Below are 57,671 nucleotides of genomic sequence, written 5' to 3' on the forward strand. Positions count from 1 at the left end.
AGAAAGAAACATCGATTTCCAAAGTAGCGGCGAGCGAAATGGAAGGAGCCCAAACCGCCATGCGAGCATGACGGGGTACGGACTGCAGAAAAGACTGATGCGTATAGCGGAACAGTTTTGGGAAAGCTGGCCAGAGAGGGTGAGAGCCCCGTAGGCGAAATACAAGTCAGGAAAGCAGGATCCAGAGTACTGCGAGACACGAGAAACCTTGCAGGAAGAAGCGGGGACCACCCCGTAAGGCTAAATACTCCTTAGTGACCGATAGAGGATAGTACTGTGAAGGAAAGGTGAAAAGGACCCCGGGAGGGGAGTGAAAGAGAACCTGAAAGCCTGTGTTTACAAGCTGTGGAACTACTATGAGAGAAGTAGGACCGCGTACTTTTTGTAGAACGGTCCGGCGAGTTGCGGCATCTGGCAAGGTTAAGCGCGAAAAGCGCGGAGCCGAAGGGAAACCAAGTCTTAAAAGGGCGGTAAAGTCAGATGATGCAGACCCGAAACCGGGTGATCTATCCATGTCCAGGCTGAAGGTGCCGTAAGAGGTAGTGGAGGGCCGAACCCACATCCGTTGAAAAGGGTGGGGATGAGGTGTGGATAGGGGAGAAATTCCAATCGAACCCGGAGATAGCTGGTTCTCCTCGAAATAGCTTTAGGGCTAGCCTCGTCTTAGTCTGCCGGAGGTAGAGCACTGAATTTCCTAGGGGGCGTCAAAGCTTACCGAAGAATATCAAACTGCGAATGCCGGAGAGATGATGGACGGGAGTCAGACTGCACGAGATAAGTTGGGTAGTCAAAAGGGAAAGAGCCCAGACCACCGGCTAAGGTCCCAAAGTGCGTGTTAAGTGGAAAAGGATGTGGGATTTCAAAGACAGCTAGGATGTTGGCTCAGAAGCAGCCATACATTGAAAGAGTGCGTAATAGCTCACTAGCCGAGAGGTCCTGCGCCGAAAATGTCCGGGGCTGAAACACGCCACCGAAGCTGTGGAACCGCAAGGTTGGTAGAGGAGCATTCCTGAAGGCGGCGAAGCTGTACCGAAAGGAGCAGTGGAGTGACAGGAAGAGAGAATGCCGGAATGAGTAGCGAGATGGAGGTGGGAATCCTCCAGGCCGAATATCTAAGGTTTCCAGGGTAAAGCTGATCTGCCCTGGGTAAGTCGGGACCTAAGGAGAGGTCGAGAGACGTATCCGATGGACAACAGGTAGAGATTCCTGTACTGCTGTGAGACAGAACATGTGGGGACGCATGTGGAAAGTAGAAGCCGGGAATGGGAAGCCCGGTGCAAGCGCAGGAGGCGCATGGGAGGCAAAACCCCCATGCAAGCTAGAGGCGTTAAGCGGAGCGAAAGAAAGTAGCGAAGGATATGAGCCATGTGCCAAGAAAAGCTGCTATGGCTCTCACAGTACCCGTACCGTAAACCGACACAGGTGGATGAGGAGAGAATCCTAAGGCCGGCGGGAGAAGCATTGTTAAGGAACTCGGCAAAATGACCCCGTAACTTCGGGAGAAGGGGTGCCACAGTGATGTGGCCGCAGAGAATAGGCTCAAGCAACTGTTTAGCAAAAACACAGGTCTATGCGAAACCGAAAGGTGAGGTATATGGGCTGACGCCTGCCCGGTGCTGGAAGGTTAAGAGGAGAAGTCAGGCAACGAAGCTTTGAATTTAAGCCCCAGTAAACGGCGGCCGTAACTATAACGGTCCTAAGGTAGCGAAATTCCTTGTCGGGTAAGTTCCGACCCGCACGAAAGGCGTAATGATTTGAGCGCTGTCTCAACAATGCACCCGGTGAAATTGAAGTGCCAGTGAAGATGCTGGCTACCTGCGCCAGGACGGAAAGACCCCATGGAGCTTTACTCCAGCTTGATACTGGGATTCGATGCTGTATGTACAGGATAGGTGGGAGGCTAAGAAGTGATGACGCCAGTTGTCACGGAGCCGATGTTGGGATACCACCCTTGCAGCATTGGGTTTCTAACCTGCGCCAGTGAGCCTGGCGGGGGACAATGTCTGGCGGGGAGTTTGACTGGGGCGGTCGCCTCCGAAAGGGTATCGGAGGCGCTCAAAGGTTCCCTCAGAATGGTCGGAAACCATTCGCAGAGTGCAAAGGCAGAAGGGAGCTTGACTGTGACACCGACGGGTGGAGCAGGTACGAAAGTAGGACTTAGTGATCCGGTGGTATAAAGTGGGATTGCCATCGCTCAACGGATAAAAGCTACCCTGGGGATAACAGGCTTATCACTCCCAAGAGTTCACATCGACGGAGTGGTTTGGCACCTCGATGTCGGCTCATCGCATCCTGGGGCTGTAGCAGGTCCCAAGGGTTGGGCTGTTCGCCCATTAAAGCGGTACGCGAGCTGGGTTCAGAACGTCGTGAGACAGTTCGGTCCCTATCCGGCGCAGGCGTAGGATATTTGAGAGGAGCTGTCCTTAGTACGAGAGGACCGGGATGGACGGACCGCTGGTGTACCTGTTGGGGACCAACCCCATGGCAGGGTAGCCAAGTCCGGCAGGGATAAACGCTGAAGGCATCTAAGCGTGAAGCCCCCCTCAAGATGAGATATCCCACGAAAGGTAAGACCCCTTAGAGAGAATGAGGTAGATAGGACGCAGGTGGGAGTGCAGCAATGCATGAAGCAGAGCGTTACTAATCGGTCGAGGGCTTAACCAAGGGAAGAAAGAAAAGGGATAGGAAGATGTTGTAAGTGATGATTTCAATGTTCGGTTTTCAGGGCATGGTCCTTGAATAGCAGGAGTTATAATTTTGTATTGTATGCTCTTTTTAAAGAAAGCGGGTAACGATAGTTGTTTTCTTTAAGAGGAGCATTATTATATTCCCATAAGCATTTTGGGTGGAATATTTTGACGAGATAAAATAAGACATGGATAAGGAAAATAAAAAATAGATATGGAAATAATTTTTGCATACGATCATCCGCATGAAACGGGGATATTGTTTTCTGAATATACGGACCTTCTGCTTGCCGGAGAACCTTCCTTTCAGAAATACCTTGACCTTCAACATTATGATGAAGAGATCAGGAATCTGGAGGCGAAATATGGGTTGCCTGACGGCAGATTATATCTTGCATATTATGAGGAAGAACTGGCCGGCTGCATTGGTCTGAGAAAAGTTGACGGTCAGAACTGTGAGATGAAACGTCTTTACGTGAGACCACAGTTTCGTGGAAAACATATCGGAGAATATCTGGTGCAAAAGATCATAGAGGATGCGAAAGAGATCGGATATTCTCATATGCTGTTGGATACGCTTCCCTTTTTGGATACTGCGGTTTACATGTACAGGAAATATGGTTTTTATGAAATAGAACGCTATAACGACAGTCCGGTCAGGAATTCTATCTATATGAGGCTGGATCTTTAAGAAAATATCGGAATATGACTGAATGTTGGTTTTCCGCTGTCGCGCAAAATAAATATTTGCATAACTTAGAAAAAGAAGATATAATGAAATAAAAGATAAAAATATTATTTGTTTGCTATAGGTTTTTTGAAAAAAATATGATATAATGAGCGTCAGAGAAGAGAGCGTGCTTTTCAGACGTATACATGAGAGGTGAAGGGGTATGGATACAAAAATCTTATTGGAAAATGGAACCAATGAATTAGAGGTATTGGAGTTTACTCTGGATGGTAATTTGTATGGAATTAATGTTGCAAAAATACGTGAGATTATCAATTATCAGGAAGTGACGCCTGTACCAAATGCACATCCCAGTATTGAAGGGATCTTTATGCCGCGTGATAAGATGATTACGGCAATAGATTTAAAGAATTGCCTTCAGAGAGGAGAATCCAAACCCGGAGGATTGTTTATCGTAACGAATTTCAATAAACTGGACATTGCATTTCATGTTGATTCTGTTATTGGTATACATAGAGTATCCTGGAAGGATATTATTAAGCCGGGCGCAACCGTATCCACACCCGAAGATGGAGTCTCTACCGGAATTATCAAGTTTAACGATAAGTTGATCATTATTCTTGATTTTGAGAAGATTGTAACTGACATTAATCCTGAGACAGGACTTAAGGTGACGGAGATTGATGCACTGGAAGACAGACAGAAAAGTGATGTACCTATCCTGATTGCAGAAGATTCCGCACTTTTGAATAAACTGATTGTTGATTCTTTGAAAAAGGCTGGTTATCACAACTTAATTCGTACGGAAAACGGACAGCAGGCATGGGACATCATTAAAGAGTGTTCGGATGAGGGAACATTGGATCAACATGTGAAGTGTGTGATCACTGATATTGAGATGCCGTTGATGGACGGACATCGTCTGACGAAACTGATCAAGAGTCATGATGAGACAAAACACATTCCGGTTGTTATCTTTTCTTCCCTGGTAAATGAGGAGATGAGAAAAAAGGGCGAGGCGTTAGGTGCAAATGCGCAGCTTTCCAAACCAGAGATCGGTAATCTTGTCAAGGTAATTGATGGTTTGGTATAAACAAATATAAGCCGGGAAATTTCCCGGCTTTCTTTTTGTTATGGGGGAAATGTGCTTTTCGGTTTATATTATGTTAAGGAATCTGTCAGAAAAGGAAATGAGAGATAAATGCAGGAAAATATCGAACTTATATCAGGAAAAATAGCTGAAGCTGAAATGGTTTTGGTGGGAATCGGAGAGAAATTTGATTCGCAAAAGGGTACGTCAGATGTCCGTGAGGCGTACGAAAAACTGTTGAAGTGTTTAACTGGGAAGAATTATTTTATGATAACTGTGTGCGACGATGAACTGCTCTATGAGACGGGCTTTCGGGAGGACCGCATCGTACGGCCGCTGGCGGAAGAAGAGAGTGGTGCACAGGGAGAGAAAGAAGGATGTGTACAATGTGCCCATCTGCCGAGATGGGAGACTTATATGAAGTGGCTTCAGGGGACACTGCATAGAAGGCTGCTTGTGCTGGAACTGGGAGTTGGCTTGCGGTATCCGCAGGTAATACGGTTTCCTTTCGAAAAAATAGTCTATTTAAACCAGCAGGCAGAGTTTATCCGTGTCCATGATAAATTGTTTCAACTTCCGGAACAGATAAGTGGAAAAGCCATTTCCATATCGTCAGACGTGGTAAGGCTGTTTGCGGACGCGGAAATTTGAGAAAGATGTTTGATTGAAAGTGAGAATATGATATAATACCGACAGGTGTGATATTGCCAGATGCATCGATCAGAGAATGATATGGATGAATATATACACAGGTATCAGGATAGAAAGCAGAACAGGGTGAGTGGAGGAAGTTATGGGTTCGAATGAAGAATATCTGGACAGACTGCTTCGTCAGGTGAATGGTGAAGTGATTGAAGAGGAGAATGATGGTGAGGCATCAGAGAAACTGGCGGATATGCTGGATGCGTTGCCGGACGATACGGATTTCAGTCAGTTGTATCCTGATGAGGGAGAGTCGGAAGAGCAGGAGTTTCCGGAGTTGGCCAAACTGTTTGAGGACGAAGCGTCCGATGTGGAGGAACCTGTTGCAGAGCCTGAACTGATGACAATGGAAAACATGTCAGTGACAGAGGAGTCACAGCCGATAGAAGAGCTGCCAATAGATGAGGTGCCGATAAAAGAGCCGCCAGTGGAAGAGATGGCAGACCTGCAGGCGGCCGGAACAGAAGTGCCTGAGCCGTCATTGAACCTGGAAGAAGCCGACAGTATGGATATTGCCGACTTGGATGCTTTAATGTCGGTAGATTCGTCAGGAGGAGAGCCGGACGGACTTACGCAGGATTTGGATTTGTTGAAGGACACGGATGTCAGTGATCTGATCGAAGCTCTGGACGGAGATGACGATGATCTTGCTGAAATCAGTGAATTGTTAAAAAAACCGGAAAGCGAAGGAAAAGCCGAAGACAGTGACAGTTCATCTTTGGAGGAAAAGAGTATGGCGGTTGCCGCAAAGGAGGAGCAGGCAGTCTCCGGGGACAGCGAAGAAAGTTCTGAGGTTGGAGAAGAGGTAAGTACAAAAAAGAAAAAGGAACGGAAAAAAAGAGAAAAAAAGGACGCCTCCGAAAAGGGAAAGGGGTTGTTCCAGCGGATTATTGCTTTTTTTACGGACGAAGAAGAAGAGGAGACAGAAGTTCAGGAGAAAGGGCAGCTTGATCTTTCTCAGGAAAATATGGCTATCTTAGAAGAACTTGATCAGGGAAGGGTAGCTCCTCCTGCGAACGATAAGAAGTCAAAGAAAGAGAAAAAACCGAAACAGAAAAAAGAGAAGAAACCGAAGAAGGAGAAAAAACAAAAGCCTAAAAAGGAAAAGAAGCCAAAAGTAAAAAAAGAAAAGAAACCGAAGGAACCCAAAGAGCCGCAAAAACCGTTAAAGCCGATTGGTATGAAGAAAATAGTACTTGCCTTTTTCTTTGCGCTTACTGTGTTTGGTATGATCATGCTCTTTACTTCTTATATTCCCGATTATCTGGAAAGGCAGGAGAGCCGCAAGGCCTTTGAGAAAGGAGATTATCAGAAAGTCTACGATCTGCTTATTACAAAAGAGGTGAGCGAGCAGGAGGAAGCGAGCTTGGAAGGCGCCACACTGTGCCTCGAGATGGACCGCAAACTGCAATCTTACGACAATTATAAAAAGCTCACAGGCAGAGAAGTAGAGCAGCTCCATGCACTGATCAGCGGTGTTGACAAGTATTTTAAAATTCAGGCAAAATCTGAGCAGTATGGAGTATCCACTTATGTAACGAGCCGCTATCTGGATATTTTGACGATTTTACAGGATGTATATGGAATTTCCGAAGAAGAGGCAAAAAATATAGCGGCGATTACCGACAGTGTCACATATACGAAAGAACTGAAACGGATACTGGGCATAGAAGGTGAGAGTGAGGAAGATCCGCTGGATACGGATGTTCCGGAATCCGCAGACGATGTCGAAGATATGGAAGAATTGGAAACTGAGGATATGGAAGATTCTGAAAATATGGATGGGATCGGGAATGCGGATGATATTACAGATACTGAGGATATGGAGGGTGACGGGAATACCGATGAGAATGTAGACGATACGGTCAATGCAGATAATGTTGAGGAGGACGACCAGGTGGAGGATGCGGATCATTCTGTTAATGTGGGAGACACGCAGGATAGCGGGGATACGGAAAACACTGAGGAATAGAACATGATAGCGATTATTGATTATGACGCAGGAAATATCAGAAGTGTGGAGAAAGCGATTCAACTGCTTGGGGCAGAGACGAGTGTTACAAGAGACCGGGATACGATATTGCGTGCGGACAGAGTGATTTTGCCCGGTGTAGGCGCATTTGGGGATGCCATGGGGAAGATCCGCAGTTATGGTCTGGAGGAGGTCATACATCAGGTCGTGGAGGAGAGGATTCCTTTTCTTGGTATTTGTCTGGGACTTCAGCTTTTATTTGAATCGAGCGAGGAGAGCGAAGGTGTCCGGGGACTGGGAATCCTGCCGGGGAAAATCGTGAGAATTCCGGAAAAGCAGGGACTTAAAATTCCGCATATAGGCTGGAACTCTCTGCAGTTTCCGTCATCGGGGACGCTGTTTCAGGGAATTGAGGAAGGGGCGTACGTCTATTTCGTTCATTCATACTATCTGCAGGCGCAGGAGGAGACGATTGTAAAGGCGACGACTCAGTATGGTGTGAACATTCATGCTTCGGTAGAAAAAGACAATGTTTTTGCCTGCCAGTTCCATCCGGAAAAAAGTTCCGACACCGGGATGCAGATATTAAAAAACTTTATTTCCATACCGGGCAGGAGGGAGGACTAGATGTATACAAAGAGGATTATTCCCTGTCTGGATGTAAATAACGGAAGAGTTGTAAAAGGGGTCAATTTTGTCAATCTCCAGGATGCCGGGGACCCGGTGGAGATTGGTGCGGCCTACGACAGAGCAGGGGCCGACGAACTTGTGTTTCTGGATATTACAGCTTCCTGTGATGCGAGAAATACCGTGGTGGATATGGTGCGCAAGGTAGCGGAGAAGGTGTTCATTCCATTTACGGTAGGCGGAGGTATTCGCACGGTGGAGGATTTCCGGGCAATTCTGCGGGAAGGGGCGGATAAAATATCGGTCAATTCGGCGGCGATTGCCAGACCGGAGCTGATCAGTGAGGCGGCGGATAAATTTGGGAGTCAGTGTGTGGTTGTAGCTATCGATGCCAAGAAAAGGGCGGATGGCAGTGGCTGGAATATCTATAAAAACGGCGGCCGCATTGATATGGGGATTGATGCGGTGGAATGGGCGATGAGGGCCGACCGGCTTGGTGCGGGAGAAATTCTGCTCACAAGTATGGATTGTGACGGCACAAAGGCGGGCTATGATCTGGAATTGACGAAGGCTGTATCCGGGAATGTGTCCATCCCTGTGATTGCGTCAGGAGGTGCGGGAAGGCCGGAACATTTTTATGATGCTTTGACGGAGGGCGGTGCGGAAGCTGCGCTGGCAGCCTCCCTGTTTCATTTTAAAGAACTGGAGATCAGGGAAGTGAAACAATATCTGCGCCAGAGACAAGTAGCCGTGAGACTGTAAGCGAGAGAAAGAGCGAGGACAAAAGAGATGCCACCAATTTCAAATGACTGGTTGGAACCGTTAAAAAATGAATTTTCCAAACCGTATTACAAGAAACTTCATGAGAAGGTTGTGGAGGAGTACAACAGCAGGAAAATTTTTCCGGCGGCAGACGATATTTTCAATGCATTTCATCTGACACCGCTGCATGAAGTGAAGGTCGTCATACTGGGACAGGATCCTTATCATAATGACGGACAGGCACATGGGCTGTGTTTTTCAGTCAAGCCCGAGATGGAGATTCCGCCGTCGCTTGTAAATATATATCAGGAATTACACGATGATCTGGGGTGTAAGATCCCCAATAACGGTTACCTTGTGAAATGGGCAAAGCAGGGTGTACTGATGCTGAATACGGTACTGACAGTCCGTGCGCATATGGCGAATTCACACAGAGGGATCGGCTGGGAAGAATTCACGGATGCAGCCATCCGCATTTTGAATGAGCAGAACAGGCCGATCGTGTTTATCCTGTGGGGACGACCGGCTCAGATGAAGAAGAGCATGCTGCACAATTCCGGGCATCTGATTCTGGAGGCGCCGCATCCGAGTCCGCTTTCTGCATACAGAGGGTTTTTTGGCAGCAAACCGTTTAGCAAAACCAATGCTTTCTTGCGGGAAAACGGTTTGTCTGAGATTGACTGGCAGATTGAAGATGTATAAAGTCAACAGGCATTCCAGTCGGTACAGGAATTTTATGACAATCTGATGAGAATATGGTAATTTTGACTTGCAAACAATGACCGGATATGATATTATAATATCCGGTCATTGAAGTCAGGAAACTGAAATGTGGCCAGTAAAATGGAAAGATGCAGGAGTGGCGGAATGGCAGACGCATCAGACTCAAAATCTGACGTAGGTGACTATGTGTGGGTTCAAGTCCCATCTCCTGCATTTGTTAAGTAATTCAAATTAAGAGGGAATAGTGCGAATGCACTATTCTTTTTTTGATGGTCTCAGGAATTGTAATTATAATGCGAATATATTATGATATTTGCATCAGGCGTATCGGATAATTATGGAAGTGAAACAAAAGATCGAAGGATCGATCGCAGGAAGAAGGGGAGGAATATGTATGAAACGAACTGCGGGAATCTTATTGCCTGTTTCCAGCCTGCCGTCAAACTATGGCATCGGCTGCTTTTCAAAGAGCGCTTATCAATTTGCAGACTGGCTTCGGGATGCCGGACAGAGCTATTGGCAGATTTTGCCGCTGTGTCCGACCAGTTTTGGGGATTCCCCGTATCAGTCTTTTTCCACGTTCGCAGGCAATCCCTATTTTATCAGCCTTGAGGCGCTCATTGAGGAGGGCGTCCTCACAAAACAGGAATGCGATGCTACAGATTTTGGTGCGGATGCAGGGAGCGTTGATTATGAAAAATTATATATACAGCGGTATCCTCTTCTGCGCAGGGCGTATGAACGCAGCGATGTGCTCAGAAGAGATGATTACCGGGCCTTTGTGGAGGAAAACGGGTGGTGGCTGTCAGACTATGCGTTGTTTATGGCCATAAAGGATCATTTCGGAGGAAAGATGTGGACACAGTGGCCGGAAGACATCAGTCTCCGGCGAGATGAGGCTGTGGAGAGATACCGCGGCGAACTGGAGGAGGATATTGGGTTTCATCAGTATCTGCAGTTTCAGTTTTTCCGGCAGTGGAAGAAACTGAAACGCTATGCCAATGCACAGGGGATTCGTCTGATCGGTGATATTCCGATCTATGTGGCGATGGACAGTGCGGATACGTGGGCAAGCCCGGAGCTGTTTCAGTTAAATGAATACAATCGGCCTGTGGCCGTGGCAGGCTGTCCGCCGGATGGATTTTCTGCGGATGGTCAGCTCTGGGGAAATCCGCTGTACCGATGGGAATATCATCGTCAGACGGGGTATGCCTGGTGGCTGACGAGGCTTCGCTACTGTTTTGAAATGTATGATGTGACACGCATTGACCATTTCCGGGGGTTTGACGAATACTTTTCGATTCCTTATGGTGAGGAAACTGCGGTGAATGGTCACTGGGAGAAAGGTGTGGGCATCGAACTGTTCCGTGAGGCAGAGCGGCGGCTGGGCCGGCACGAAGTGATTGCTGAGGATCTCGGTTATGTGACAGACTCCGTGCGCAGACTTGTGCGGGACAGCGGATTTCCGGGCATGAAGGTATTGGAGTTTGCTTTTGATTCCAGAGATACGGGTTCTGCCAGCGATTATCTGCCGCACAATTATACGGAAAACTGTATTGCCTACACAGGGACCCATGATAATGAAACGCTGACAGGATGGTTCGAGAGCATTGCGCCCGGTGAGCGACAGGCGGCGAGAGATTATCTGTGCGATCAGCACACCCCCGGAGAAGAACTCTACCGGTCCTTTATCTCTCTGATCATGCGCAGCAATGCCAGGATTTGCATCGTCCCCATGCAGGACTATATGGGGCTTGACAACCGCTGCCGGATGAATACTCCTTCCACGGTAGGTACGAACTGGAAATGGCGTCTGAAAAAATCGGATCTGACGGAGGAACTGCAGCAGTGGATTCGGCAGTTCACGGCGCGCTACGACCGGATCTGATGAAAGGTTTTATTCCCGCGGGTAATAAGCCAGACGAATGTGTCAGCATCCATTTGGTGAATGCCTCGAGGATCGAAGCCCCGTCAGCTTGCTGCAGGGGCTTTGATTCTAAGTCATGCCGCCTCCTGCATATATATTTGCAAAAGGAGACGGAAGCGGGATAGCAAAACGCATGGTAAACGAATATAAAGTACTGGCGAGGATTGGATTTTTGTTTGTCATGATGTATATGATAGGCGCCGGGCTTGCCGGAGGCGTAAACGTGTGGAAGGAGACCTCCGCAATCGCCCATGAGACGAAGGACTGGGGACTTGGCTTTGGGGAGGCGGGACAAAAGCCAACAGGCAACACAAGTGCGGAGGAGCTTTGCAAACAGGACGCCTGGTATGTGGGAAATACACAGGAAAAGGTGCTCTATCTGACGTTTGATGCGGGCTTTGAAAATGGCAATACACCGGCGATTCTCGATGCACTGAAAAAGCATCAGGTGTCTGCCACTTTCTTTGTCGTCGGTAATTATCTGGAAACGAGTCCCGAGCTTGTGAAACGGATGGCACAGGAAGGACATACGGTCGGGAATCATTCCTACCATCATCCGGATATGACGGCGAAGTCAGACGAAGAGTTTGAAAAAGAGATCCGGCTGTTGGAAGAGAAATACAAGGAGATCACCGGGGAGGAACTGACGAAGTTTTATCGTCCGCCGCAGGGAAAATACAGCGATGCGACATTAAAACATGCCAAACAGATGGGGTATCAGACATTCTTCTGGAGTCTGGCCTATGTTGACTGGCTGGAGAAAGACCAGCCGACGAAGGAGGAAGCCTTCGAAAAATTGCTTGGCAGGATTCATCCGGGCGCGATCGTGCTCTTACATAGCACTTCTGCCACCAATGCGCAGATCTTAGATGAGCTGCTGACCAAATGGGAAGAGATGGGGTATGAAGTACGGTCTTTGAGCGAAATTTCATAATTTCATAAACAGAACTTTTTCGGAGAATGAACGAAGCCGGCGCGGAGTAAATGCGCCGGTTTTTTTGTTTCCGGACAGAGAGTTCCTGTTTTTGATGTTCCACCGTCTGATAAAAAGATTGTAAAATAAAAGAAATGTGATAAAATGATATGTGATTCAGTTTATCAACGGTAAGAAACGGACAAGGAGTACAGTATGAAGATCAGAAATTTGGTGGGAGACAGGTTTAAAGAGAGGCCGTCCGACTGTGTGATTGACAGCCATGCGCTGATGGTGCGGGGCGGCTATATGAAATATGTGGCCAACGGTATCTTTTCTCTGTATGCGCCGGGTAAGCGCGTGACGCAGAAGATCGAGAAGATCATACGGGAGGAGATGGACCGGATTGATGGGCAGGAAGTGATGTTCCCCGTGGTGCTTCCCGGAAGTCTCTGGGAAGAGTCGGGACGTTTTACGAGTGTTGGGGATGAGCTTATCCGTCTGAAAGACAGAAACAACAGTTCTCTCGTTCTCGGGATGACGCACGAGGAGGCGGCGGTGCATCTGGCGAGAGAATACGGCAACAGTTATTCGCGTTATCCGTTTATGATCTATCAGATTCAGACAAAGTTCAGGGATGAAGCGCGTCCGCGTGCCGGGCTGCTCCGCGTCCGCGAGTTTGTAATGAAGGATGCATATTCGTTCCATACTTCGCAGGAAGATCTGGAACGCTATTATGAGATCTGCTTTGAGGCTTATAACAGGATATTTGCCCGTGCCGGTATTCCGGAAGTTGTAGCCGTAAAATCGGATTCCGGGATGATGGGCGGCAGAGTGTCCCATGAGTTTATGTTGCTGACGCCGGTGGGGGAGGATAATATTGCCATCTGCGATGACTGTGGCTACAAGGCCAATATGGAGGCCACAGATATGATTATCGAGAATGAGGATGCTTTGGAGCCGGCGGAACTGACAAAAGTTCATACACCGGGTGTGACATCGATCGAGGATGTGATCGGAATGTTACGGCTGCCGGTTGGGAATAGCTGTAAGGCGGTCGTTTATCAGAAAAATATCGACGACAGTTATGTTGTCATCTTTATCCGGGGCGATCTGGAAGTTAATGAGACGAAGATTACCAATTATCTGGGCGAAGGCATTCATCCGGCGAAGATTACCGAAGACTGCGGCCTTCATGCAGGTTACATCGGGCCTTATGGGTTGGAAGCGCAGTGTACGGTTCTCTATGACAAATCTCTGGAAGGGATCAGGAATCTGTGCTGCGGCGCCAACTGTGAGGAATATCATTATACGGGACTTAATATCGGCCGTGACTGTGGTGAGGTGGCATATCATGATTTTGCCAAAGTATATGACGGTGCGATCTGTCCGGTCTGTGGCAAAAAAAGTATTCGCCTGTTCCGTGGGATTGAAGTCGGTAATATTTTCCAGCTGGGAACGAAATATACGGAATCAATGAATATGCAGTATGTGGACAAAGACGGCGCAGCGAATTATCCGATTATGGGCTGCTATGGAATTGGTGTCGGGCGGCTGGCGGCGTCAGTCTGCGAGGCACATCATGATGAAAACGGACCGATCTGGCCGATTTCCATCGCACCGTGGCAGGTTCATCTGTGCTGTATCAGGGTGGACGACGAAGATACGAGAAAGACGGCGGACCAGCTATATGAGCAGCTTCTGGGGCGGAACATTGAGGTGATTTACGACGACCGCGATGTGAGAGCCGGCGTAATGTTCTCCGATGCCGATCTGATCGGGGTACCGGTACGGGTCATTGTCAGTCCGAGGAATCTGAAAGAAGGGATTGTGGAGATTGTTACAAGAGATAAGGCTGTGCAGGAGAAGGTGGCGCTTGATGATGCCGTCTCCTGTGTGGAGAAGCTGATTGCCCGTCTGTATGCGGAGATAGAGGAAAAGGGACAGAATTAAGATGGAAAACAAATCGAAATCGGGCTCTGCCAATGTGGTGACGATCGCGGTGCTTGCTGCGCTTACGGCAGTGCTTGATATGTTCGGTGTTTTCGGACTGCCGGTCGGTATTTTAAGCGTCTCCAGCTTTTATTTTGCGTCTGCATTCTATCTTTTGTTTGTGGAAGTTTTCCGCTGGAGAGGTGCAATCGCCATTTATATTGGCCTGCTGCTGGCCTCTGTCTTTACAACCGGGTTTTCAGTCATGCCTTTATTGCTTGCCTGGGGAAATGTTGTCTGCAATGTTTTTGTTGTCGGATTGATGAGGCGGCTTGGCAATGATTACAAATGTGACAAAGTATGGAAAGCCGCGACGGAAGTGCTCCTGCTGCTGATCGCGCCTGCCATTTCAGGGTTGTGGATATTGGGCGGCTATGTTGTTTTCGGCATCATGCCCGTCTCTGCGCTGCCGGCAGCGTTTTTTGCCTGGTGGTTTGCCGGGTCACTTGTCTATCTGATCATTGGTATTCCGCTGATGAAATTTGTCATGCCCCTGTTCCGGCGCTTTCGCCTGTAGTTTCACAGGCAGCTGGCAGACAGAGCAAGCCAGGATCAGGATATTGGAATCGATAGGATCAGGAAGATAACGGAATGATGCAAAAATCTGTGTCAGGTTACAGAAGATACCGGATCAGGCTGCCGATTGTATTCAAGGCGGTAGTCTGGGCGCTGATCAGCGCCTATGCGCTTATGGACCTTGGTCCGGTCAGATATAAATTTTTTCTTTCTATTGTCATGATTTTGTTTTTAGAGAGCCTGCGAGTGAAGCGGTCAAAGGCTCTCTATGTTTTTCTGGCGTTGTCTACGGTGAGCATCGCCTTTTTTTGGAGCTTTTTTGAAGGTGGGTTTCTGTCCTCGGACTGTCAGATGGCGATTTTCAGAGTATGGCTGCTATTGTTGGCAGGAAATGCGTTTTTATATTCGGTATCGCTGGAAGAAGTGGTGGCTTTTTTGTTTCGTGTCAGATGTCCGGTCAGGATGATTGCCGCCACGGCGATCGTACTGAATGCTTCTGATTACTTTATGGAAGCATTTGCACAGATCCGATATGGATATGAGCTGCGGAATCTGTCGGCTAATATTTTTACGAAATACGGACGTATCTTGCAAACACAGTGTATCGATTTTTTATTCTTACTCGTGGAATGTAAAAAGATATATATGATTCACGAGAAACAGATCGAAAAGGCGCTCTGTTCCATGCGGGACGATCTGACGGAAGGCGGCTGAGCGGTCATTATGTTGGAAGTGATGATTAGAGATGTAATATACGATAGTACGGAGCGGAAGGCGTTGGAGAAGATTGAACTTACTGCTGCGGCCGGGGAGCTTGTGTGTATCTGTGGAAAGAACGGAGCAGGAAAGTCGACGCTGCTGAATTGTATCGCCAGGATCATTCCTCATGTGATCCGCGCGTCAGGGCAATGTTCGGTGACGCTTGACGGGGAGGCTGTGGAGAGCGCTGATCTGGAGTATGTCTCTGAGAGCAGTTGTAATTCTCTGTTTTATTTTGATGTGAAGGCGCAGCTGTGTCATATCAATGACAGGGAGAGAGAAAAGATACTGGACGATTTTGGACTGCTGCCCAAGCTCCGCTGCGGCATCGGGGAGCTGTCGATGGGTGAGAAGAAGATCGTCACTTTGTTGGCGGCTCTGAAGACGGAGCGCAGGCTGTGTATTCTCGATGAACCGACGGTATTTCTGGACGATGAAAAGATTGAAAAACTAATGCGGCTCATAGGCAGAGAGAAGGCGGGAAAGCATATCCTGCTCATCTCTCATGACAGGCGCTGTATGGAAGCGGCTGACAGCAATTATGAGATCCGGGATGGAAAATTATATTCCTGTCGTCTTCAGGAAGACAGTGAGAAAGACGGGGGAGAACGCAAAGAGACCAAAGCTGGAGAGTCGGCAGCGCTTCCGGTCCTGCTGCACATTCCGGCTTTGACGATCCGGCATCCGAACGGTGTCCTGTGTTTTGATGCGTATCCGCTCACGCTCTATGAGGGAGAGATTGTGGGGATCTGCGGCGGCAACGGCAGCGGAAAAACGACATTGATGAATTATCTGCTGAAAAATATCAGACTGCTATACAAGAAAGGATATTCAAAGAGAAAACTGACCGGTATGGGAATGCTTCAGGATTTTCACAAGCAGTTTTTTGCCTGTTCGGCGGCAGGAGAGCTAAGCCTTGGCAGAAGTGTGACGGGGAACGAACTCTGTGAGGAGATGTTAAAAGACATGGGCCTGTGGCAATGCCGGGAGGAAAGTCCCCATTTCCTGTCGGATGGTCAGAAGCGAATGCTTCTTCTGGGGGCTCTGATGCTTGAGGAGGCCGACCTGCTTATTCTGGACGAACCGTTTGACAATCTCGACAGTGTGCGCACAGAGCAGGCGAAAACAATGATTAGAAAGTTTCACAGCCAGAGAGAGACAATCGTGATTCTCGATCAGAACATGGAGATTTATGAAGACCTGACGGACAGGATAATCCGCTTATAGATATTTGAGAGCTGGCAGCCGATAGGAGGAATATGGAGAAGAAGGAAAAAAAACTGCGGTATGGCGGTTGGTTTGAGCATAACGGCTATACCTTCCTGGCGGAGGGGCTGATCCACCATATATATGAGAAGGACGGCTATATTTATAAGATTGTCAAAGAGGACAGACCGCTGTTTCACAGAGCGGATCATTTCGAGAAAGAACAAAAGATTCTCACTATGCTGCGCACACAGGGATTTCCTGTGGCCGCAGTAGAGCGGATCTTCCGGCCGGGAGAGCTGATCGACGGTTTTCCGGTCCTTCAGGAGAGGAAGATCACCGATACGGTCTATGATGAATATCGGATTCCCAGGGGCTGTGTCGATGAAATCGTGTGTTTTCTGGCAGAGACGGCGAAGCTGCAGGCGCCAGGATTTGGCGTCCTCTATGAGGACAGGGACCGTAATGCGAAAGAATATGAATATGATGATTGGGATGTATTCATTGCGGTACAATTAAAGCTGGCCTGTGCGCTGGAGATAGACGAAAAGCAGGAGACGCTCGCATTTCTGCAGCAGCTTGTTTTGGAAAACAGGGATCAGTTTCGATATTACGAACCTGCAAGGTTTCTCATTATGGATCCGAATCCGCAGAACTTTTTCTTTGATGGAGAAGAGCTCACGAATGCCATCGATATTGACCATCCGCTTGGCGGAGATCCGCTCTGGCAGTGGGCCTGTGTCTGCTGGTATAAGCCGGCATGGAAAGAGAATATGGCGAGACTTGGCGTTGTCTCGGACAGTGATCGGCGGCTGCTATTGTATACAGCGCTGTTTGGCATGGCAAATGCGGACTTTGAAATCAAAAATCTTGGCGCGGTGGATCACTATACGATAGAGCGGATGGATGTTCTTCGGTCGGAAATCCGGAAGGCGGAGAGGGCTGGGACCGAACAGAAATAAAAAGGGCGGAAGCCGTCAGAAGGGTCTGGGAAAGAGCGGCAGAGACGAAGGGCAGGAAGGAGTACAGGAGTGGATAACGGTTTTCACAGAGAAACGTATAATCGGTGGCAGCAGGAAAAGCACAGCGGCCAGATCGTCCTGCGCGGACGTATCCTGAAAACATTTCGTGAGAAACGCAGACTTGTACTGATCATGCAGGCCGGGGAATATGGCAGCAGATTCCGTCTGTTATTGGAAGAGGAACAGCCGTCTTATGAGGACATGAGAAAGCTGCATCTAAGCGGAGCGCTGATGGCAGTCAGAGCATCTGTGCAGGATACGGGTGCGGATATGGTCACTGCCCGCATAGAAGAATCCATGATTGTATCTCTGCCGGAGCTGCCTGCCGGACAGCGCGCCTTGTCTCTGACCGGGGGCCGGGGGACTTTTGAGAAGGCCTTTTACCATCTGAAGCTGTGTAATGACGAGCGTACAATCTTGTATCTCAGACTGCGGGACAAAGTGTTCCGTGATCTGAGAGCCTTTTTAAACGAAGGGGATTTTTGTGAGTGCGTAATTCCGGCCTTACAGAAAAACTATTATGGCGGTGACGCTAATCCTTTTACGACTCATGTCAATTTTGCGCACAGAGATTATTATCTGAAGCCGAATTCCAACGTCGCCTTTTTGCTGCATTTGGCGGGCGGTATGGAAAAAATGTACGAGATCAGCGATTATTTCAGAAACGGCGGGGTGGACAGTCGGCATTCGGTTCCTTACTGCGCCCTGGAACTGTATGCGGCTTATTTTGATTATGAGGAGATCAGAGAGCTGGCCTGGCAGATATTCCGGCGGATTGCGCGGTCTGTCAGCGAATGGCATGTCCGCCGGCGAACGGAGACCGGGGAGCAGTCCGGAGAGATTACCCAAGAGAGTCCGGCGGTGGAGACGACATTTCACCGGCTGCTTTCGGAAAAATGCGGAGAAAATGCCGATCAGGCAGGGATACGTGCGCTGCGTCTGCGGCTGACTGGAGAGTCCTCAGATTCGGCCGCAGATAATACCGGCTGGGTCTATCGGTGGATGAAGAAAGAACTGTTTCGGGGGATCGAGGGTCCCTGTGCGGTCACAGATCTGCCGGCAGGCGTCTCACCTCTGATCAGAACGCAGCCCGATCGTCCGGAATTTTTAAAGAGAGGATATATTATCTGGGGAGGCAGCAATGTGATTGAGTTTTTTGAGGGCGAAAATGATTGTGGCACAGCGCTTGGGCGGCTGCAGGAGCAGGAGAGCGGGCAGTCAGGCGCAGACGTACGCAGGGATTACCGTGCGCTCGAACACGCCTTTGCGCTGGGCATTCCGCCTTATGCCTCGCTGACGGTCAGTCTGGATCGGATGATTGCGATCGGTATGGGGAATGTACCGGTTTCCACGTATCGGATGGATTTATGACTGCCCGTCCCTGTCCTTTCTGCGTTCACGTTTCCAGACGTTGCTCGGCTGGGCCTTATAAGTAGGACGGCGAAAGAGCAGAGTGGAGAGTGCCTGCCAGTTAAAAGGCCGCAGCGGCCAGAAGAAACTTTTGCCGGCAAAGGAGGGCGTTGTCACGACGGAGAGGGTGATGAGAACACAGCCGGCCAGAAATCCCCACAGGCCGAAGCAGCCTGTCAGAAAGAGCAGCAGCAGCCGATAGCAGCGGATTCCCTCTGCGAAGGCGGTGCTGGAGAGGGCGAGAGAGGCCAGCATGGTGGCGGCTGCATAGAACATTACTTCCAGAGACACCCAGTGCAGATCAATGGCCACGTCGCTGAGGATCAGACCGCCTACGATAGAGAGAGAGCCGGAGTAGGAACTTGGACTGTGGGCGGCGGAATACTGGAACAGATTCAGCGCCAGTTCTGCAAACAACGTATAGAGAAACAGTCTGCCGCTCGTCGTCTCTTCGACCGGAAGCAGTGATAACGTATCGGCAAGGTCCGGAAAATAGGAGCTTAGCAGTAAAAAGGACGGCAGCAGAAAGAGGCTGATGAAAATACATAAAAATCGCAACAGCCGGCTGTAACTGCCGACGACCGGACTTTTATAATAATCTTCCGGGCTTTGAGTAAACTGAAAGACCGTGCTCGGAAGAATGAGGGCGGCTGGAGAATTGTCCACCAGCAGGAGAATATTGCCTTCGGTCAGATAACTGCAGGCGACGTCAGGCCGCTGTGTCTGCTGGATGCTCGGCAGCGGATGGTACCATCTCTTGCGGACGAGCAGTTCTTCTAGGCTTTTGGAGCCCATTGTCAGGGAAGTCACCCGCATGTTGTCCAGTCTGTCCAGGACCTTTTGAAGCAGATCAGGGTCCACATACCCGTCGATATAGGCGACTGCGACATCGGTGCGGCTGTCGGTGCCTACCGGCCGGATGGCAAAAGTGAGACGGGGATTGCGGATACGGCGGCGGATCAGATTGGTGTTAAAGAGCATCGTCTCCACGAAACCGTCTCTGGCTCCGAGGGTGACTCGTTCCGCATCCGGCTCCGAGATGCCTCTTGCCGGATAGGTACGGGTGTCGAGAAGAATGGCGGCGGAAAACCCGTCCACGAAGAGCACGCAGGGGCCGCTGAGAACGGCGGAGACGATCGCGTGCCAGTCTTCGGCCAGTTCTGTCTGGGCATACCCAATCTTACTCGCCATATAGCGGGAGAGGTCCTGGATTGTATCATCTCTTGTGTAGGTCGGATTTTGCAGGTCGGAAAAGATTTCCTGCAGTACTTCGGTCTTGCACATGCCGTTGACTCCGAGAAACCAGGCTTTTGTATTACCGAGATACAGGTCACGGGTGATCAGGTCAAAACTTTTTCCAACCGGAAAGATCTGACAGGCCTGCCTGATGTTTACAGCGAGAGAATCCGATAATCTGGCATTTGATAAATGAGAATCTGCTAAATTGTAATTGGCTGGGTTCATAGTCGGTGCCTTTCTGAAAATAAATGATACATATTTTTTGCAGTTCGGGTCAGATTATGCAGGGAAAGATTTGCCCGCTTTTTTTGCAGCAGCAGAATTGTACATGTTGCACAATAAAATGCTGGAAGAATACAAAATAATAAATAATTTGCAAAAAAGCATTGACAGATTATGGCAGAATTAGTATAATGGTACTAACATAAAGAAAGCGCTTAATCAGGATGAGCGGGGCAGATTTTATAAGTTGATCGGTGGTGATTAATTTATAAAATTTATTTTTTTTGCAGGCTTTTGACAGTCAAATTTTATGGAGGGAAATCGAATGGGACTTTTAGGTGGAATATTCAAGAAAAAAGAGATGGAGATCGGCTCTCCCGCGGCCGGCAGATGCGTCAGTATCAAGTCAGTGCCGGACCCTACGTTCAGTGAAGAAATACTAGGAAAAGGTGTGGCGGTGGAGCCATCGGAAGGAAAGTTTTATGCGCCGGCTGACGGGACGGTCAGTACATTGTTCCCGACATTACATGCGGTTGGCATCACAACGGGCAACGGTGCGGAGATACTGATTCATGTGGGGCTGGATACGGTGAATCTGAAAGGGGAGCATTTTACCGCTCATGTAGAGACAGGAAAGCAGGTTTCCAAAGGAGATCTGCTGCTGGAAGCCGATCTGAAGGCCATTGCCGACGCCGGCTACAGTACAGTTACGCCGGTGCTGGTCTGCAACAGCACTGATTTTAAGGAAGTGACCGCTGAGGAGGAGAAGGATGTCAAACCTGGCGATTGTATTCTGAGGATCAGTTAAGTAAGTTCAGTCAGAGTTATAAGTGTTCTGTTCCAGAACCTTTAACTGATATAGAACAACACATTCTGAGCCAGGTCAGAATGAAAGAAAGGGGTAGTTTTTATGATGAAGTATTTACAGAAATTAGGGAAATCCCTGATGCTTCCTGTAGCCTGTCTTCCGGTCTGCGGTATATTGATGGGTGTCGGTTATGCGTTATCTCCGGCAACAATGCAGGGTGGTGATATTACCGGCGCAGCTGCGATTCTTGGATTTTTCCTCATCAAAGCAGGGGGTGCTTTGATTGACAATATGTCGTGGCTGTTCGCGATCGGCGTGAGTGTTGGCATGTCCGATGATAACGACGGTACGGCAGGCCTTGCAGGTCTCGTATCCTGGCTGATGATCACCAATGCTCTGGCAACCAGTACATTGGCTGTCATCACAGGCGGAGAGCCGGATGTGGCATTTGGCAAGATCCAGAACCAGTTTATCGGTATTCTGGCAGGTATTATCGGCGCTACATGCTACAACAAGTTTAAGAATACAAAACTTCCGGATTTCCTTGCATTTTTCTCCGGCAAGAGATTTGTTGCCATCATTACGGCAGTGATCTCTATCTTAGTGGCAGGCGTTCTGTTCTTCGTATGGCCGATCATATTTGGCGGTCTTGTAGCACTTGGCGAAGGTATCAGCGGTCTCGGCGCAATCGGCTCCGGTATCTATGCGTTCCTCAATCGTCTGCTCATCCCGTTCGGTCTGCATCATGCGCTGAATTCCGTATTCTGGTTTGATGCGGTTGGTATCAACGATCTCGGAAACTTCTGGGGCAATACCGGTACACCGGGCGTAACAGGTATGTATATGGCAGGTTTCTTCCCGTCCATGATGTTTGGTCTTCCGGCAGCAGCGCTGGCGATCGTACATACATCCAAACCGGAGAGGAAAAAAGCAACGGCAAGTATTATGGGCGCAGCAGCTCTCTGCTCGTTTATCTGCGGCGTTACAGAGCCTTTTGAATTCGCGTTCATGTTCCTTGCTCCGGCACTCTATGTTGTATATGCAATCCTTTACGGTATCTTTGCAGGTGTTTCCGTAGCTCTTGGGTTCCGTGCAGGGTTCTCTTTCTCCGCCGGTCTTACCGACTTGGTATTCAGCTCACAGCTTCCGCTTGCGCAGAAGATATGGCTGATCGTGCCTCTTGGCATTGCGGCAGTCGTTGTATTCTACCTTGTATTCCGTGTCATGATCTCCAAGTTTGATCTGAAGACACCGGGACGTGAGGACGATGACATCAGCGATGATGAGAAAAACGCAGTACTTGCAAACAATGATTTTACAAAAGTTGCTGAAATCGTTCTTGCAGGTCTGGGCGGCAAAGCAAATGTAACTTCTCTTGACAACTGTGTGACGAGACTTCGTCTGGAGATCAAAGATTACACGGCAATCGATGAGAGTAAGATCAAATCCGCAGGCGTTGCAGGGGTCATCAGACCGAGCAAAAATTCCGTTCAGGTTATCGTGGGAACGAAGGTACAGTTTGTAGCGGATGAGATGAAAAAGATGTTGTAAAATTTGGACAGCAAGTTTGTTCATATGAATACCTGGCAAAAGAGAGGGGAGTTCCCCTCTCTTTTTTACCATATAGGAAAGTTCTCCGAATTTCCCATATGGTAAAAAAATGATTAACGCACTGCGGCGGAGGGGGAGTATGTCGCTGTCGCGACCCGCCGCAGGCGGAGAATCCTGCCTTGCAGGATTCTTTTTTACTTTCCAAATGCGGCATTTTAGTATATAATTTACTGGGATGTTTCGGCAGATGACTGAAAAACACGGTGTACTGGCTTTCATACGGATAGTTGTTATGGAGGATGTATGGATTGTAAAGAAACCCGCAAAAATATATATAAATTTATAGTAGATGAGTTGGAAGGGAAAGAGCTGGAAAAGTTCATGAAGCATGTGACGGAATGTGAAGAATGCAGAGAAGAGCTGTCCATTCAATATCTGGTCACGGAAGGAATGCAGCATCTGGAAAAGGAAAGCACGTTTGATTTGCAGAGTCAGCTGGAAAAAAAGATGGAAAGCGCTGCGAGAAAGATACGGTCCCGGAAGAGAGTCATATGGTTTATGTATTTTATGGAGACGCTGGCAATTCTGGCAGTTGTCTTTATGACGGTGTTGGTGATAAGTAAATGAGTGAAAAGATTGTATTGATCGATGGGCACAGCATATTGCACAGGGCCTATTACGGTGTTCCTCTGCTTAGTAATGCCAGAGGTCTGCATACCAATGCGGTATATGGATTTTTAAATATTATGTTTAAAATTCTTGAGGAAGAGAAACCGGATTATCTGACAGTGGCTTTTGACGTTCATGCTCCCACATTCCGCCATGAGATTTATCAGGAATATAAAGGGACGAGAAAGCCGATGCCGGAGGAACTGCGGGAGCAGGTGCCGGTCCTGAAGAGAACGCTTCAGGCGATGGGGATACAGATCTGCGAAAAAGCGGGACTGGAGGCGGACGACTTGCTTGGCACGCTGGCAAAGCGCAGCGAGAAGGAAGGGCTGGAAGTCTGTCTGGTATCCGGAGACAGGGATCTCTTACAGATCGCCTCTTCTCACAGTAAGATTCGTATTCCGAAGACAAAGGGTGCGAGAACGGAGATCGAGGATTATTACGAGAGTGATGTCAAAGAAAAGTATGGAGTGACACCGGAGCAATTTATAGAGCTGAAGGCGCTGATGGGTGATGCGTCGGATAATATTCCGGGTGTGCCGAAAGTGGGAGAGAAGACAGCGATCGCGCTGATGACACAGTATGGTTCCATTGAGGCGATTTACAATGATCTGGAATCCGTACCTAAGAAATCTGTGCGGGAGTCTCTGCGAGCCAACAGAGCGTTGGCTGATCTGAGTAAAACGCTGGCCACGATCAAGACAGATGCGGAATTTCCGTTTTCGTTCGAAGCAGCGCGAATGCACGACCTGTATACGGAGGAAGCCTATGCGATTTTCCGGGAGCTGGAGTTCAAACAGATGCTGGGGCGCTTTTCCCGGCAGTCTGCCGCTGATGATATAACGGCACATTTTCGCTGTGTGACGGAGCTGGCGGAAGCGGAGCGCATTTTTACGTCCTGTGTGGAGGCGGAGACCGTCGGCGTATATTTGCTTCAGGATAAGGGGGCAGGCCTTTGCGGCGTCGGCGTCTGTTATTCTAAAAATGACATATATGTCATAAAGAAACAGGGCTTTTTGACGGAAGAATATCTGACCGGGAAGCTCGGCAGTCTGCAGGGGTGCACGATGTTGTCGGGATTTTTTCTCAAAAGTGTATACCCTTATTTCCGGGATGACCGGGTGGAGCAGTGTTTTGACGTACAGCTTGCAGCCTATCTGCTCAATCCCCTCAAAAATGATTATGCCATCGAAGATGTGGCCAACGAACATCTGGCGCTGTCAATGGCAGGATATGGGGAGCGTTTCGGAAAAAAGAGCATGGAGGCCACAGCGCTGGAGGAGGAAGAGAATTTTGTCTCTTACGGGTGCTATGCTGCCTACACGGTCTGGAAGGCCAGGGGTGTGCTCTGGCGGAAGCTGGCAGAGAGCGGCATGGACCGGCTGTACCGTGACATAGAGATGCCGTTGTCTTATGTGCTCTATGACATGGAACGAGAGGGCATCCGGGCGGAGGCCGGGGAGCTGAAGCGATACGGAGAGGCGCTGGAAGGCAGGATCAGCGAACTGGAGAAATCGATCCATGAAAAGGCCGGAGAAGAGTTTAATATCAATTCCCCCAAACAGCTCGGGGAAGTCTTGTTTGATAAATTAAAACTTCCCGGTGGTAAAAAGACGAAGACCGGGTATTCCACGGCGGCGGATGTGCTGGAGAAGCTGGCGCCGGACCATAAGATTATCGGAGAGATTTTGGAATACCGGGGGCTTGCCAAGCTGAAGTCCACATATGCCGACGGATTGTCTGTCTATATCGGTGCAGATCAGAAAATCCATACGAATTTTAACCAGACGATCACGGCGACGGGGCGCATCAGTTCTACGGAGCCCAATTTGCAGAACATTCCGATGCGTATGGAGCTGGGCAGGCTGATCCGCAAAGTGTTCGTGCCGGAGGACGGGCATCTGTTTACGGATGCGGACTATTCACAGATCGAGCTGCGCATTCTGGCCCATATGTCGGGGGATGAACAGCTCATTGAGGCTTACCGGATGGATGAGGATATTCACCGGATCACGGCGTCGAAAGTATTTCATACGGAGCTGGCTCAGGTGACAGATCTGCAGAGACGCAATGCGAAAGCGGTAAATTTCGGCATTGTGTACGGGATCAGTTCCTTTGGGCTCAGTCAGGATCTGAGCATTTCCCGGAAAGAGGCGGAAAACTATATTCAGGAATATTTTGCCACATATCCGAAAGTAAAGGAATTTCTTGACAGATCGGTGGAAGAGGCAAAGAAAAACGGATATGTGACAACGATGTTCGGCCGACGCCGTCCGGTGCCGGAGCTGTCTTCCGGTAATTATATGCAGCGCTCTTTCGGGGAGCGGGTAGCTATGAATTCCCCGATTCAGGGAACGGCGGCGGATATTATTAAAATCGCGATGATCCGTGTCTGGCGGGCATTGAAAGAGGCAGGCTGTAAGTCAAAACTGATTTTACAGATCCATGACGAGCTGCTCATCGAGACATGGAACGAAGAGGCGGAGACGGTGGAGCGAATTCTCCGGGAGGAGATGAAGCGCGCGGCGTCACTTTCCGTATCTCTGGAAGTCGATCTGCACACCGGCAGGAACTGGTATGAGGCGAAGTGACGACGGTCAGATGGAGAAAATAAATGAGAGTGATCGGAATTACCGGTGGTGTGGGTGCGGGAAAGACCCGTATCCTGCATTATTTGAAAAGACGTTACCGCTGCCGGATTCTTTTGGCGGACGATGCCGCCAAGATGCTTCAGGAGCCCGGTCAGCCCTGTTATGAACAGATTGTTTCGTTGCTGGGGAAAGACATTGCGGGGAAGGATGGCCGAATCCGCAAAGAGAAAATGGCGGAGAAAATTTTTCATGACGGCGGACTGCTGGCCGCGGTCAATGCCATTGTTCACCCGGCGGTAAAGACCTACATTTTACAGGAGATCGAGAGAGAACGCCGGAAAGCAGAGACCGATTTTTTCTTTCTGGAGGCAGCGCTCCTTCTCGAGTGCGGGTATGAAGAGATCGCGGAAGAGATCTGGTATGTCTATGCCGATGAGGATGTCCGGCGCAGGAGACTGAAAGCCGGAAGAAAGTATACGGATGAAAAGATCGATAGTATTTTCCGCTCCCAGCTCCCTGACAGGACGTACAGAGAGCGCTGCGGATTTGTCATTGACAACAGCGGGGAAGCCGGATATGCTTATGAACAGATTGACAAAAAGATGGGGGAATCTCTGTGGAAGAAATAAGAAAATACCCTGGAAAACTGGTGTTCGGACTTGATATAGGCACGAGAAGCATTGTCGGGACGGTCGGCTACAGGACGGGCGAACAGTTTTTCGTAGTGGCACAGCGAGTGAAAGAACATGAGACAAGGGCGATGCTGGACGGGCAGATCCATGATATTGGCAGAGTGGGACTGACGATCAGCCAGGTAAAGGCGGAACTGGAAGAGGTGATCGGCAGCAAACTGCGGGAAGTATGTATCGCTGCCGCAGGCCGTGTGCTGAAGACGGTGACGATACACACAGAACAGGAATTTGAGGAAGAGCAGGAGATCTCCGCAGAAGATATTTTTGCGCTGGAATCCAAGGGTATTGAGAGCGCCTATGAGGAGTTTACGGTCGGGGATGTCGAGCCCGGGCTTAAATTCTACTGTGTGGGCTATTCTGTCATGCGGTATTATATGAATCATTATGTGATCGGTAATCTGGAGGATCACAAGGCAAAGTCAATCGGCGTCGATCTGATTGCCACCTTTTTGCCGGAAGATGTCGTGGACGGACTGTACAAGGCGGTCGGACAGGCCGGGCTGGAAGTCGTCAATCTGACGCTGGAGCCGATCGCCGCCATACAGGTGGCGATTCCCGAAATGTACCGGATGCTGAATATCGCGCTTGTCGATGTGGGAGCAGGTACATCCGATATTTCGATTACGCAGGGCGGCAGTGTCGTTGCGTATGGAATGATCCCCATCGCGGGGGACGCTCTGACGGAGGCGGTGGCACAGCTGTGTCTTGTCGATTTTGTGACGGCAGAGCAGGTAAAGCGTGACTGCGGCGAGATGGATATAGTGGAGTACAGAGACATTATGGGACTGACACAGACTGTCGGGCGGGATAAGCTGTTGACAGAAGTACAGCCTGTGATCGAGTCAATGACAAAACAGGTCTCGGATAAGATTCGGGAACTGAACGGGGACAAGTCTGTCAGTGCGGTCTTTGTCGTAGGCGGAGGCGGTAAGATCCCCGGATATACGGATGCACTCGCCAGACATCTGGATATTCCCGAGGAGCGTGTGGCTCTGCGCGGAGAGGAAGTGATGCAGAAAATCCGCTTCCTTGAGAAAGAAATTCACAAAGATTCTCTGCTTGTGACGCCGATCGGAATCTGTCTGTCCTTTTATGAGCAGAGTAATTCTTTTATTTTTGTCACCTTTAATAACCGCCGAATCAAATTGTATGATAATTCCAGGCTGGCAGTTGTGGATGCGGCCATGCAGGCGGATTTTCCGAATGAGAGTCTCTTTCCCAAGAGGGGACGGGCGCTTCATTTTATGGTGGACGGTAAGAGCCGTATGGTACGCGGGCAGCTCGGAGAGGCGGCAGTGATTACCGTAAACGGTACTACGGCGGATATTTATACGCCGATCCATGCCAATGACGTGGTCGCCGTGCAGGAGTCGACGGCCGGGCAGGCGGCCTCACTTGAGATCAAACAACTGCCGGAATACCATGCCGTGATCACGATGGAGATCAATGAGAAGAAGATCGTGCTTCCGAAATTCGCCAGCGTGAACGGACAGCTTCAGTCCGGATATTATGATATACAGGAAGACGACAAGATTGAGATGATCAATTTCTATACGGTGCGTCAGGTGGCTGAGTTTATGGATGTCATTATCAACGAAGAGATGAATATTTACGTCAATAATAAACTGGCCAATATGGATACCCGGGTATATGAAAACTTCTCTGTGATCTGGACGATGGATACGCTGGAGCTTTCGGATGTGGAACAGTATGAGAGCGCAGAGGAGGAAACGTGGGCGGAAGAGGCGGAATGGTCGCTGGCGGAGAGCGGGGAGCTGCTGGCGCAGGAGGCAGAAGATGAGATAAGGGAACAGACGGAGAATGGACAGGAGAGCAGGGACTCTGCGGCGGAGCAGGAAACAAGGGAGGCAGAAGCGCCCGTTTCCGCTGATTCACTCGGAGTGATCGTTAATGGCAGCCCGGTCGTTCTGAAGGGAAAAGACAATTATGTCTTTGTGGATGTGTTTGACGTTATCGACTTTGATCTGTCGAAGCCAAAGGGCAAAGGAATCGTGACAAGGCTCAATGGAAAGGACACCCAATATATGGCTCCCGTTTCCGAGGGGGACGTAATCGAGATCTACTGGAGGGAATGACCGAATGAGAATGTGCAGCATTGCCAGCGGCAGCAGCGGCAACTGTATTTATGTGGGAACAGACACGACCCATGTGCTGGTGGATACGGGGATCAGCGGCAGGCGGATCGAAAAGGGACTGAGAGAACTTGACCTGTCTTTGCAGGACATCGACGCCATACTGATCACTCATGAACATGCCGATCATATCAGCGGACTTGGCGTATTGCTCAGGAAACGGGAAATTCCGGTCTATGCCACAAAGGGCACGATCGCAAGGATGAAAGCCTCCCGCTCTCTCGGCGATGTTCCCGGAGATGTGTTTCAGGAGATCGAAGAAGACGAGAATTTCATTGTCAAAGATGTGACGGCCATGCCGATGAAAATCTCCCATGACGCGGCGCAGCCGGTTGCCTATCGCTTTCGGCATGACAGAAAAACGGCGGGGATTATTACCGATCTCGGCGTTTACAACGATTACACGGTGGAGTGTCTGAAAGGGCTGGATGTTGTTTTCCTAGAGGCCAACCATGATGTGAGAATGTTGGAGACCGGTCCCTATCCGTATTATCTCAAGCAGAGAATCCTTGGGGAACGGGGGCATCTTTCCAACGAGTCGTCAGGACGGTTTCTCAGCCGGATCATGCACGGCGGCATGAAGGGGATTGTGCTCTGTCATCTGAGTAAGGAGAATAATCTGGCGGAACTGGCTTATGAGACTGTGAGGGTAGAGCTGACGATGGCGGACAATGAATTCGGGGGCAGTGATTTTCCGATTACGGTGGCCAGACGCGATGAAATATCGGAAATCATACATATATGAAAAAGGAGCGGCAAAAAGATGAAAAAGACAATTATTACGGTGGTCGGCAAAGATACTGTGGGGATCATCGCCAGAGTTTGTACTTATCTGGCAGAAAACCGGATTAATATTCTGGATATATCGCAGACGATCGTTCAGGGGTATTTTAATATGATGATGATCGTTGATACTTCGTCGTCCGCCAGAGCACATGGAGATATGGCAGACGAACTGCAGGCGTTAGGAGAAGAAATCGGCGTCATCATCAAATGCCAGCGGGAAGACATATTTCGTAACATGCACAGAATCTAGGAGATAAAGTTATGTTAAATATATTTGAGGTGTCAGAGACGAACAAGATGATCGAGAAAGAGAATCTGGACGTGCGCACGATTACGCTCGGAATCAGCCTTCTCGACTGCATTGATTCCGACCTGGAGAGATTGAATGAAAAGATCTATCAGAAGATCACGACGGCGGCGAGAAATCTTGTGCCGACAGGGCAGGAGATAGAGAAAGAGTTCGGGATTCCCATTGTGAACAAGCGGATTTCGGTGACGCCGATTGCGCTGATCGGCGGAGCTGCCTGCAGGACGGCATCAGACTTTGTGACGCTGGCGCATACGATGGACAGAGCCGCCAATGAAGTGGGTGTCAATCTGATCGGCGGCTATTCTGCGCTTGTCTCCAAGGGGATGACAACGGCGGATGAATTGTTGATCCGCTCGATTCCCCGGGCGCTGGCGGAGACGCAGCGGGTGTGCAGTTCTGTAAATCTAGGCTCGACGAAGACCGGTATCAACATGGACGGCGTCAGACTGATGGGACAGGTCATCAAGGAGACGGCGGAAATCTCAAAGGACAGAGACAGTGCGGACTGTATGAAGCTGGTTGTGTTCTGCAATGCGCCGGATGACAACCCGTTTATGGCGGGAGCATTCCATGGGGTGACGGAGGCAGATGCAGTCATCAATGTGGGTGTCAGCGGTCCGGGCGTCGTCAAGACCGCGCTGGAAAAAGTACGGGGCGAAAATTTTGAAGTGCTCTGTGAGACGATCAAAAAGACAGCCTTTAAAGTGACGAGAGTGGGGCAGCTTGTCGCACAGGAAGCATCGCGGATGATGGGAGTGCCTTTTGGCATCGTGGACCTTTCTCTTGCGCCCACTCCGGCCGTCGGGGACAGCGTGGCGGATATTCTCTGTGAAATCGGACTGGAACATGTGGGAGCGCCGGGGACGACGGCAGCCCTTGCGCTTTTGAATGACCAGGTAAAAAAGGGCGGTGTGATGGCGTCCTCCTATGTAGGGGGTCTCAGCGGTGCGTTCATTCCGGTATCGGAGGATCAGGGCATGATCGATGCGGTCGTGGCGGGGGCGCTGACGCTGGAAAAGCTGGAGGCGATGACCTGCGTCTGCTCGGTGGGACTGGATATGATCGCGGTACCCGGGAAGACATCGGCGGCGGCTATTTCCGGTATGATCGCGGACGAGATGGCAATCGGCATGGTAAATCAGAAGACGACTGCGGTCAGAGTCATTCCGGCCATCGGCAAAGATGTGGGAGATCAGGTGGAATTTGGCGGTCTGTTTGGCTATGCGCCGGTCATGCCGGTCAATGAATTTTCCTGCGATGCCTTTATCGCAAGAGGAGGCAGGATTCCGGCGCCGATCCACAGTTTTAAAAACTAACAATCCGGATGTCAGGCGGAACGGCATTTGGACCAATAATGACCAAAATTGTACAAATATTGACAGATGTATCTGCAATATTGTACAATAGGGGCACTATACGAAAGGTGGTAACATAAATGGAAAATGACAACAAGGATTTTAAGCCATTTATTCCGGCGGACAAAGTAGTGCCCGAACTGACGGGGACGTCAATCCTGATCGGCGCTTTGTTGGCCGTTTTGTTTGGCGGAGCAAATGCTTATCTCGGACTGCGGGTCGGTATGACCGTCTCGGCGTCCATTCCGGCAGCAGTAATTTCGATGGGAATTATCCGTGTTCTGCTGCGGAGAGATTCGATTCTGGAAAACAACATGGTGCAGACGATCGGGTCGGCCGGTGAGTCGGTAGCGGCCGGTGCGATTTTTACGATGCCCGCGCTCTTTATGTGGGCGGCGGAATCGGGAAGTGCGGATCCCTCTCTGCTGGAAATTTCGCTGATTGCGCTCTGCGGTGGTATTCTGGGCGTTCTGTTCATGATCCCGCTGCGTTCCGCGCTGATTGTACAGGAGCACGGCAAGCTCCCTTATCCGGAAGGACAGGCCTGTGCGGAAGTGCTGCTGGCCGGAGAAGAGGGAGGCGCGAAGGCGGGCACGGTGTTTGCCGGGCTTGGTATTGCTGCTCTCTATAAATTTATTACGGACGGGTTGAAACTGTTTCCGAGTGAAGTTGATTTTGAGATCAAAAGTTATAAGGGGTCCGGGATCGGTATGGATGTGCTTCCCGCTCTGGCGGGCGTCGGTTATATATGCGGACCGCAGGTATCTTCCTATCTGCTGGCCGGCGGTACGGTCGGCTGGTTTGTCCTTATGCCGCTGATTAAGCTGTTTGGCGGTGATATGGTTCTTTATCCTGCGTCCGTTCCCGTGAGTGAGATGGGTACCTGGGACATCTGGGGCAGCTTTATCCGTTATATCGGTGCAGGTGCGGTAGCGGCAGGCGGTATTCTCTCTCTGATCAAATCTCTGCCGATGATCGTGCGTACATTCAAACAGGCGATGGCAGTCTACGGGAAGAAAGCCGGAGAGAGCAATCGTCTGAATAAAGATCTCTCAATGAATCTGGTGATGATTGTTGTCGGTGTGATCGCCGTTGCCATGTGGCTGATTCCGGCCATTCCGGTCAATCTGATTGGTGCGATTATCATTATTGTATTTGGCTTTTTCTTTGCCACGGTTTCTTCAAGAATGGTAGGGATCGTCGGCAGTTCCAATAATCCGGTGTCCGGTATGGCGATCGCTACACTGCTGATCGCTACGATGCTGCTCAAGGCAACCGGCAATATCGGTATGCCGGGTATGATTGCAGCGATCACGATCGGTTCGATCATCTGTATCATCGCAGCGATTGCCGGAGATACGTCTCAGGATTTGAAGACAGGCTTTCTCGTCGGTTCCACGCCTGCCAAACAGCAGACCGGTGAGCTGATCGGTGTCGTTGTCTCTGCGATCGCCATCGGCGGTGTCCTCTATCTTCTGAGCACGGCGTGGGGGTATGGTTCTCCGGAACTGCCGGCGCCTCAGGCAACTTTGATGAAGATGGTCGTAGAGGGTGTTATGGGTGGAGACCTCCCCTGGGCGTTGATCTTCTGCGGCGCGTTTATTGCAATCGTTGTGGAGATTCTGCAGATTCCGGTACTGCCTTTTGCAGTCGGCCTGTATTTGCCAATCCATTTGAGCACACCGATTATGGTCGGCGGCCTGATCCGGTTGTATTATGACAGAAAGAAAACGGAAAGCGAGACGGAGAAAAAGAATATGGTGGAGAATGGCGTTCTCTATTCTTCCGGCTTGATCGCCGGCGAAGGTCTGGTCGGTATTTTGCTGGCCGTATTTGCGATTATTCCGCATAAGACTGCCGGAACACTGGGAGACTTCCTTGGCACCTGTCTGGGTGTGAATTTAGGAAACTGGGGGGGCTTGTTGTTCTTTGCTCTTCTTTGTGGGACAATCATTTTCTTCATTCATAAAAAACCGAAAAAAGCATAACAATATATGAGTGACAATGATGAGTAAAAAGAACAAGCAGAAAGAAAACTTTCTCGATTATATACCGAAACACAATACCTTGTTTCCTTATGAGGAAACAGAAAACGGCAATATTGAAATTATCAGAAAAAACAAAGGGCTTTTCAACCGGATCGCCCAGATCTTCTTTCGCAGACCGAAAAAGAGCCGGATCGAGCTTGACCGGTTTGGCAGTTATGTCTGGCGCCAGATCGACGGGGAAAAGAGTGTGCATGAGATCGGGAAACAGGTGAAGGAAGCATTCGGACAGGAGGCAGAGCCCGTTTACGAACGTCTGACGGAATTTCTTCATATTCTGCGCAACAATGAGTTTATACTGTATGTGAATCTGTTGAAAAAATAAGGAGAGCGGCATGGGCGTACTATCGAATCTGGAGCCAAGGGAAGTATTTGCGTATTTTGAGGAAATCTGTGGAATTCCGCATCCTTCCTATCAGGAAAAAAAGCTGAGTGATTACTGTGTGGAATTTGCGCGCAGCCGCGGCCTGGAGGTACATCAGGACAGTCTGGGCAATGTGATCATCATCAGGGAAGCGACGCCGGGATATGAGGAGGTGGCGCCTCTGATCATGCAGGGGCATCTGGATATGGTCTGCGAGAAAGAGCCGGGCTGTGACATCGATTTTGAACGGGACGGGCTGCGTCTGCAGGTAGAGGGAGACTATATCACCGCGGAGGGCACGACGCTCGGTGGAGACGACGGGATCGCCGTCGCCTATATCCTTGCTATTCTGGCTTCGGATTCTCTGGAACATCCGCGCATCGAGGCAGTCTTTACCGTATCGGAAGAAGTTGGCATGGATGGCGCCAAGGCGATTGATCTGTCTCCGTTACAGGGACATAAACTTCTGAATATTGATTCGGAAGAGGAGGGTTATCTGCTGACGAGCTGCGCCGGTGGATGCCGGGCCAATGTAACGCTGCCTGCTATGTATGAGACAAGACAGGGCTGCCTGTATGAGATCACAGTGGACGGTCTGCTCGGCGGGCATTCCGGTGTGGAAATCGACAAGGGCAGGGCCAATGCCAATCTGCTTCTCGGACGGGCAATGATGATGCTGAGAAGTAAGATGGAATTTTCGGTTGTCTCCCTGTCGGGTGGCCTCAAAGATAATGCCATACCGCGCAAGGCACAGGCGTCGATCATGATCGACAGCCGGGATGCGGTGAGGCTGGAATCGATGCTCCAGGAGATCGGGGATGCAATCGCCGGAGAATATATGGTTACAGATCCGGAGGTCAGGATTATACTGACAGCAGCCGGGGCGGGAGAGGCAAAGACTTTGACAGAAGAATGCGCCAGCAAGGTCATTACGCTGATCAATCTGCTCCCGAACGGGGTTCAGACGATGAGCGCGAATATCAAAGGCCTGGTGGAGACTTCGCTTAATCTCGGTATTTTGACGCTGGATGAAAAAGAGCTGTCGCTCCACTATGCTGTCAGGAGTTCCGTGCGCACGGCGAAAGAATATGTCGTGGATAAGCTGAGGCTTCTGGCCCGGGAGCTGGGCGGCGGCCTGGTAACGGAGGGCGATTATCCGGAATGGGCGTTTCGCAAGGATTCCCCGCTGCGGGAAGATATGGTGAGAGTCTACCGGGAGATGTATGGGAAAGACCCTGTCATTCAGGCGATTCATGCGGGGCTTGAGTGCGGGCTGCTGGCAGACAAGATCAGGGATCTCGATGCGGTGTCCTTCGGCCCGGATATGGTCAGCATTCATACGACAGAAGAAAAACTGAGCATTTCCTCTACAAAGCGGGTTTGGGATTACATTGTGGAAGTCATCAGACAGAAATAGACAGCGAATATAATAGCAGAAAATAAAAGTGTGGGTACAAAGTATCCACACTTTTTGGTGTAAAAAATTATAGTTTGATGATCTGACGCTGCATCTCATCCGGCAGCTTTGTCCCATAGTTTTGCTGGACGAGGGCATTGTACAGATGCGCGGCCTGAATGTCTTTTGACAGTTGGTGCATGGCGGCATCTTCCAGATAATCCGCAGCATCTGCCAGCTTGGAAATGAGCGGGATGGAAGAGTTGGCCTTAATGGCTGTCAGCAAAGGTGTACATGTCTTGCGGAAGCCGAGAATACGGCCATAGAAGACAAGTCCGCTCTGCACATCGTATCTCATATCGGACTTGCGGATATTTAAGAAGATATGTAGTAAGCTGCGGCTGATCCTTGTGTAAGTCAGTTCCTTTGTCTTCAACAGTTTGCAGAAAGAGGAAAAGTCCTGATAAAGTGGGAGCGCATTGCGGATTTTATCAGAGAGTTCTCTCGATACGTCCTGATAAGAGGTATAGCCTGTTTCTGCCTCCGAGAGCAGTTTGTAGTGGAGCATATCGGAGAGCATGTCCGGAAAGATGGGGAATATTTTGCCGTACTCCCGTTCCATGATTGCATAGACGCGGTCCGGTACGTGGAGACGGATATTTTCCAGTGTTTCTCTTGCCTGTAAGACAGTGCGGATGGCGAGTGCGGAGCTGCCGTCCGGGTGCAGGGAAGTGTCGGTATAACTGCTGCCTCTGCGCAGCATTGTCACAGGAAGGATTGAACTGCCTCTTGATATGAGACTTTTACAGTATTCAATACCGAGAATGTTATTGGGAGAGGACAAAAGGGCAGAGAGCTCTTTGGAATCTGCAGAGCTCAGGTTGCTGTCACTCGAAAAAGCGATATTCTGGCTGACATAGTCGATCAGCGCCTTGGCCTGTGCCGATGGATAGGAGAGACCGGAGCGTATCCCGGCCTTTAATGCCTTTGTGTAGGCGGGAGGTTCCTGTACAAGGATGGAAGAGGCTTCCTTTAACATGGAAATGTCACCGCATTCACTGCCGAAAGCAAGGTAGTCAACGACACCAAGATCATCCAGAAGTGAGACAGCGCTTTCTGCAAAAAAAGGCGCGCTGGCGCATGAGAAACAGACAGGCAGTTCCAGCACAAGGTCTGCGCCTTCCGCCAGAGCCATTTCGGCACGCATATATTTATCCATGACGGCGGGCTCGCCCCGTTGGGTAAAATTCCCGCTCATAATCACGATGCAGTAGTCGGCGCGGGTTTTCTGGCGCACCTTATCGATATGATATTTGTGGCCGTTATGAAAAGGATTGTATTCTGCAATGATGCCTGCGACTTTCATAGAGACACCTCCCCGTAAAATAATGTTGTTTTTATTATAACATGTATCATGTATCAAATTAAACACAATTTTTTTACTTTCTTGGCTTGTATACAAAAGAGGAAGTGTAATATAATTTAATGGAAAGCAATGGGCGGCGTTGCGGGGATGGGGTATCCCCTGGCGATGTGGACCATGAGATAAAATAAGAGAAGGAAAAGGAGATTGGGCGGATGAGTTATATTGATGTGATGAAAGAGAAGGCGAGGCAGGACATTAAGACAATCGTTCTTCCGGAGACGAATGACCGCAGAACTCTGATTGCGGCTTCCCATATTTTGGAGGAAAAGATTGCGCGGATCATTATGGTCGGCAATGAGGAAAAGATCATGGACGGTGCGGGATGGCTGGAAGTCGATCTGACGGGGGTGATCGTAGTCAATCCGGCAACGTGTGAAAAGCTGGACGAATATGTCGATCTCTTGTATGAGACAAGAAAAAATAAAGGAATGACACCGGAAAAGGCGAGGGAAATCCTGTTGAATGATTATCTGACATTCGGGATTATGATGGTGAAGGCCAATGATGCGGACGGTATGGTGGCGGGGGCCTGCCATGCCACAGCCGATACGCTGCGTCCCGCGCTGCAGATCCTGAAGACGGCGGAAGGAACAAAGCTCGTGTCCGGATTCTTTATTCTGGATGTGCCGGATTGTGAATACGGGTATCACGGTACTTTTCTGTTTGCGGACTGCGGACTCAATCAGGACCCGACTGCGGAAGAACTGGCGGCCATTGCTGACACGAGTGCCAAGAGCTTTCGCAATCTGGTAGGCGCAAAACCGGTGATCGCCATGCTTTCCCATTCCACAAAGGGAAGCGCGAAACATCCCCTTGTCGATAAGGTGGTGGAGGCGGTGCGCATCGCGCATGAAGAGTATCCGCATCTGACGGTGGACGGTGAGCTGCAGACAGACGCTGCTCTCGTTCCGCATATTGCCAAATCGAAAGCGCCGGGAAGTGAGGTGGCGGGAAAAGCCAATGTCCTTATTTTCCCCAATCTGGACTGTGGCAATATCGGTTATAAGCTCGTGCAGAGGCTGGGGAAGGCGGAAGCTTATGGGCCGATGCTGCAGGGAATTGCCAAGCCGGTCAACGACCTCTCCAGAGGATGTTCCTGGGAGGATATTGTGGGCGTCGTAGCGCTGACCGCCGTGCAGGCACAGCTTTGTTAGCACTGATTCTGCAGGAGACGCTGACACCATATATTCAGGATATTCTGAATGCTCCACAGGAGGAACAAATTCGCAGGATCGCCGAAACGGTCTGTGAACTGTACAGCTATCGGATCAATAATAAAGATATGGCTCAGGCTCTGCAGTTGGGAGAAGGACAATGTATGGCATATGCCCAGTTGTTTAAATATTTGATGAGTGCCTGAGGTTATGACTGCGACTATGTGATTGGATGGGCGAACATCAGTTTGGAGCTTCATTCGTGGAATCGCGTATATACAAAGGACGGGATTTTTTATGTGGATGTGACGTTCATGGATGGGGGAGATTATTATGACGATGTTTATTTTATGCAGCCGGAGTTCTTCACCCACAGGGAAGCTGATAACTATCTGGATTTGATTACGACAGTGACGTTTTAAATTTTTTGCATCATAGTCATCGCATTCCAGCCGAATCTGGGACTAAAGTCCCAGGGCAGATCCGCTGGAAAATATTGACAAAAAGAGGGATAAGTCCTAAAATTAAAGAGTAATATTATTAATATTTTAAGGAGGGGATTCAAATGAAAATGAAAACATTCGTAATCGCAGCGGCAGTTGCTACACTTGCTATGGCATCCTCTATGGTAGCCTGTGCGAAAGAGGGAGATATTTATCCTCGTTATAAGAGTAATTGTGATCTGATGAATTGCAGTGGGCAGCACGTCAGTGTCAATGATCCTTCCACAGGACTTGATCTGTACTTCTGTGTACCGCAGAACCTGACTTACTCTGTAGATGAATACCGTACAAAAGTAGCTGCTTATCTGGAAGAGCAGAAAGATGCAAAACCTGTAGTAGAAGAGGCTCCTGTCGTTGAGGAAGTGAAGAGTAATGACAGTGATTACTTTGCACCTCCGCGTCTGAAAGTGAACTGCGATCTGATGAACTGCAGCGGACAGCATATCAGTGTAAACACACCGGCTTCCGGTCTTGATCAGTATTACTGTGTACCGCAGAATCTTACCTGCTCCGTAAGCGAGTATCAGCAGCAGGTGATCGCATATCTGGCTGATCAGGCAAAATAATATACATAATCAACAGACAAAGATGCAAAGGACTGTTCCGGGGGATTAATGCTCAGGGAACAGTCCTTTTTGCAATATGGTCGTTATCGTTTTCACGTTCCTTGTTATTTATGAGATGGCTGTGTATAATAAAAATGAAATTGTTGAGGATAAGTGGAGGGGAGAAGGATGGAAAAAGATACTCGCCTGATCAATATATATCTTAAAATACATCATAAAAAGACATTGACGATGAATGACCTGGACTATCTGGCAAAGTATGACCCGGAGTGTTTTGAGAAAACATGTAAAAATGTGGTGTATAACATTCCCGAAACGAAACCGATAATGATCCCGGATATTCCGGAATCTGTGGAAGAAGAACCGGAAAATACTGAATGGCGGGGGATAGAAAAAGTTCTTGAGAATTTAAAACATCTGGAAATGTATGATCTTCCTGTTGCAAATATCGATGTCGATCAGGTAAAAAATTTGTTGGGAAATCTGTATATGGAATTGTTGTTTCCACATAATGATAACTATCCATTTATGGATATGACAGATGGTATGAATACCTCTTCGTTTGATAAAAAGGCATAGGGCGGCTGTTGCCAGACTGAATGTTTGCCGGCTGCTGTCACAGAAACTGATGAAATTATAGAGGGATAATGAGATAAAAGAGATAAAACCCCATTGACAAAATTTGACTGGTCCGGTATAATAGTACAGGTATGAGCAGGAGTCTACGATGATATTGAACATAACAGATGTATTGACAGCAGAAGGACGCAGAGAGGACAGAGAGGCAGCGTTTTCTCCATCCGTTCTGGAATATGGAGAAGGCAATTATCCGATCGTCGGCCGAACGCCGGTTTCTCTTACGATTGTGAACAGAGGAAAGGGAAGGGCCGATGTATCTGGGAAAATGGAGCTGACTGTGTTATTGCACTGTGACCGCTGTCTGAAGGATGTTATTCATCCTTTTTCGCTGGAATTTTCAGTTTCGGTCATTGCGCCGGAGCTTGGAGCGGCTGTTTCGGAGGAAGAGGCGGATACATGCCTGATCGGTTATCAGTTCGATACGGACGACCTTGTGTACAATGAAATTTCGGTCAACTGGCCAATGAAGATCTTATGCAAGCCGGATTGCAGAGGAATCTGCAGTGTGTGCGGAAAAGACCTGAATGAGGGAGCATGTGAGTGTGATACTTTTGTTCCTGACCCAAGGCTGGCAGCCATAAAAGATATTTTTGATGCGGGTAAGGAGGTGTAACGATGTCTATCTGTCCAAAAAATAAATCTTCCAAAGCGAGAAGAGACAAACGCAGAGCAAACTGGAAAATGAGTGCGCCTGCATTGGTTAAATGCAGTAAATGTGGAGCTCTCATGATGCCTCACAGAGTGTGCAAGGCTTGTGGCTCTTATAACAAAAAAGAGATTATCAGCGTTGACTGATCCGGCGGTTGCATGGATTCTGAAACGCAGAGCAAAGGCAGTCTGAGGACATTTCCATAACAGTGGTGGAGGTGTCCTTTTTGTATGCACCGGTAATTACTTGCTTTTTGCGCATGGGTTTAGTATATTTATATCAGATGTTTGAGAGTTAGGTGGAGGAAATTGGAAATGAGTGAGCAGATTCGGGTAGCGGTAGATGCCATGGGCGGTGACAATGCCCCTGCGGAAATTGTAAAAGGTGCCGTGGCGGCAGTGCAGGAGAGCAAGAAGATCAAAGTGTTTCTGCTTGGCAGAGAGGACGCAGTGAAAGCGGAACTCGCCAAATATACGGTATCGTCTGAGCAGATAGAAGTCATAAATACGACGGAAGTGATTGAGACGGCGGAACCGCCGGTGGCAGCAATCCGTTCCAAAAAGGATTCTTCGATTGTCAGAGGGATGAAGCTGGTGAAAGAGGGAGACTGTGATGCGTTTGTTTCTGCCGGCAGTACGGGAGCGGTACTTGTAGGCGGACAGGTTTTGGTAGGCCGTCTCAAAGGGGTGGAGCGGCCGCCGCTGGCACCGGTGATTCCGACTGCGAACGGGGTCGCACTTCTGATTGACTGTGGGGCCAATGTGGATGCCCGTGCCTCTCACCTTGTTCAGTTTGCAAAGATCGGTTCTGTATATATGGAACATGTTCTCGGTGTAAAGAAGCCGAGAGTCGGTATCGTTAATATTGGTGCGGAGGAAGAAAAAGGAAACGCACTTGTGAAAGAGACATTTCCGCTTTTAAAAGAATGCGATGACATCAATTTTATCGGCAGTGTGGAGGCCAGGGATATTCCGACCGGTGCGGCAGATGTGGTTGTCTGCGAGGCCTTTGTCGGCAATGTCATCCTCAAGATGTATGAGGGTGTGGGTGATACACTGATCAAAGAAGTGAAAAAGGGTATGATGTCCACTCTGCGCAGCAAGATTGGCGCGTTGCTCGTAAAACCGGCGCTGAAACAGACGTTGAAAGCCTTCGACCTGGAACAGTATGGCGGGGCGCCGCTTCTCGGTCTCAATGGTCTTGTCGTGAAGACACATGGCAGCTCTAAAGCAGTGGAGATCAAGAATTCGATTCTTCAGTGCATTGCTTTTAAAGAACAGAAGATCAACGAAAAGATAAAGGAACAGATCACACGAAAAGAGGAAGCATAGGAAGGCTGGTTTGCTATGGAGTTCGATAAGTTAAAAGAGATCATCGCGGAAGTATTGAGCGTGGACCCGAAGGAAATTACAGAGGAGACGACATTTATGGATGATCTGGGCGCGGATTCACTGGATCTGTTTCAGGTTGTTATGGGAATCGAAGACGTATTTCAGATCGAGGTGCCGCCGGAGAAAACAGAGAAAATCACAAAGGTCGGGGAAGCCTTGCTTTTGATTAAACAGGCGGTAGACGAAAAAGAGTGACGAATCAGGGGAATGGCATGGGAAATGACGGGAAGGCAATGGAGCTGTTGGAAGAGCGGATCGGATACCGGTTCCGCGAGCGAAGGCTGTTGAAGCAGGCGTTGACGCACAGTTCTTACGCAAATGAGCAGAAAATAAATAAATGGGATGACTACGAGAGACTCGAATTTTTGGGAGACGCGGTGCTGGAGCTCATTTCCAGTGATTATCTGTATCGGACGAATGCGCAGATGCCGGAAGGAGAACTGACAAAGCTGCGCTCTTCTATGGTGTGTGAACCTGCGCTGGCTTATTGTGCGAGAGATATTGAGCTTGGAACTTATATTTTTCTCGGAAAAGGTGAGGAAGCGACCGGAGGCAGGAGGAGAGAGTCTATTGTCTCCGATGTGCTGGAGGCGGTGATCGGCGCCATCTATCTCGACGGCGGGCTTGTTCCCGCTAAAAATTTTATTGACCGGTTTGTGCTCTCTGACCTGGAAGACAAGCAGTTGTTTTATGACAGCAAGACGATCTTGCAGGAACAGGTGCAGAAGCAGGGAGAGGGCAGGCTTCACTATGTTCTTGTGGAGGAGACAGGCCCGGAGCATGACAAGCTGTTTCGCGTGGAAGCGATGATCGATGAGAAAAAGATCGGAACGGGCAGCGGACGGACCAAAAAACATGCGGAACAACAGGCCGCCTATCAGGCGCTTGTTACATATTACAAATAAAGAGCAGGTAATATATGTATTTAAAAAGCATTCAAGTACAGGGATTCAAATCGTTTGCCAATAAGATCAATTTTCAATTTCACAACGGGATAACAGGGATCGTAGGTCCCAACGGCAGCGGCAAGAGCAACGTGGCCGATGCCGTCCGCTGGGTGCTCGGCGAACAGCGTATCAAACAGCTGCGCGGCGCTTCCATGCAGGATGTAATCTTTTCCGGTACAGAGGCGAGAAAACCGCTCAGTTATGCCTATGTGGCGATTACGCTTGACAACGCTGACCATCAGCTAGCCATCGACTATGATGAGGTGACGGTTGCCAGAAGGATCTATCGCTCCGGAGAAAGCGAATATTCGATCAACGGGACGCTCTGCCGGCTGAAGGATGTCAATGAACTATTCTATGATACCGGGATCGGAAAGGAAGGATATTCGATCATCGGTCAGGGCCAGATCGACAAAATATTGAGCGGAAAGCCGGAGGAACGGCGGGAGCTGTTTGATGAGGCTGCCGGTATCGTGAAGTTCAAGCGGCGAAAAAATACTGCGCAGAAACGGCTGGAGGACGAGAAACAGAATCTTGTGCGAGTCAGCGATATTCTGGCGGAGCTGGAAAAGCAGATCGCGCCTCTGGAAAAGCAGTCGGAGGCGGCCAAAGTATATTTGCGTAAAAAAGAAGAGTTGAAAGTGCTGGATGTCAACATGTTCCTTGTGGAGAACACACAGATCCGTCAACAGCTGGAATCCGTGGAAGAGAAATACCGGCTTGCGGACAGCGATCTTCAGGAGACGACGGTTCAGTATGAGAAGACGAAGGAAGAGTACGAGCAGATTCAGGGCGAGCTGGAGACGCTGGAACAGTCCATCGAAACCGCGCGTCAGACTTTGACGGACACAAGCGTGCTCAGAGGCAAACTGGAAGGGCAGATCAATGTACTGCAGGAGCAGATCCATTCCGCCCAGGGCAATGAGAATCATCTGAAAAACCGTAAGACCGCCGTGGAAAAGGAGATTGCGGAGAAAGAGAGCGACAAGCATGTCATTTCAGATGATAAGCAGCAGACCGATGAAAAGGCGCAGCAGATTGAGCAGGCGAGAGGAGAGGCAAGGGCGCTTTTAAGCGAAGTACAGGAAAAAATAGCTGAATATAACACAGAGATAGAGGCCGGTAAAAATTCAATTATCGGCGCTTTGAATGAGAGAGCGGCGATCCGTTCCCGCATGGGACGGTATGACACGATGCTCGAGCAAATCAGTCTGCGCAGGACAGAACTGCAGGCCAAATTGCTGCAGGCCAAGACCGATGAGGAAGAGCAGAAAGAGACGATCAGCCGTCTGCGGGAAGAGTTCGAGGCAATCGGAAGAGTCATTCAGGAGCTGAACGAGAGGCAGGCAGCCGAGGAAAAGCGTATCGGTCAGATCAAGCCGGAGCTGACGCAGAAGGATCAGCGGCTGCGGGAAGTGCAGGCTCTCTATCATCAGGAGCGGTCGAAACTGGACGCATTGTCCAATCTGACGGAGCGATATGAAGGCTACGGCGGCAGCGTAAAGCGGGTCATGGAACAAAAATCTGTGGAAAAGGGGATCGTAGGCGTCGTTGCGGACATCATAAAAGTAGAGAAGAAGTATGAGACTGCAATCGAGACTGCGCTTGGCGGAAGTATTCAGAATATCGTGACGGAAGAGGAAGAGACAGCGAAACGGATGATCGCATACCTGAAAAAGACAAAAGGAGGCCGTGCCACCTTTCTTCCGCTTACGAGTATTAAAAATCCACAGGAATTTAACAGAAAGGAAGCATTGTCTGAGCAGGGAGTGATCGGGCTTGCCGATTCTCTCGTACAGGTGGATGGTAAATACAGAAATGCTGCAAAATCCATGCTTGGGCGGATTCTGGTGGTCGATACGGTCGATCACGCGGTGCAGATTGCCAGAAAATATAATTACAGCATCCGTATCGTGACGATAGAAGGAGAACTGCTCGTGCCGGGAGGCGCGATCAGCGGTGGTGCCTTTAAAAACAGTTCCAATCTTCTCGGCAGGAGGAGAGAGATCGCCGAGCTGAAAGAGATGGTAAAAAAATATCAGAGTGAGATCGACGGGATTCAAAAAGAGATCGAGACAATCAAGGAGGAACGCAACAGGCTCCGTAGCAGTCTGGAGACGATGCGTCTTACTCTGCAGAATAAGTTTATCGAGCAGAATACGGCCCGGCTGAATGTGACGGCGGCCGAGGAAAAATGGAATGAGACGGAGGAGGGATTCGGTTCTCTGCAGGAAGAGCAGGAGCAGATCGAAGTGCAGATCGCACAGATCAATGCGGATAAAGAGCGGACGGTCAGAGAGCTGGAAGAGTCTCAGCAGTTGGAACAGACAGTGGAAGCACAGTTGAAAGAACTGCAGGAGCAACTGGAAGCCAAACGCAAAGAAGAGGCGGAGCAGACGGCAAAAGTGTCCGAGTGGGATGTGGAGGCGGAAAAGTTCCGTCAGCAGCAGGAGTTCGGACAGCAGAACCTCGACCGTATCGACGGAGAGATCAGCCGTCTTTGCGGAGAACTGGAAGAGATCGACGGGGAGCTGGAAAAGAACCGCATAACGATTCAAAAGAAACAAAACGACATTCAGGAGATCATGCTGACGATCGAGAACTCGCACACTGCGCAGGATGAAGCGCAGGAGAAGATGAATGCCGACGTGGTACGGAAAGAGACGCTGACCGACAGGCAGAAGAATTTCTTTGCCATACGGGAAGAACTCTCAGAGAAAAAGAGCGGTTTAGATAAAGAAGTCTACCGTCTGAATGCTCAGAAAGAAAAATTTGAGAGTTCTCTGGAAGCGCAGATCAATTATATGTGGGATGAGTACGAAATCACACTCAGCGCTGCCGCAGCGCTGCGGAACGAGGAACTCAGCGATCTGCAGGCGATGAAACGGGACAGTGCGTCGCTGAAGGAACAGATCAAAAAGCTGGGAGAAGTCAATGTCAACGCCATTGAGGATTATAAAAACCTTATGGAGCGTTACGGTTTCCTGAAAACTCAGCACGATGATCTTGTGGAGGCGGAGCAGACGCTGCTGGGCATTATCGAGGAACTGGACACTGCCATGCGCAGACAATTCCAGGAAAAATTCGGACAGATCAGCAGAGAGTTCGACAAGGTATTCAAGGAACTGTTCGGCGGAGGCAAGGGAACACTGGAGCTGCAGGAGGAAGAAGACCTGCTGGAGGCAGGAATCCGCATCATTGCCCAGCCACCGGGAAAAAAGCTGCAAAATATGATGCAGCTGTCCGGCGGGGAAAAGGCGCTGACGGCGATTGCTCTGCTGTTTGCCATTCAGAATCTGAAGCCGTCTCCGTTCTGTCTCCTGGATGAGATTGAGGCCGCTCTCGATGAGAGCAATGTAGGACGTTTTGCCAAATATTTACATAAACTGACGAAGCATACACAGTTTATTGTGATCACACACAGGCGGGGGACGATGGAGAAAGCAGACAGGCTGTACGGCATCACGATGCAGGAGAAAGGAATCTCCACCCTTGTGAGTGTGGATCTGATCGAGGGCGAGCTGGAAGACCTGCGTGAAAAAAACGGTGCATAGAGTGTCTGCCCTGCGGATCGGAGAAAGCGGGAAGGCACAGGACAGGTTAGGGAAGAAGGAAGGGAGCCGGAGAGAGAATGAGCGGAGAGAAGAAAGGATTTTTCAGCCGTCTGAAAGAGGGATTGAGTAAGACAAGGGATAATATCGTGAATGGGATCGATGATCTGTTTAACGGGTATTCAATGATCGATGAAGAGTTTTACGAAGAACTGGAAGAAATCCTGATTATGGGCGACATCGGTGTCAATGCCACCAACGCCATACTGGAGCGTCTGCGGGGACAGGTGAAAGAGAAGCATATGAGAGAGCCCGCCGCCTGCAAGCAGCTGTTGATCGACAGTATCCGGGAACAGATGCAGGTCGGAGAGACCGCCTATGATTTCGAGAAGGAGCAGTCGGTCGTGCTTGTGATCGGAGTCAATGGTGTGGGCAAGACGACATCTGTCGGCAAGCTGGCCGGAAAACTGAAAGAGCAGGGACGCAAGGTAATTCTGGCGGCTGCCGATACGTTCCGGGCTGCGGCAGGGGAACAGCTCACCGAGTGGGCAAACCGGGCCGGTGTGGAGATCATCGGCGGCAAAGAGGGATCGGACCCGGCCTCCGTTATTTTTGATGCGGTGAGCGCGGCCAAAGCGAGGGGCGCAGATGTGCTTCTGTGCGATACGGCGGGCAGACTGCACAATAAGAAAAACCTTATGGAAGAGCTGAAAAAGATCAACCGCATCATCGAAAAGGAATTTCCGCAGGCCCATCGGGAGAATCTTGTCGTACTGGACGGTACGACCGGCCAGAATGCACTGCAGCAGGCGAAAGAGTTTGGAGAAGTGACAGATCTGACAGGTATCATTCTGACAAAAATGGACGGCACGGCAAAGGGAGGAATCGCAGTCGCTATTCAGTCTGAGCTGCATGTGCCGGTCAAATATATCGGCGTGGGGGAGACGATTGACGATCTGCAGAAATTTGATCCCGATGAATTTGTCAACGCATTGTTTGAGACAGGAGAGGAACACTATGAGTAAGAATATGCTGACGCTGGAGGCATTTGAAGAGGCGGCGGAAGTCGTCAAAAAAGTGACGCTGGAGACAAAGCTCGTATACAGCGACTATCTGAGCAGCCAGACCGGCAACAAGGTGTATTTAAAGCCGGAAAATATGCAGTTTACCGGAGCTTATAAAGTGCGGGGCGCCTATTATAAGATGAGCACGTTAAGCGATGAAGAGCGTGCGAAAGGGCTGATCACCGCTTCTGCGGGCAATCATGCGCAGGGCGTGGCTTATGCGGCGAAATGTTACGGCGCCAGGGCAACGATCGTCATGCCGACGACGACACCGCTGATGAAGGTGACAAGGACGAAAAGTTACGGCGCTGATGTGGTACTGTACGGTGATGTTTATGATGAGGCGTGCGCTCATGCTCTTGAGCTGGCGGAGAAACATGGCTATACTTTCATTCATCCGTTTGATGATGAGGCGGTGGCCACCGGACAGGGAACGATCGCCATGGAGATCTTCAAGGAACTTCCGCTCGTCGATTATATCCTGGTGCCGATCGGCGGCGGCGGACTGGCCACAGGTGTGTCGACATTGGCAAAGCTGCTCAATCCCAAGATCAAGGTAATCGGTGTGGAACCCGCAGGCGCCAACTGTATGCAGGAGTCGATCAGGAACGGAAAAGTAACGACGTTGCCAAATGTGAGCACGATCGCGGACGGTACGGCAGTCAAGACGCCGGGAACGAATATTTTTCCCTATATTCAGAAAAATCTGGACGGTATACTCACTGTAGAGGACAAAGAGCTTGTCGTCTCTTTTCTCGATATGGTGGAGAATCATAAAATCGTTGTGGAAAATTCCGGCCTGCTGACGGTGGCGGCGCTCAAACAACTGAAGCCAGAGAAGAAGAAGGTCGTCTCGATTTTAAGCGGCGGCAATATGGACATTATCACGATGTCCTCTGTCGTCCAGCAGGGACTGATCTTCCGTGACCGTATCTTCTCCGTGTCTGTCCTGCTGCCGGATAAGCCGGGCGAACTTTGCAGGGTCGCCTCTGTGATCGCCAAAGAGAGCGGCAATGTAATCAAGCTGGAGCACAATCAGTTTGTATCTACGAACAGGAGCGCGGCGGTCGAACTGCGGATCACGATGGAGGCATTCGGTACTGAGCATAAGCAGCAGATTATCGGGGCGCTGGAGAAGGAGGGCTACTGTCCGAAAGTCGTAGCTACCAGTATCTGATGTGGGAGAAGGAGTTTGAACGGATATTTCAGAAAAAGCGTAGGAAAATAGCAGCGATCTATATTGGAAGCGCAGTCGGTATTGTACTGCTCACAATAGCGGTCATGATCTTTGCCGTTATGTCGGTGGACGGAACGACGGCATACCTTTGGACGGCACTGGCAAAGGATATTGAATGGCAGCACATTGGTAGTTTTTTGTTGATTTTTGCCGTTTATTTTCTCCCCTGCCTGATCTGCTGCGTCTTTGTGACGGTATCGGCCCGGCAGTGCAGGAGTGTTTTGAAGAAAGTGTCTTCCGGAGAACGGGAACAGCTCATGTGGCTCTTGCACAGCTATCAGAAGGGCATTGGTGCGGGCGATATTCTGGCGGCGGACAATTATTTTCTGTACCGGGAGAAATGGGGGTTTTTCTATCCCCGGCTGATCGCTTACCGTGATGTCGTCTGGTTGTATTTATCTCAGTCTAATTATGACGATATGGGTATGAATGCGAAGGGAACCCCTTCCGTCACGTCCGGGCCGCGCTTTTGTACGACCGTGTTTTATACGAGGGACAGGAAAAAACACCATATATTTATGGGAGATTATCATAAAATACTGGAGCGCTGTACCGAAGTGATACAGGGCTATGGCAGGGAGCAGAAGGCGCTGGCACAGGAACAGTTTATTAAATGGGAGAGTTTAGGCGGATGAACAGAAAGAGTATCAAAAAGGGGCTCAGAAACTATTTGGTCATTACATTGGCGGCGATCGTCTATGCGGCGGGGGTCAGTCTTTTTCTGGACCCTAATAATCTGGCGCCGGGCGGCGTGACAGGTATCGCGATCCTGCTGAACAGATTGATCGGGGTCAATACCGGTACGCTGATTATGATCCTCAATGTTCCGATTATCCTGCTTGGTATGTGGAAGTTTGGCTGGAAGTTTATTGTCTCTACCTTCTATGCGATTTTTGCGGTGTCTGCGGCCACGGATATTCTGGCGCCTGTAGGGGCGCTCACGAAGGAACCGATGCTGGCAGCGATCGCCGGCGGTGCGTTATCTGCGGCGGCGTTGGGCATTATATTCAGGGCGGGAGCGACGACAGGCGGTACAGACATCATTATCAAGGTACTGCGTCTGAAATATCCCCATATGCGGACCGGTTTTTTGTTTCTGCTCTCGGACGTGATGATTGCAGGCAGTTCCCTGTTTGTGTTCGGTGATGTAGACGTCGTCTTATATGCGCTGCTTGCGGTTTTTGTCATGTCGCGTGTGATGGATATTGTGCTTTATGGTACGGACGAGGCCAAACTGATTTATATCATCAGTGATAAGCCGAAGGAGATTGCAGACCGCATTCTGGAAGAAATTGAAATCGGTGTGACCTATCTGGATGGCCGGGGCGGCTACAGCAGCCAGAGCAAAGAAGTCATTATGTGCGTGACGAGAAAACAGCAGGCGCCGAAGATCGAGGAGATCGTGAAAGAGGAAGATCCGCGTGCCTTTATGATTGTGACAAGCGCTTCAGAGATATACGGAGAGGGCTATAAAAATATTTTTGCCGACAAAATATAAGGTTTGTCGGCAAAACATTGTTTTATGTGATGGGTATCTGATGGATGGCGTCAGGCCGGGAAGTAATAGACAGTGCCAAATGCACGGACATCGGTCTGCGCTGCCGTATCGCCGGAACAGCCATTTTCACTGGACAGGCCGTCCGCATATCCCTGATCTTTTAAATAAGTCTGAAAGATTTTCTCCGTCGTCGTGTCAGTGGAGATTTCCGTGCCGTCAGAGCCCAGTACTTTGACGGTCATTTTTTGATCTTCCATGATCGGTCCGATCAGAATATTTTCATAACTCTGTCCGAAATTCCGTTTTGAGATGGATTTGAACAGATCTTTTGTAAACTGGACCTGATTGCGGGAAGGATCGTAGATCAGATAATTTTTTTCCGTATGCAGTTCGAATCTATGATATTTTTTAAAGATAAGTTCCATATGCTTCACCTCTTACTATCACTACTATAGCAAGCATTTTTCTATATATAAATAATAAAAATTGCTATATATATTGCAAAAAATGCTCATTCACTCTATAATAATTCGTATGAAAAACTATGAGAAAACAGGATACCTGCAGGAGCCTTTCCGGCTTTTTCATCTGAAAGACAATGTCAGACAGGAAATCAGTCTGCATTACCACGATTTTTACAAGATTATTGTTTTTTATACGGGAACCGTCACCTATATGGTTGAGGGAAAATCGTATCTGTTAAAGCCAGGAGATATTGTGCTCGTAAACAGAAATCATATTCATAAGCCGACGATTGATGACTCTGTACCTTATGAGAGGACGATCTTTTATATTTCGGGGGAATGTCTGGAGAGCTGCCGCTCGGAAGGATACGATCCCTTTTTCTGTTTTACACAGGCGGCGGAGAAAAAAGATTATGTGCTGCGGGTGGAAGACTTTCTGAAAACGGAGGCAGGCGGCATTCTCGCTGCCATGGAATCAGGGGGAGAGCGGTATGGCTGGCAGGCAGAACGGCTGCTGCTGTTTCAGCTTTTCCTGTTGGCCGTAAATCGTATCTGCCAGGGCGGGGAACAGGAAGCGAAAATCTGTCCTCCCGCTGTGTATCACCAGAAGATTATTGATGCTATGACTTACCTGTCAGAACACATATTCGAAGAAATTTCCGTCGATGATCTGGCGGACGCCGTCTATATGAGTAAATATCATCTGATGCGGCAGTTTAAAAAAGAGACCGGATATACGATACACAAATATTTGACGGAAAAGCGGATTATGGCAGCAAAAGAGATGCTGCTGGCGGGTCAGCCGGCCACAAGTGTGAGCGAGGTGTGCGGTTTTCTTGACTATTCGACGTTCTTACGGGCATTCAGAGGGAGTGTGGGGATGACGCCTACGGATTTTGCAGCATCCCGGAAAGGCCGGAACTCGGGTGGAGGGCAAAATCTTCGGTGACAAAAACAGCTTCCACACCGGGGAGCGACTCCGCATAGGCCATACCTTTTTCCAGTCCGAGCAGGAAGCAGGCAGTGCTCAGTATGTCCGCATCGGCGGATGATTCGGTTACGATTGTGACAGAGAGCAGGCCATTGTCTTCCGGCATTCCTGTCCTGGTATTGAACAGATGATGGTAGCGGATGCCGTCCAGTGTAAAGTACCGTTCATAGACACCGGAAGAGACAAGGGAGACGTCCGCTGCGGTAAGTACGGCGATCGGGGTTCCTTCCATATCGAACGGTTTTTGGATGCCCAGTCTGAACGGTGAGCCGTCAGGCCTGTTGCCGAGGGCAAGCAGATTGCCGCCGAGATTGATGAGGGCGCTGTCGATGCCCTGACCGGACAGATAGTCTTTCAGCCTGTCGGCGATATAGCCTTTGGCGATGCAGCCAAGGTCGAGAGCGGCGCCGGGGTCTGACAAAGTGACCGTCGTTCCTTCGAGAGACACCTTCTGATAATTCACATGTGAGAGAGTGTCCGCGATCTGTGCCGGAGCAGGCAGGGCGTTTTCAGCAGTCTTTGTCCCCAGGCTCTCGGAAGAAAAGTCCCAGAGGTCTGACAGAGGCGCGACAGTGACATCGACAGCGCCGTCAGTGGCCTCGCAATAGGAGAGCGCTTTCGCCAGCAGATCTGCAGTCTCCGCTGTTACCTGGACAGGGTGTCCCTGGGCGTGGTTGATGTTCCAGATGTCGCTGCCTTCTCTTGTGCGGCTGAACATGGCTTCATATGTTTCACAGATCTGAAAGCACTCGGTAAAAATTTCTTCCGTACGGGCGGTGGAGAGACCGGCCGTGTCATAGAGGGTGAGAGTGATCACGGTATCAAAATAAAACCCGGTCCGGGAGACGGGCAGGGAATTTTTTCCGCAGCCGCACAGGGAAGCGGCGGCAAGAAAACAGCAGAAGAGAGACCATAGTTTAAAGGCTTTCCTTAAATATAATTTTTTATAAATTTTTTTCATATAAATTCCTCTGGCTTGTTTTTTTTCCTTAAATAGTATACTATAATACCGGGTTTTCGAAAAGTGTGATGAAGAGGGAAGTATAAGATGAAACTGACAGATGATTTTGATGATAAAAATTCCGGCGCAGCCCTTGTCTATATGGGGATCGCCGTATTCCTGACGGTCGTGACGATTGTGGGAGCCGTTGTGCTCCTCAATCAAAAGCCGCGCCGCAGTAAAGGCAATGAGGCAGAGACAGTGGCAGCCGAGACAGAGAGCGGGCCGGACATGCAGGAGTCGGTGAGCGACGATCCGTATATTTCCGGCAGCACATTGACGAGCGACGATCTGGACTTCTGGCATATGTATGACGAGACAGAAGATTTGCTGGAGGAAAAAGAGAAGGAAAAAGAAGAGGAAAAGGAAGAAGAGCAGGACCCTTCCACTGATGGAAGACATACAAAACTCGTGTCGGACGACGGGACGGAGGAGTGGATTGAGATCAATCCTTATCTGACGAAAAATACGTACGATCATTCCGGACTTGTCTATCAATATCCGATTATGAAATATTATGAGGACAGTGAGAAGATGTCGCGGGTCGGTATTCATGTCTCGGCGGATGACGGGGACGTGAATTTTGACAGGCTGAAAAAGGCGGGCATCGACTTTGTCATGATACAGATCGGTTCCCGGGGCTATGGCAGCGGTAATCTGATGGCGGACGATATGTTTTATGAGAATGTGAGGAAAGCGACCGAGGCGGAGATGGATTTCGGGGTGACCTTCTTTTCTCAGGCGATTACAAAGGAAGAGGCGCTGGAGGAGGCGGACAGAGTCATAGAAGGGCTGCAGGGATTTACGGTCGTATATCCGGTTGTCTTTGATATGGAATATGTGAAAAACGATACCGCCAGGGTACAGGGACTGTCCAGAGACGCCAAGACGGAGATTGCGATCGCTTTTATGGAGGCGGTCGAGGAGGTAGGTTATAAGGCGATGCTCTATGGGGACAAGGAATGGCTGATCCGGAAAGTGGACCTGACGAAGCTGATCAGCTACGACATCTGGCTGTCGCAGGAGGCGGATACGCCGGATTATCCTTATAAGTATACGATGTGGGAATATACAAAAAACGCCAAGGTAAACGGGATCAGTGAACCGGCGAAACTGAGCATCTGTTTTATCGACTATGCGTCGAAATGACGGAGCGCGGCATGGGACAGGAGATTGACAGGGAGGGATCAGAATGGAACCGAGAAAGGTTACGGTGACAAGAAATACGAAGGAGACGGAGATCACGCTGACGCTGAATCTGGATGGCAGCGGAATCTGCAAAATCGACACGGGAATCGGCTTTTTCGATCATATGTTGAGCGGCTTTGCCAGACATGGACTGTTTGACCTGGAGGTTGTATGCAGGGGTGATCTGCAGGTGGACTGCCATCACACGATAGAAGATGTGGGGATTGTGCTTGGGGAAGCCATCCGCCAGGCTGTGGGAGAGAAGAAAGCTATCAGACGCTACGGCAGTCAGATACTGCCGATGGATGAGGCGCTTGTACTCTGTGCCATCGATCTGTCAGGCCGTCCCTGCCTGCGTTTTGACGAGGAATATACCGTGGACCGGCTCGGAGAGATGGATACGGAGATGATTCATGACTTTTTCTATGCCGTTTCCTATCGGGCGGAAATGAACCTGCATATCAAAAAGCTGGACGGAACGAACAATCATCATATTGCAGAAGCCAGCTTCAAGGCCTTTGCCAAAGCGCTCGATGAGGCGACGATGGCCGAGCCGCGCATAGAAGGTGTGTGGTCGACAAAAGGGGTGCTGTAGTGTTTGCAGAGAGGCGGATGAAAAGAAAGTCTGTGTGTCCCTACGGCCGGTAGTCCATGATCCGCCGGGAGATGGGGAGCAGAGCATATAAGTCGGCGTAACGGGAAGCAGAGATGTTCTCAATGTAATTGGGGACATACTGCCTTGATACGCCGGCTTTTTTCAGGATGTCGACCGCCTTGTTGTATGCGATGGCGGCGAGTGTCTCGTTCTCATAATAGCCGATGACAAAATCACCGTTGATGTGTATTTTCGCTTTATAGCACGGTTTTCCCTGTCTTGTGGCGCGGCTGACACCATGATACCGGTTGAGGATCTCGATATTTTCATAACGGTAATCAAGAGGATCGCCGTTGACAAAACGATAGTCCCGGCCTTCAACGGCGTAGTTTTTGATGCCATAGCGGGAGGCGATACTCACCTGCATCCCGTAGTCTGACACAAAGAGGCGGCCGCCCCGCCGCATGATCTTACGGGACGAATAATAAAACAGGTCGTCCATGTCAAATTTCAGCACCAGATCAGGCGTCAGATAATAGTCAAAGTAGCGGATATGAATATAGATCGGATTGGCTATATAAATTTTATTGTCTCTGAAATTCAGCAGACTGACCCATTTTGCAAAAGGAAGTGCCTGATCTTCCGCGTATGACTCTAAAGTGACAGATGTGTCATTTAATAGGCATGAGGCCTCCTCATAAGCCTGATTGGCCGGAATTTCCCCGGGAAAACTTCCGAGGCTGATATGTTTGGTGCGGTAGGTGACGGAAGCACGGTAGTAAGTGGTGCCGTCTTTTTTTTTCGTGGCATAAACGCCGGGCAGACTCATAACAGGTTCCTTTCTCTCAGGTATCAGGCGCAGGTTACAGATTATGACTGATCACCGTATATTGTAGCAGAAACAGTCGCAGTTTGGAATCGCTTTGATTGCATTATGTATGCTTTCCCGCTATAATGAAGACAATGAGGGTAAGGAGGAAGCAGGCATGTATACGATTGTGATCGCGGACGATGAGGCGGGACTGCGACAGGCGCTGATCAGACGGATCGACTGGCAGGATGTGGGGTTTGAGGTCGTAGGTGAGGCGGAGAACGGTGCGGAAGCGCTGGAACTGGTAGAGAAGCTGGAGCCCGATCTGCTGCTGACGGATGTGAAGATGCCATTTATGTCCGGTATCGAGCTGGCGAGAGCGGTGCGGGAAATCCGGCCGACGATGCAGATCGCCTTTTTGAGCGGCTTTGACGATTTTACCTATGCCCAGCAGGCGATCCAGTATAATATTATCAGCTATATGCTGAAGCCGATCTCCTCGGAGGAGCTGACGAAAGAGTTAAAAAAAATCAAGTCAAAAATAGATGAGAGATTCGAAGAATTTACGAGAAAGACGACGCAGCAGGAGCAGTACGGTCTGACAGGGTTTGTGATGCCGCTTTTGCTGGATTCCTATCAGAGCAGTCAAAGTCAGGAGCGGGAAGCACTGCTTGAGCGGGAGGCGGTGTGCAGAGGGCTGCTGAAAGAGGCGTCTGTCTCTGTGTGCTATACGGTTCTGGTGACGAGCTTTTGGGACGACAGGGGCAACAATCTGACGGATGAATCGAGTGTCAATGCCGTGCGGCTGGTCTTTCGCAAATATGTGCATCATGTGAGCTTTTACAGTAACGGCCGCATTGTTTCTCTGCTGATAGCTGCCAGAGAGGAACTGGAGAAGCATCTTCACATTCTGGTGGAGGACATTTCCCAGAGTGTAAAGCGAATCCTTGGTCTGTCCGCATTTATCGGTGTGAGCCGTATCGTCTCTGAGCTTGGGAGTTGCCATGAGGCCTATATAGAGGCGATGGATGCCATGGGCTATTCCAGACGCGGCAATGAGGGAATCTATTTCATTTCCGACATTGAGCGGTGCCGGACTTTTGACCAGGAGAAAGTACAGAGCGCCGTCAACGAGATTGAGAATCTTCTGCGGAGCGGATCAGCGGAAGAGCTGGAATGTTATCTGAACGATTTTTTCGGGGAGATGGAAAAAGACAAAACCCAGCCGGTGACGATGCGCCTTGTGATGGCGCAGCTGATTGCCGCGGTCTTCCGGGTCGTATATGCAGTGGCGGTCAGCGAGGCTGTCCAGAGCCTGCAGCTTTCCCCACCTTTGCAGGGGTCTATCTTCTTCAGGGACATCGGGGAGATGCGAGAGCAGTATATCGCACTTTGTCTGACGGCGAGGGAACTGGTGGCGGAACATTATAAAAAGAGCGGCTGCGCGCTCTGTGACCGGGCGCTGGAGGTGATAGAAAACCGTTACATGGATTCCGAACTCTCCCTGAATTCCATCAGCAGTGAAATTGCAGTCAGCCCCAATTATCTGAGCGCACTGATCAAACGTTCCACGGGCAGTACGTTTGTGGATCTGCTCACGAAACGGAGAATGCAGGAGGCGAAACGGCTGCTTCTGGGGACGCCGATCAAGATCAGGGAGATTTCGGAGAAATGCGGCTATAATGACCAGCATTATTTCAGCTACTGTTTCAAGAAGTTTGAAGGCGTCTCCCCCAATGTGTGCAGGAGGCAGCATGAAGAGAACGAATCTGAAAAATAGGATTTCACTGGCGGCGGTAATGACAGGCACGGTCGTTGTCCTTGTACTGACTGTGCTGATGACGATCCTTTTGTTTTTTATCCGTCTATATGAAAATTCCATCGAACAAAATGCGGTTATCAGCAGTGAGCAGGCGGTCATACAGGTGATGAATACCGTGGAGACGTACACGGAAAATATGGCACAGGATATGGAGCTGCTCACTCAGAATATGCGCAAGTCTGACAGAGAGCGGGAAGAGTTCCTGCGCAGCTTTCTGGAGATCTCTCCCGATGTGGTGGCGATCATGACCTATGACGAGAGCGGAACACTGCAGGAGTGCTGGTCAGGCGGACAGAAGCGGAAGACTAAAGTGCTGAAAGACCTCTCATATATGGAAAAGCCCCCGGGAGAGGGACTGAGCATTTCCAAACCCCATGTGGAGACGCTGTTTGAGGAATATTATCCCTGGGTCGTCACCATATCCCAGAAAATGCAGGATCGTGAGGGATATGAACGACAGGTGTTCATGGATATTCGGTTTTCGAACATTGCCAGCTATATCGATGATGTGGGGATCGGCCGGCATGGGTATTGTTTTATTCAGGATACGGACGGCAACCTTGTCTATCACCCTCAGCAGCAGCTTATCTACTCCGGACTCAAGGAGGAGCTGACAGATGATCTGCGGGAACTTCCGGACGGCACGTATCCTTATGCGAATGTCATTTACACGATCCGCACACTGGAGAATTGTAACTGGCGGATCGTCGGTGTCAGTTTCGTGGACGAGCTGATCACAGATAAAATGGAACATATCGTGCGCATCTGTCTCGTGCTGCTTTTGCTCGTGCTCTCCACCGTTGTCGTTGTCGGAATGCTGTTTTCGTGGCTGTTTGCGGAGCCGGCCAACCGCCTGGCGAGAGCGATGGGAGAATTTGAAAAAGAAGCGGAGAATTTTCAGTTTGCCGCGGTGAGCGGTACCCGGGAGATTTCCGCACTTTCGGCATCGTTTGGGCATATGGTTGTACGTATCCAGAAGCTGATGGAACAGGTGC

General features: G+C 49.6%; 52 protein-coding genes, 1 tRNA gene and 1 rRNA gene (2 of these 54 running past the window's edge). 49 read left to right on the top strand and 5 right to left on the bottom strand.

Features of this window, described 5'->3' with window-relative positions:
* The 17 genes from V1224_07135 to V1224_07215 all read left to right on the top strand — a co-directional run.
* Positions 1 to 2,664, top strand: a 23S ribosomal RNA gene (locus V1224_07135); it begins 219 nt to the left of the window's first position.
* A gap of 231 nt (positions 2,665 to 2,895) precedes the next feature.
* Positions 2,896 to 3,378 (top strand): GNAT family N-acetyltransferase, encoded by a 483-nt coding sequence (locus V1224_07140; protein WWR17436.1) that lies wholly within the window; start codon positions 2,896 to 2,898, stop codon positions 3,376 to 3,378.
* Positions 3,379 to 3,580: 202 nt separating this feature from the next.
* Positions 3,581 to 4,471, top strand: a complete 891-nt coding sequence (locus V1224_07145) for a chemotaxis protein (protein ID WWR17192.1) — start codon at positions 3,581 to 3,583, stop codon at positions 4,469 to 4,471.
* Positions 4,472 to 4,735: 264 nt separating this feature from the next.
* On the top strand, positions 4,736 to 5,119 hold the full coding sequence (locus V1224_07150; protein ID WWR17193.1) for a hypothetical protein: 384 nt from the start codon (positions 4,736 to 4,738) through the stop codon (positions 5,117 to 5,119).
* Between the two features lie 142 nt (positions 5,120 to 5,261).
* Entirely contained in the window at positions 5,262 to 7,142 is a 1,881-nt protein-coding gene (locus V1224_07155; protein WWR17194.1) for a hypothetical protein, read from the top strand.
* Positions 7,143 to 7,145: 3 nt separating this feature from the next.
* The gene (hisH, locus tag V1224_07160) at positions 7,146 to 7,769 is read left to right on the top strand and encodes an imidazole glycerol phosphate synthase subunit HisH (protein ID WWR17195.1); all 624 of its coding nucleotides are present in this window, start codon (positions 7,146 to 7,148) and stop codon (positions 7,767 to 7,769) included.
* On the top strand, positions 7,770 to 8,531 hold the full coding sequence (gene hisF, locus V1224_07165; GenBank protein WWR17196.1) for an imidazole glycerol phosphate synthase subunit HisF: 762 nt from the start codon (positions 7,770 to 7,772) through the stop codon (positions 8,529 to 8,531). It begins immediately after the preceding gene.
* 27 nt (positions 8,532 to 8,558) lie between these two features.
* Positions 8,559 to 9,233 carry a uracil-DNA glycosylase gene (locus tag V1224_07170; protein ID WWR17197.1) on the top strand — a complete coding sequence of 225 codons (675 nt, stop codon included), beginning with the start codon at positions 8,559 to 8,561 and terminating at the stop codon, positions 9,231 to 9,233.
* A 151-nt stretch (positions 9,234 to 9,384) separates the two neighbouring features.
* Positions 9,385 to 9,467 (top strand) — tRNA-Leu (locus tag V1224_07175).
* Positions 9,468 to 9,648: 181 nt separating this feature from the next.
* Positions 9,649 to 11,142 (top strand): 4-alpha-glucanotransferase, encoded by a 1,494-nt coding sequence (gene malQ / locus V1224_07180; protein WWR17198.1) that lies wholly within the window; start codon positions 9,649 to 9,651, stop codon positions 11,140 to 11,142.
* Between the two features lie 172 nt (positions 11,143 to 11,314).
* The gene (locus V1224_07185; protein WWR17199.1) at positions 11,315 to 12,115 is read left to right on the top strand and encodes a polysaccharide deacetylase family protein; all 801 of its coding nucleotides are present in this window, start codon (positions 11,315 to 11,317) and stop codon (positions 12,113 to 12,115) included.
* 195 nt (positions 12,116 to 12,310) lie between these two features.
* Entirely contained in the window at positions 12,311 to 14,047 is a 1,737-nt protein-coding gene (locus V1224_07190; GenBank protein ID WWR17200.1) for a proline--tRNA ligase, read from the top strand.
* Between the two features lies 1 nt (position 14,048).
* Positions 14,049 to 14,603 (top strand): hypothetical protein, encoded by a 555-nt coding sequence (locus V1224_07195; GenBank protein ID WWR17201.1) that lies wholly within the window; start codon positions 14,049 to 14,051, stop codon positions 14,601 to 14,603.
* 74 nt (positions 14,604 to 14,677) lie between these two features.
* A complete protein-coding gene (locus V1224_07200) occupies positions 14,678 to 15,316 on the top strand; it encodes a hypothetical protein (GenBank protein WWR17202.1) in 639 nt (212 codons plus the stop codon).
* A gap of 21 nt (positions 15,317 to 15,337) precedes the next feature.
* Positions 15,338 to 16,588 (top strand): ATP-binding cassette domain-containing protein, encoded by a 1,251-nt coding sequence (locus V1224_07205; protein WWR17203.1) that lies wholly within the window; start codon positions 15,338 to 15,340, stop codon positions 16,586 to 16,588.
* A gap of 32 nt (positions 16,589 to 16,620) precedes the next feature.
* On the top strand, positions 16,621 to 17,529 hold the full coding sequence (locus V1224_07210) for a hypothetical protein (protein ID WWR17204.1): 909 nt from the start codon (positions 16,621 to 16,623) through the stop codon (positions 17,527 to 17,529).
* Between the two features lie 69 nt (positions 17,530 to 17,598).
* Positions 17,599 to 18,960: an amino acid--tRNA ligase-related protein gene (locus V1224_07215; GenBank protein ID WWR17205.1), complete on the top strand. Its 1,362-nt coding sequence runs from the start codon at positions 17,599 to 17,601 to the stop codon at positions 18,958 to 18,960.
* Here the strand turns inward: V1224_07215 and V1224_07220 are convergent.
* Positions 18,955 to 20,463 (bottom strand): spore germination protein, encoded by a 1,509-nt coding sequence (locus tag V1224_07220; GenBank protein ID WWR17206.1) that lies wholly within the window; start codon positions 20,461 to 20,463, stop codon positions 18,955 to 18,957. The two genes, V1224_07215 and V1224_07220, sit on opposite strands and share 6 nt — an antisense overlap.
* Positions 20,464 to 20,785: 322 nt before the next feature.
* Between V1224_07220 and V1224_07225 the strand changes: the two genes are divergently transcribed.
* From V1224_07225 to V1224_07280, 12 genes are all read left to right on the top strand, one after another.
* Entirely contained in the window at positions 20,786 to 21,268 is a 483-nt protein-coding gene (locus tag V1224_07225) for a PTS glucose transporter subunit IIA (protein ID WWR17207.1), read from the top strand.
* A gap of 102 nt (positions 21,269 to 21,370) precedes the next feature.
* Positions 21,371 to 22,819 (top strand): N-acetylglucosamine-specific PTS transporter subunit IIBC, encoded by a 1,449-nt coding sequence (gene nagE / locus V1224_07230; protein WWR17208.1) that lies wholly within the window; start codon positions 21,371 to 21,373, stop codon positions 22,817 to 22,819.
* 303 nt (positions 22,820 to 23,122) lie between these two features.
* On the top strand, positions 23,123 to 23,446 hold the full coding sequence (locus V1224_07235; GenBank protein ID WWR17209.1) for a zf-HC2 domain-containing protein: 324 nt from the start codon (positions 23,123 to 23,125) through the stop codon (positions 23,444 to 23,446).
* Positions 23,443 to 26,079, top strand: a complete 2,637-nt coding sequence (polA, locus tag V1224_07240) for a DNA polymerase I (GenBank protein ID WWR17210.1) — start codon at positions 23,443 to 23,445, stop codon at positions 26,077 to 26,079. Before V1224_07235 ends, polA begins: the two co-directional genes overlap by 4 nt.
* A 23-nt stretch (positions 26,080 to 26,102) precedes the next feature.
* Positions 26,103 to 26,708 carry a dephospho-CoA kinase gene (gene coaE / locus V1224_07245; protein ID WWR17211.1) on the top strand — a complete coding sequence of 202 codons (606 nt, stop codon included), beginning with the start codon at positions 26,103 to 26,105 and terminating at the stop codon, positions 26,706 to 26,708.
* Positions 26,696 to 28,867: a cell division FtsA domain-containing protein gene (locus V1224_07250; GenBank protein ID WWR17212.1), complete on the top strand. Its 2,172-nt coding sequence runs from the start codon at positions 26,696 to 26,698 to the stop codon at positions 28,865 to 28,867. The genes coaE and V1224_07250 overlap by 13 nt, the downstream gene beginning before the upstream one ends.
* A gap of 4 nt (positions 28,868 to 28,871) precedes the next feature.
* Positions 28,872 to 29,669, top strand: coding sequence for an MBL fold metallo-hydrolase (locus tag V1224_07255; GenBank protein ID WWR17213.1), 798 nt, complete (start codon positions 28,872 to 28,874; stop codon positions 29,667 to 29,669).
* Positions 29,670 to 29,687: 18 nt separating this feature from the next.
* Positions 29,688 to 29,960, top strand: a complete 273-nt coding sequence (locus V1224_07260; protein WWR17214.1) for an ACT domain-containing protein — start codon at positions 29,688 to 29,690, stop codon at positions 29,958 to 29,960.
* 11 nt (positions 29,961 to 29,971) lie between these two features.
* Positions 29,972 to 31,336 carry a PFL family protein gene (locus tag V1224_07265; GenBank protein WWR17215.1) on the top strand — a complete coding sequence of 455 codons (1,365 nt, stop codon included), beginning with the start codon at positions 29,972 to 29,974 and terminating at the stop codon, positions 31,334 to 31,336.
* Between the two features lie 119 nt (positions 31,337 to 31,455).
* A complete protein-coding gene (locus V1224_07270) occupies positions 31,456 to 33,363 on the top strand; it encodes an oligopeptide transporter, OPT family (protein ID WWR17216.1) in 1,908 nt (635 codons plus the stop codon).
* Positions 33,364 to 33,379: 16 nt separating this feature from the next.
* On the top strand, positions 33,380 to 33,745 hold the full coding sequence (locus V1224_07275) for a PqqD family protein (protein ID WWR17217.1): 366 nt from the start codon (positions 33,380 to 33,382) through the stop codon (positions 33,743 to 33,745).
* A 10-nt stretch (positions 33,746 to 33,755) separates the two neighbouring features.
* On the top strand, positions 33,756 to 35,201 hold the full coding sequence (locus tag V1224_07280) for an aminoacyl-histidine dipeptidase (GenBank protein WWR17218.1): 1,446 nt from the start codon (positions 33,756 to 33,758) through the stop codon (positions 35,199 to 35,201).
* Between the two features lie 67 nt (positions 35,202 to 35,268).
* On the opposite strand, the gene V1224_07285 is transcribed toward V1224_07280, so the two are convergent.
* A complete protein-coding gene (locus V1224_07285; GenBank protein WWR17219.1) occupies positions 35,269 to 36,546 on the bottom strand; it encodes a nucleotidyltransferase in 1,278 nt (425 codons plus the stop codon).
* Between the two features lie 212 nt (positions 36,547 to 36,758).
* Between V1224_07285 and pta the strand changes: the two genes are divergently transcribed.
* The 15 genes from pta to V1224_07360 all read left to right on the top strand — a co-directional run bounded on the left by pta (position 36,759) and on the right by V1224_07360 (position 49,805).
* Positions 36,759 to 37,760 carry a phosphate acetyltransferase gene (pta, locus tag V1224_07290; protein ID WWR17220.1) on the top strand — a complete coding sequence of 334 codons (1,002 nt, stop codon included), beginning with the start codon at positions 36,759 to 36,761 and terminating at the stop codon, positions 37,758 to 37,760.
* Positions 37,754 to 37,966, top strand: coding sequence for a hypothetical protein (locus V1224_07295; protein WWR17221.1), 213 nt, complete (start codon positions 37,754 to 37,756; stop codon positions 37,964 to 37,966). The genes pta and V1224_07295 overlap by 7 nt, the downstream gene beginning before the upstream one ends.
* A 42-nt stretch (positions 37,967 to 38,008) precedes the next feature.
* The gene (locus tag V1224_07300) at positions 38,009 to 38,182 is read left to right on the top strand and encodes a hypothetical protein (protein WWR17222.1); all 174 of its coding nucleotides are present in this window, start codon (positions 38,009 to 38,011) and stop codon (positions 38,180 to 38,182) included.
* A 143-nt stretch (positions 38,183 to 38,325) separates the two neighbouring features.
* A complete protein-coding gene (locus V1224_07305; GenBank protein WWR17223.1) occupies positions 38,326 to 38,829 on the top strand; it encodes a hypothetical protein in 504 nt (167 codons plus the stop codon).
* A 168-nt stretch (positions 38,830 to 38,997) separates the two neighbouring features.
* Complete coding sequence (locus V1224_07310; protein ID WWR17224.1) at positions 38,998 to 39,408, top strand: hypothetical protein; 411 nt, start codon at positions 38,998 to 39,000, stop codon at positions 39,406 to 39,408.
* A 148-nt stretch (positions 39,409 to 39,556) separates the two neighbouring features.
* Positions 39,557 to 40,081 carry a DUF177 domain-containing protein gene (locus V1224_07315; GenBank protein WWR17225.1) on the top strand — a complete coding sequence of 175 codons (525 nt, stop codon included), beginning with the start codon at positions 39,557 to 39,559 and terminating at the stop codon, positions 40,079 to 40,081.
* Between the two features lie 2 nt (positions 40,082 to 40,083).
* Positions 40,084 to 40,263 (top strand): 50S ribosomal protein L32, encoded by a 180-nt coding sequence (gene rpmF, locus V1224_07320; protein WWR17226.1) that lies wholly within the window; start codon positions 40,084 to 40,086, stop codon positions 40,261 to 40,263.
* Between the two features lie 168 nt (positions 40,264 to 40,431).
* Entirely contained in the window at positions 40,432 to 41,448 is a 1,017-nt protein-coding gene (gene plsX / locus V1224_07325; protein ID WWR17227.1) for a phosphate acyltransferase PlsX, read from the top strand.
* 15 nt (positions 41,449 to 41,463) lie between these two features.
* Positions 41,464 to 41,703 (top strand): acyl carrier protein, encoded by a 240-nt coding sequence (gene acpP / locus V1224_07330; GenBank protein ID WWR17228.1) that lies wholly within the window; start codon positions 41,464 to 41,466, stop codon positions 41,701 to 41,703.
* Positions 41,704 to 41,720: 17 nt separating this feature from the next.
* Positions 41,721 to 42,413: a ribonuclease III gene (gene rnc, locus V1224_07335; protein WWR17229.1), complete on the top strand. Its 693-nt coding sequence runs from the start codon at positions 41,721 to 41,723 to the stop codon at positions 42,411 to 42,413.
* 14 nt (positions 42,414 to 42,427) lie between these two features.
* Positions 42,428 to 46,009, top strand: coding sequence for a chromosome segregation protein SMC (gene smc / locus V1224_07340; protein WWR17230.1), 3,582 nt, complete (start codon positions 42,428 to 42,430; stop codon positions 46,007 to 46,009).
* A gap of 77 nt (positions 46,010 to 46,086) precedes the next feature.
* A complete protein-coding gene (gene ftsY / locus V1224_07345) occupies positions 46,087 to 47,031 on the top strand; it encodes a signal recognition particle-docking protein FtsY (protein WWR17231.1) in 945 nt (314 codons plus the stop codon).
* A 4-nt stretch (positions 47,032 to 47,035) separates the two neighbouring features.
* Positions 47,036 to 48,247 (top strand): threonine ammonia-lyase, encoded by a 1,212-nt coding sequence (gene ilvA, locus V1224_07350; GenBank protein WWR17437.1) that lies wholly within the window; start codon positions 47,036 to 47,038, stop codon positions 48,245 to 48,247.
* Positions 48,247 to 48,942, top strand: coding sequence for a hypothetical protein (locus tag V1224_07355; protein ID WWR17232.1), 696 nt, complete (start codon positions 48,247 to 48,249; stop codon positions 48,940 to 48,942). Before ilvA ends, V1224_07355 begins: the two co-directional genes overlap by 1 nt.
* Complete coding sequence (locus V1224_07360; GenBank protein ID WWR17233.1) at positions 48,939 to 49,805, top strand: YitT family protein; 867 nt, start codon at positions 48,939 to 48,941, stop codon at positions 49,803 to 49,805. The genes V1224_07355 and V1224_07360 overlap by 4 nt, the downstream gene beginning before the upstream one ends.
* A gap of 50 nt (positions 49,806 to 49,855) precedes the next feature.
* Here the strand turns inward: V1224_07360 and V1224_07365 are convergent, their stop codons facing one another.
* Positions 49,856 to 50,230: a hypothetical protein gene (locus V1224_07365; GenBank protein WWR17234.1), complete on the bottom strand. Its 375-nt coding sequence runs from the start codon at positions 50,228 to 50,230 to the stop codon at positions 49,856 to 49,858.
* A gap of 109 nt (positions 50,231 to 50,339) precedes the next feature.
* Between V1224_07365 and V1224_07370 the strand changes: the two genes are divergently transcribed.
* Positions 50,340 to 51,218: an AraC family transcriptional regulator gene (locus V1224_07370; protein WWR17235.1), complete on the top strand. Its 879-nt coding sequence runs from the start codon at positions 50,340 to 50,342 to the stop codon at positions 51,216 to 51,218.
* On the opposite strand, the gene V1224_07375 is transcribed toward V1224_07370, so the two are convergent.
* Positions 51,157 to 52,221, bottom strand: a complete 1,065-nt coding sequence (locus tag V1224_07375; GenBank protein ID WWR17236.1) for an FAD:protein FMN transferase — start codon at positions 52,219 to 52,221, stop codon at positions 51,157 to 51,159. The two genes, V1224_07370 and V1224_07375, sit on opposite strands and share 62 nt — an antisense overlap.
* 87 nt (positions 52,222 to 52,308) lie before the next feature.
* Here V1224_07375 and V1224_07380 point away from each other — a divergent pair, with 87 nt between their 5' ends.
* Positions 52,309 to 53,409, top strand: a complete 1,101-nt coding sequence (locus tag V1224_07380; GenBank protein ID WWR17237.1) for a glycoside hydrolase family 25 protein — start codon at positions 52,309 to 52,311, stop codon at positions 53,407 to 53,409.
* Positions 53,410 to 53,452: 43 nt separating this feature from the next.
* Positions 53,453 to 54,043 carry an imidazoleglycerol-phosphate dehydratase HisB gene (hisB, locus tag V1224_07385; protein ID WWR17238.1) on the top strand — a complete coding sequence of 197 codons (591 nt, stop codon included), beginning with the start codon at positions 53,453 to 53,455 and terminating at the stop codon, positions 54,041 to 54,043.
* 40 nt (positions 54,044 to 54,083) lie between these two features.
* Here the strand turns inward: hisB and V1224_07390 are convergent, their stop codons facing one another.
* Positions 54,084 to 54,872, bottom strand: a complete 789-nt coding sequence (locus V1224_07390) for a hypothetical protein (GenBank protein ID WWR17239.1) — start codon at positions 54,870 to 54,872, stop codon at positions 54,084 to 54,086.
* 157 nt (positions 54,873 to 55,029) lie between these two features.
* Between V1224_07390 and V1224_07395 the strand changes: the two genes are divergently transcribed.
* Positions 55,030 to 56,634 (top strand): response regulator, encoded by a 1,605-nt coding sequence (locus V1224_07395; GenBank protein ID WWR17240.1) that lies wholly within the window; start codon positions 55,030 to 55,032, stop codon positions 56,632 to 56,634.
* On the top strand, positions 56,609 to 57,671 hold the 5' portion of the coding sequence (locus V1224_07400; GenBank protein WWR17241.1) for a sensor histidine kinase. It continues 653 nt past the right edge of the window; 1,063 of the gene's 1,716 nt are visible here — the first part of the coding sequence; it begins with the start codon at positions 56,609 to 56,611; its stop codon lies off the right edge, out of view. Before V1224_07395 ends, V1224_07400 begins: the two co-directional genes overlap by 26 nt.

The sequence above is a fragment of the Lachnospiraceae bacterium JLR.KK008 genome, assembly GCA_037015955.1.
Taxonomy (GTDB): domain Bacteria; phylum Bacillota; class Clostridia; order Lachnospirales; family Lachnospiraceae; genus VSOB01.

Excerpts from the sequence above, each read along its gene's own strand:
- V1224_07205 (WWR17203.1), top strand. The coding sequence starts at position 15,338 with ATGATTAGAGATGTAATATACGATAGTACGGAGCGGAAGGCGTTGGAG.
- coaE (WWR17211.1), top strand. The coding sequence starts at position 26,103 with ATGAGAGTGATCGGAATTACCGGTGGTGTGGGTGCGGGAAAGACCCGT.
- rpmF (WWR17226.1), top strand. The coding sequence starts at position 40,084 with ATGTCTATCTGTCCAAAAAATAAATCTTCCAAAGCGAGAAGAGACAAA.
- V1224_07235 (WWR17209.1), top strand. The coding sequence starts at position 23,123 with ATGGATTGTAAAGAAACCCGCAAAAATATATATAAATTTATAGTAGAT.
- smc (WWR17230.1), top strand. The coding sequence starts at position 42,428 with ATGTATTTAAAAAGCATTCAAGTACAGGGATTCAAATCGTTTGCCAAT.
- V1224_07150 (WWR17193.1), top strand. The coding sequence starts at position 4,736 with ATGATAACTGTGTGCGACGATGAACTGCTCTATGAGACGGGCTTTCGG.
- V1224_07355 (WWR17232.1), top strand. The coding sequence starts at position 48,247 with ATGTGGGAGAAGGAGTTTGAACGGATATTTCAGAAAAAGCGTAGGAAA.
- hisB (WWR17238.1), top strand. The coding sequence starts at position 53,453 with ATGGAACCGAGAAAGGTTACGGTGACAAGAAATACGAAGGAGACGGAG.
- V1224_07260 (WWR17214.1), top strand. The coding sequence starts at position 29,688 with ATGAAAAAGACAATTATTACGGTGGTCGGCAAAGATACTGTGGGGATC.
- V1224_07155 (WWR17194.1), top strand. The coding sequence starts at position 5,262 with ATGGGTTCGAATGAAGAATATCTGGACAGACTGCTTCGTCAGGTGAAT.
- rnc (WWR17229.1), top strand. The coding sequence starts at position 41,721 with ATGGGAAATGACGGGAAGGCAATGGAGCTGTTGGAAGAGCGGATCGGA.
- V1224_07365 (WWR17234.1), bottom strand. The coding sequence starts at position 50,230 with ATGGAACTTATCTTTAAAAAATATCATAGATTCGAACTGCATACGGAA.
- V1224_07395 (WWR17240.1), top strand. The coding sequence starts at position 55,030 with ATGTATACGATTGTGATCGCGGACGATGAGGCGGGACTGCGACAGGCG.
- plsX (WWR17227.1), top strand. The coding sequence starts at position 40,432 with ATGAGTGAGCAGATTCGGGTAGCGGTAGATGCCATGGGCGGTGACAAT.
- V1224_07310 (WWR17224.1), top strand. The coding sequence starts at position 38,998 with ATGGAAAAAGATACTCGCCTGATCAATATATATCTTAAAATACATCAT.
- V1224_07225 (WWR17207.1), top strand. The coding sequence starts at position 20,786 with ATGGGACTTTTAGGTGGAATATTCAAGAAAAAAGAGATGGAGATCGGC.
- V1224_07285 (WWR17219.1), bottom strand. The coding sequence starts at position 36,546 with ATGAAAGTCGCAGGCATCATTGCAGAATACAATCCTTTTCATAACGGC.
- V1224_07270 (WWR17216.1), top strand. The coding sequence starts at position 31,456 with ATGGAAAATGACAACAAGGATTTTAAGCCATTTATTCCGGCGGACAAA.
- V1224_07265 (WWR17215.1), top strand. The coding sequence starts at position 29,972 with ATGTTAAATATATTTGAGGTGTCAGAGACGAACAAGATGATCGAGAAA.
- V1224_07210 (WWR17204.1), top strand. The coding sequence starts at position 16,621 with ATGGAGAAGAAGGAAAAAAAACTGCGGTATGGCGGTTGGTTTGAGCAT.
- V1224_07195 (WWR17201.1), top strand. The coding sequence starts at position 14,049 with ATGGAAAACAAATCGAAATCGGGCTCTGCCAATGTGGTGACGATCGCG.
- V1224_07305 (WWR17223.1), top strand. The coding sequence starts at position 38,326 with ATGAAAATGAAAACATTCGTAATCGCAGCGGCAGTTGCTACACTTGCT.
- V1224_07375 (WWR17236.1), bottom strand. The coding sequence starts at position 52,221 with ATGAAAAAAATTTATAAAAAATTATATTTAAGGAAAGCCTTTAAACTA.
- V1224_07170 (WWR17197.1), top strand. The coding sequence starts at position 8,559 with ATGCCACCAATTTCAAATGACTGGTTGGAACCGTTAAAAAATGAATTT.
- V1224_07190 (WWR17200.1), top strand. The coding sequence starts at position 12,311 with ATGAAGATCAGAAATTTGGTGGGAGACAGGTTTAAAGAGAGGCCGTCC.
- ilvA (WWR17437.1), top strand. The coding sequence starts at position 47,036 with ATGCTGACGCTGGAGGCATTTGAAGAGGCGGCGGAAGTCGTCAAAAAA.
- V1224_07220 (WWR17206.1), bottom strand. The coding sequence starts at position 20,463 with ATGAACCCAGCCAATTACAATTTAGCAGATTCTCATTTATCAAATGCC.
- malQ (WWR17198.1), top strand. The coding sequence starts at position 9,649 with ATGAAACGAACTGCGGGAATCTTATTGCCTGTTTCCAGCCTGCCGTCA.
- V1224_07370 (WWR17235.1), top strand. The coding sequence starts at position 50,340 with ATGAAAAACTATGAGAAAACAGGATACCTGCAGGAGCCTTTCCGGCTT.
- V1224_07145 (WWR17192.1), top strand. The coding sequence starts at position 3,581 with ATGGATACAAAAATCTTATTGGAAAATGGAACCAATGAATTAGAGGTA.
- hisH (WWR17195.1), top strand. The coding sequence starts at position 7,146 with ATGATAGCGATTATTGATTATGACGCAGGAAATATCAGAAGTGTGGAG.
- V1224_07275 (WWR17217.1), top strand. The coding sequence starts at position 33,380 with ATGATGAGTAAAAAGAACAAGCAGAAAGAAAACTTTCTCGATTATATA.
- acpP (WWR17228.1), top strand. The coding sequence starts at position 41,464 with ATGGAGTTCGATAAGTTAAAAGAGATCATCGCGGAAGTATTGAGCGTG.
- ftsY (WWR17231.1), top strand. The coding sequence starts at position 46,087 with ATGAGCGGAGAGAAGAAAGGATTTTTCAGCCGTCTGAAAGAGGGATTG.
- V1224_07360 (WWR17233.1), top strand. The coding sequence starts at position 48,939 with ATGAACAGAAAGAGTATCAAAAAGGGGCTCAGAAACTATTTGGTCATT.
- pta (WWR17220.1), top strand. The coding sequence starts at position 36,759 with ATGAGTTATATTGATGTGATGAAAGAGAAGGCGAGGCAGGACATTAAG.
- hisF (WWR17196.1), top strand. The coding sequence starts at position 7,770 with ATGTATACAAAGAGGATTATTCCCTGTCTGGATGTAAATAACGGAAGA.
- polA (WWR17210.1), top strand. The coding sequence starts at position 23,443 with ATGAGTGAAAAGATTGTATTGATCGATGGGCACAGCATATTGCACAGG.
- V1224_07390 (WWR17239.1), bottom strand. The coding sequence starts at position 54,872 with ATGAGTCTGCCCGGCGTTTATGCCACGAAAAAAAAAGACGGCACCACT.
- V1224_07280 (WWR17218.1), top strand. The coding sequence starts at position 33,756 with ATGGGCGTACTATCGAATCTGGAGCCAAGGGAAGTATTTGCGTATTTT.
- V1224_07185 (WWR17199.1), top strand. The coding sequence starts at position 11,315 with ATGGTAAACGAATATAAAGTACTGGCGAGGATTGGATTTTTGTTTGTC.
- V1224_07380 (WWR17237.1), top strand. The coding sequence starts at position 52,309 with ATGAAACTGACAGATGATTTTGATGATAAAAATTCCGGCGCAGCCCTT.
- V1224_07200 (WWR17202.1), top strand. The coding sequence starts at position 14,678 with ATGATGCAAAAATCTGTGTCAGGTTACAGAAGATACCGGATCAGGCTG.
- V1224_07255 (WWR17213.1), top strand. The coding sequence starts at position 28,872 with ATGAGAATGTGCAGCATTGCCAGCGGCAGCAGCGGCAACTGTATTTAT.
- V1224_07315 (WWR17225.1), top strand. The coding sequence starts at position 39,557 with ATGATATTGAACATAACAGATGTATTGACAGCAGAAGGACGCAGAGAG.
- nagE (WWR17208.1), top strand. The coding sequence starts at position 21,371 with ATGATGAAGTATTTACAGAAATTAGGGAAATCCCTGATGCTTCCTGTA.